The 56394-nt window shown below is 69.1% G+C and carries 49 protein-coding genes and 1 pseudogene (2 of these 50 only partly in view); 29 read left to right on the top strand and 21 right to left on the bottom strand.

The window, feature by feature from the left end:
* Positions 1 to 1178 carry the 3' portion of a 5-(carboxyamino)imidazole ribonucleotide synthase gene (locus ABD05_RS03165; RefSeq protein ID WP_047898921.1) on the top strand. Its footprint begins 19 nt before the window's first position, so 1178 of the gene's 1197 nt are visible here — the last part of the coding sequence; its start codon lies off the left edge, out of view; its stop codon occupies positions 1176 to 1178.
* 11 nt (positions 1179 to 1189) lie between these two features.
* Complete coding sequence (locus tag ABD05_RS03160) at positions 1190 to 2218, top strand: L-threonylcarbamoyladenylate synthase (RefSeq protein WP_047898920.1); 1029 nt, start codon at positions 1190 to 1192, stop codon at positions 2216 to 2218.
* Between the two features lie 191 nt (positions 2219 to 2409).
* On the opposite strand, the gene ABD05_RS03155 is transcribed toward ABD05_RS03160, so the two are convergent.
* From ABD05_RS03155 to dacB, 3 genes are all read right to left on the bottom strand, one after another.
* Complete coding sequence (locus ABD05_RS03155) at positions 2410 to 3546, bottom strand: SGNH/GDSL hydrolase family protein (protein WP_047898919.1); 1137 nt, start codon at positions 3544 to 3546, stop codon at positions 2410 to 2412.
* A 94-nt stretch (positions 3547 to 3640) separates the two neighbouring features.
* On the bottom strand, positions 3641 to 4555 hold the full coding sequence (locus ABD05_RS03150) for a sterol desaturase family protein (protein ID WP_047898918.1): 915 nt from the start codon (positions 4553 to 4555) through the stop codon (positions 3641 to 3643).
* Positions 4556 to 4942: 387 nt separating this feature from the next.
* Positions 4943 to 6475 carry a D-alanyl-D-alanine carboxypeptidase/D-alanyl-D-alanine endopeptidase gene (gene dacB / locus ABD05_RS03145; protein ID WP_047898917.1) on the bottom strand — a complete coding sequence of 511 codons (1533 nt, stop codon included), beginning with the start codon at positions 6473 to 6475 and terminating at the stop codon, positions 4943 to 4945.
* A 201-nt stretch (positions 6476 to 6676) separates the two neighbouring features.
* Here dacB and ABD05_RS03140 point away from each other — a divergent pair, with 201 nt between their 5' ends.
* From ABD05_RS03140 to ABD05_RS03115, 6 genes are all read left to right on the top strand, one after another.
* Positions 6677 to 7339, top strand: coding sequence for a response regulator (locus tag ABD05_RS03140; RefSeq protein WP_047898916.1), 663 nt, complete (start codon positions 6677 to 6679; stop codon positions 7337 to 7339).
* A gap of 3 nt (positions 7340 to 7342) precedes the next feature.
* On the top strand, positions 7343 to 8689 hold the full coding sequence (locus ABD05_RS03135) for an ATP-binding protein (RefSeq protein ID WP_047898915.1): 1347 nt from the start codon (positions 7343 to 7345) through the stop codon (positions 8687 to 8689).
* A 111-nt stretch (positions 8690 to 8800) separates the two neighbouring features.
* Complete coding sequence (locus tag ABD05_RS03130) at positions 8801 to 10285, top strand: DegQ family serine endoprotease (RefSeq protein WP_047898914.1); 1485 nt, start codon at positions 8801 to 8803, stop codon at positions 10283 to 10285.
* A gap of 104 nt (positions 10286 to 10389) precedes the next feature.
* Positions 10390 to 10827 (top strand): carboxypeptidase-like regulatory domain-containing protein, encoded by a 438-nt coding sequence (locus ABD05_RS03125; RefSeq protein WP_047898913.1) that lies wholly within the window; start codon positions 10390 to 10392, stop codon positions 10825 to 10827.
* Between the two features lie 136 nt (positions 10828 to 10963).
* Entirely contained in the window at positions 10964 to 11323 is a 360-nt protein-coding gene (locus ABD05_RS03120) for a DUF427 domain-containing protein (RefSeq protein WP_047901050.1), read from the top strand.
* A 28-nt stretch (positions 11324 to 11351) separates the two neighbouring features.
* Positions 11352 to 12059 (top strand): SRPBCC family protein, encoded by a 708-nt coding sequence (locus ABD05_RS03115; protein WP_047898912.1) that lies wholly within the window; start codon positions 11352 to 11354, stop codon positions 12057 to 12059.
* A 65-nt stretch (positions 12060 to 12124) separates the two neighbouring features.
* On the opposite strand, the gene ABD05_RS03110 is transcribed toward ABD05_RS03115, so the two are convergent.
* Positions 12125 to 13138 (bottom strand): helix-turn-helix domain-containing protein, encoded by a 1014-nt coding sequence (locus tag ABD05_RS03110; RefSeq protein WP_047898911.1) that lies wholly within the window; start codon positions 13136 to 13138, stop codon positions 12125 to 12127.
* Between the two features lie 151 nt (positions 13139 to 13289).
* Between ABD05_RS03110 and ABD05_RS03105 the strand changes: the two genes are divergently transcribed.
* Complete coding sequence (locus ABD05_RS03105; RefSeq protein ID WP_047898910.1) at positions 13290 to 13955, top strand: cysteine hydrolase family protein; 666 nt, start codon at positions 13290 to 13292, stop codon at positions 13953 to 13955.
* 106 nt (positions 13956 to 14061) lie between these two features.
* Here ABD05_RS03105 and ABD05_RS03100 read toward each other — a convergent pair whose 3' ends face one another.
* Positions 14062 to 14703: a TetR family transcriptional regulator gene (locus tag ABD05_RS03100; protein WP_047898909.1), complete on the bottom strand. Its 642-nt coding sequence runs from the start codon at positions 14701 to 14703 to the stop codon at positions 14062 to 14064.
* Positions 14704 to 15102: 399 nt separating this feature from the next.
* On the opposite strand from ABD05_RS03100, the gene ABD05_RS03095 reads away from it, so the two are divergent.
* The 4 genes from ABD05_RS03095 to ABD05_RS03080 all read left to right on the top strand — a co-directional run bounded on the left by ABD05_RS03095 (position 15103) and on the right by ABD05_RS03080 (position 21922).
* The gene (locus ABD05_RS03095) at positions 15103 to 16380 is read left to right on the top strand and encodes an efflux RND transporter periplasmic adaptor subunit (protein WP_047898908.1); all 1278 of its coding nucleotides are present in this window, start codon (positions 15103 to 15105) and stop codon (positions 16378 to 16380) included.
* 15 nt (positions 16381 to 16395) lie between these two features.
* The gene (locus tag ABD05_RS03090) at positions 16396 to 19596 is read left to right on the top strand and encodes an efflux RND transporter permease subunit (RefSeq protein WP_047898907.1); all 3201 of its coding nucleotides are present in this window, start codon (positions 16396 to 16398) and stop codon (positions 19594 to 19596) included.
* Entirely contained in the window at positions 19596 to 21119 is a 1524-nt protein-coding gene (locus ABD05_RS03085; protein WP_047898906.1) for an efflux transporter outer membrane subunit, read from the top strand. Before ABD05_RS03090 ends, ABD05_RS03085 begins: the two co-directional genes overlap by 1 nt.
* Positions 21120 to 21358: 239 nt before the next feature.
* A complete protein-coding gene (locus ABD05_RS03080) occupies positions 21359 to 21922 on the top strand; it encodes a chloramphenicol phosphotransferase CPT family protein (RefSeq protein ID WP_047898905.1) in 564 nt (187 codons plus the stop codon).
* A 133-nt stretch (positions 21923 to 22055) separates the two neighbouring features.
* Here the strand turns inward: ABD05_RS03080 and ABD05_RS03075 are convergent, their stop codons facing one another.
* Positions 22056 to 23432, bottom strand: coding sequence for a nucleobase:cation symporter-2 family protein (locus ABD05_RS03075; protein ID WP_047898904.1), 1377 nt, complete (start codon positions 23430 to 23432; stop codon positions 22056 to 22058).
* A 5-nt stretch (positions 23433 to 23437) separates the two neighbouring features.
* Positions 23438 to 23878, bottom strand: coding sequence for a hypothetical protein (locus ABD05_RS38495; RefSeq protein WP_162489608.1), 441 nt, complete (start codon positions 23876 to 23878; stop codon positions 23438 to 23440).
* 3 nt (positions 23879 to 23881) lie between these two features.
* Here ABD05_RS38495 and ABD05_RS03070 point away from each other — a divergent pair, with 3 nt between their 5' ends.
* The 3 genes from ABD05_RS03070 (at position 23882) to fghA (ending at position 27644) form a co-directional block, all read left to right on the top strand.
* The gene (locus tag ABD05_RS03070; RefSeq protein WP_047898903.1) at positions 23882 to 25348 is read left to right on the top strand and encodes an FGGY family carbohydrate kinase; all 1467 of its coding nucleotides are present in this window, start codon (positions 23882 to 23884) and stop codon (positions 25346 to 25348) included.
* A 324-nt stretch (positions 25349 to 25672) separates the two neighbouring features.
* Positions 25673 to 26779, top strand: coding sequence for an S-(hydroxymethyl)glutathione dehydrogenase/class III alcohol dehydrogenase (locus ABD05_RS03065; protein WP_034178897.1), 1107 nt, complete (start codon positions 25673 to 25675; stop codon positions 26777 to 26779).
* Between the two features lie 16 nt (positions 26780 to 26795).
* Entirely contained in the window at positions 26796 to 27644 is an 849-nt protein-coding gene (gene fghA / locus ABD05_RS03060) for an S-formylglutathione hydrolase (RefSeq protein ID WP_047898902.1), read from the top strand.
* Positions 27645 to 27757: 113 nt separating this feature from the next.
* Here the strand turns inward: fghA and ABD05_RS03055 are convergent, their stop codons facing one another.
* From ABD05_RS03055 to ABD05_RS03040, 4 genes are read right to left on the bottom strand one after another with little or no spacing between them, the layout of a single operon-like run.
* The gene (locus tag ABD05_RS03055; RefSeq protein WP_047898901.1) at positions 27758 to 28540 is read right to left on the bottom strand and encodes a metal ABC transporter permease; all 783 of its coding nucleotides are present in this window, start codon (positions 28538 to 28540) and stop codon (positions 27758 to 27760) included.
* On the bottom strand, positions 28533 to 29420 hold the full coding sequence (locus ABD05_RS03050; protein ID WP_047898900.1) for an ABC transporter ATP-binding protein: 888 nt from the start codon (positions 29418 to 29420) through the stop codon (positions 28533 to 28535). Before ABD05_RS03050 ends, ABD05_RS03055 begins: the two co-directional genes overlap by 8 nt.
* Before the next feature lie 14 nt (positions 29421 to 29434).
* Positions 29435 to 30349 (bottom strand): metal ABC transporter solute-binding protein, encoded by a 915-nt coding sequence (locus tag ABD05_RS03045; RefSeq protein ID WP_047898899.1) that lies wholly within the window; start codon positions 30347 to 30349, stop codon positions 29435 to 29437.
* Between the two features lie 46 nt (positions 30350 to 30395).
* On the bottom strand, positions 30396 to 30857 hold the full coding sequence (locus ABD05_RS03040) for a Fur family transcriptional regulator (protein ID WP_011546084.1): 462 nt from the start codon (positions 30855 to 30857) through the stop codon (positions 30396 to 30398).
* A gap of 328 nt (positions 30858 to 31185) precedes the next feature.
* Here ABD05_RS03040 and ABD05_RS03035 point away from each other — a divergent pair, with 328 nt between their 5' ends.
* The 8 genes from ABD05_RS03035 to ABD05_RS03000 all read left to right on the top strand — a co-directional run bounded on the left by ABD05_RS03035 (position 31186) and on the right by ABD05_RS03000 (position 39550).
* On the top strand, positions 31186 to 31962 hold the full coding sequence (locus ABD05_RS03035) for an L-iditol 2-dehydrogenase (protein WP_034178892.1): 777 nt from the start codon (positions 31186 to 31188) through the stop codon (positions 31960 to 31962).
* A gap of 96 nt (positions 31963 to 32058) precedes the next feature.
* Positions 32059 to 33015: a sugar kinase gene (locus tag ABD05_RS03030; protein ID WP_047898898.1), complete on the top strand. Its 957-nt coding sequence runs from the start codon at positions 32059 to 32061 to the stop codon at positions 33013 to 33015.
* On the top strand, positions 33003 to 34364 hold the full coding sequence (locus tag ABD05_RS03025; RefSeq protein ID WP_047898897.1) for a D-tagatose-bisphosphate aldolase, class II, non-catalytic subunit: 1362 nt from the start codon (positions 33003 to 33005) through the stop codon (positions 34362 to 34364). The genes ABD05_RS03030 and ABD05_RS03025 overlap by 13 nt, the downstream gene beginning before the upstream one ends.
* A gap of 61 nt (positions 34365 to 34425) precedes the next feature.
* Positions 34426 to 35751 (top strand): ABC transporter substrate-binding protein, encoded by a 1326-nt coding sequence (locus ABD05_RS03020; RefSeq protein WP_047898896.1) that lies wholly within the window; start codon positions 34426 to 34428, stop codon positions 35749 to 35751.
* A gap of 114 nt (positions 35752 to 35865) precedes the next feature.
* Complete coding sequence (locus ABD05_RS03015) at positions 35866 to 36813, top strand: carbohydrate ABC transporter permease (RefSeq protein ID WP_047898895.1); 948 nt, start codon at positions 35866 to 35868, stop codon at positions 36811 to 36813.
* On the top strand, positions 36810 to 37661 hold the full coding sequence (locus ABD05_RS03010; RefSeq protein ID WP_047898894.1) for a carbohydrate ABC transporter permease: 852 nt from the start codon (positions 36810 to 36812) through the stop codon (positions 37659 to 37661). The genes ABD05_RS03015 and ABD05_RS03010 overlap by 4 nt, the downstream gene beginning before the upstream one ends.
* Positions 37658 to 38386 (top strand): HAD family hydrolase, encoded by a 729-nt coding sequence (locus tag ABD05_RS03005; RefSeq protein WP_047898893.1) that lies wholly within the window; start codon positions 37658 to 37660, stop codon positions 38384 to 38386. Before ABD05_RS03010 ends, ABD05_RS03005 begins: the two co-directional genes overlap by 4 nt.
* Positions 38387 to 38440: 54 nt before the next feature.
* A complete protein-coding gene (locus tag ABD05_RS03000) occupies positions 38441 to 39550 on the top strand; it encodes an ABC transporter ATP-binding protein (protein WP_047898892.1) in 1110 nt (369 codons plus the stop codon).
* Between the two features lie 168 nt (positions 39551 to 39718).
* On the opposite strand, the gene ABD05_RS02995 is transcribed toward ABD05_RS03000, so the two are convergent.
* From ABD05_RS02995 to ABD05_RS02980, 4 genes are all read right to left on the bottom strand, one after another.
* A complete protein-coding gene (locus tag ABD05_RS02995) occupies positions 39719 to 40675 on the bottom strand; it encodes a sugar-binding transcriptional regulator (RefSeq protein WP_047898891.1) in 957 nt (318 codons plus the stop codon).
* A gap of 123 nt (positions 40676 to 40798) precedes the next feature.
* Positions 40799 to 42280, bottom strand: coding sequence for a xylulokinase (gene xylB / locus ABD05_RS02990; protein ID WP_047898890.1), 1482 nt, complete (start codon positions 42278 to 42280; stop codon positions 40799 to 40801).
* 104 nt (positions 42281 to 42384) lie between these two features.
* Positions 42385 to 43779, bottom strand: a complete 1395-nt coding sequence (dalD, locus tag ABD05_RS02985) for a D-arabinitol 4-dehydrogenase (RefSeq protein ID WP_047898889.1) — start codon at positions 43777 to 43779, stop codon at positions 42385 to 42387.
* A gap of 192 nt (positions 43780 to 43971) precedes the next feature.
* On the bottom strand, positions 43972 to 44883 hold the full coding sequence (locus ABD05_RS02980) for a LysR family transcriptional regulator (RefSeq protein ID WP_047898888.1): 912 nt from the start codon (positions 44881 to 44883) through the stop codon (positions 43972 to 43974).
* A 97-nt stretch (positions 44884 to 44980) separates the two neighbouring features.
* Here ABD05_RS02980 and mdlC point away from each other — a divergent pair, with 97 nt between their 5' ends.
* The 4 genes and pseudogenes from mdlC to ABD05_RS02960 form a co-directional block, all read left to right on the top strand.
* On the top strand, positions 44981 to 46588 hold the full coding sequence (gene mdlC, locus ABD05_RS02975) for a benzoylformate decarboxylase (RefSeq protein WP_047898887.1): 1608 nt from the start codon (positions 44981 to 44983) through the stop codon (positions 46586 to 46588).
* A 29-nt stretch (positions 46589 to 46617) separates the two neighbouring features.
* Positions 46618 to 48069: an aldehyde dehydrogenase gene (locus ABD05_RS02970; RefSeq protein WP_047898886.1), complete on the top strand. Its 1452-nt coding sequence runs from the start codon at positions 46618 to 46620 to the stop codon at positions 48067 to 48069.
* 14 nt (positions 48070 to 48083) lie between these two features.
* On the top strand, positions 48084 to 49028 hold the full coding sequence (locus tag ABD05_RS02965; protein ID WP_047898885.1) for a ketopantoate reductase family protein: 945 nt from the start codon (positions 48084 to 48086) through the stop codon (positions 49026 to 49028).
* A gap of 265 nt (positions 49029 to 49293) precedes the next feature.
* Positions 49294 to 50667, top strand: a pseudogene (locus ABD05_RS02960) (MFS transporter); the annotation flags it as partial.
* A 334-nt stretch (positions 50668 to 51001) separates the two neighbouring features.
* On the opposite strand, the gene kynA reads toward ABD05_RS02960, so the two are convergent.
* The 3 genes from kynA to kynB form a co-directional block, all read right to left on the bottom strand.
* Entirely contained in the window at positions 51002 to 51937 is a 936-nt protein-coding gene (gene kynA / locus ABD05_RS02955) for a tryptophan 2,3-dioxygenase (RefSeq protein ID WP_047898884.1), read from the bottom strand.
* A 92-nt stretch (positions 51938 to 52029) separates the two neighbouring features.
* The gene (gene kynU, locus ABD05_RS02950) at positions 52030 to 53283 is read right to left on the bottom strand and encodes a kynureninase (protein ID WP_047898883.1); all 1254 of its coding nucleotides are present in this window, start codon (positions 53281 to 53283) and stop codon (positions 52030 to 52032) included.
* 25 nt (positions 53284 to 53308) lie between these two features.
* Entirely contained in the window at positions 53309 to 53950 is a 642-nt protein-coding gene (kynB, locus tag ABD05_RS02945; protein WP_047898882.1) for an arylformamidase, read from the bottom strand.
* 130 nt (positions 53951 to 54080) lie between these two features.
* Between kynB and ABD05_RS02940 the strand changes: the two genes are divergently transcribed.
* Positions 54081 to 54581 (top strand): Lrp/AsnC family transcriptional regulator, encoded by a 501-nt coding sequence (locus ABD05_RS02940; RefSeq protein WP_006477992.1) that lies wholly within the window; start codon positions 54081 to 54083, stop codon positions 54579 to 54581.
* Here the strand turns inward: ABD05_RS02940 and ABD05_RS02935 are convergent.
* The 3 genes from ABD05_RS02935 to ABD05_RS02925 all read right to left on the bottom strand — a co-directional run.
* Entirely contained in the window at positions 54568 to 55077 is a 510-nt protein-coding gene (locus ABD05_RS02935) for a flavin reductase family protein (RefSeq protein WP_034178871.1), read from the bottom strand. The genes ABD05_RS02940 and ABD05_RS02935 overlap by 14 nt on opposite strands.
* A gap of 308 nt (positions 55078 to 55385) precedes the next feature.
* Positions 55386 to 56051, bottom strand: coding sequence for a hypothetical protein (locus ABD05_RS02930; protein ID WP_047898881.1), 666 nt, complete (start codon positions 56049 to 56051; stop codon positions 55386 to 55388).
* A protein-coding gene (locus ABD05_RS02925; RefSeq protein WP_047898880.1) for a selenium-binding protein SBP56-related protein crosses the window boundary here: on the bottom strand, positions 56048 to 56394 show its 3' portion. The gene runs 1060 nt beyond the window's last position; only the last 347 of its 1407 coding nucleotides appear in the window; its start codon lies off the right edge, out of view; the stop codon is at positions 56048 to 56050. The genes ABD05_RS02930 and ABD05_RS02925 overlap by 4 nt, the downstream gene beginning before the upstream one ends.

Raw genomic sequence — 56394 nt, 5'->3', positions numbered from 1 at the left:
CCGTTTCCCCGATCCTGCCCGGCGCGTGGCTGGGCATGGTCGGCGGTGGCCAGCTCGGCCGCATGTTCTGCTTTGCCGCCCAGGCGATGGGCTATCGCGTCGCCGTGCTCGATCCCGATCCGACGAGCCCCGCCGGCGCGGTCGCCGACCGCCACCTGCGCGCGGCCTACGACGACGAAGCCGCGCTCGCCGAGCTGGCCGACCTGTGCGACGCGGTGTCGACCGAGTTCGAGAACGTGCCGGCCGCGAGCCTCGATTTCCTCGCGCGCACGACGTTCGTCGCGCCGGCCGGCCGCTGCGTCGCGGTCGCGCAGGACCGGATCGCGGAGAAGCGTTTCATCGAGGCGTCGGGCGTGCCCGTCGCGCCGCACGTCGTGATCGAATCGTCGGCGGCGCTCGCCGCGCTCGACGATGCCGCGCTCGACGCGGTGCTGCCGGGCATCCTGAAGACGGCACGCCTCGGCTACGACGGCAAGGGCCAGGTGCGCGTGCGTACCGCGCAGGAAGCGCGCGACGCGCATGCGGCGCTCGGCGGCGTGCCGTGCGTGCTCGAGAAGCGCCTGCCGCTGAAATACGAAGTGTCGGCGCTGATCGCGCGCGGCGCGGACGGCCGCTCGGCCGCATTCCCGCTCGCGCAGAACGCGCACCACAACGGCATCCTCGCGCTGACGGTGGTGCCTGCTCCGGCCGCCGATGCCGCGCGCGTCGCAGAGGCGCAGCAGGCGGCCGTGCGGATCGCCGATACGCTCGGCTACGTCGGCGTGCTGTGCGTCGAGTTCTTCGTGCTGGAAGACGGCTCGTTCGTTGCGAACGAGATGGCGCCGCGCCCGCACAACTCCGGCCACTACACGGTCGATGCGTGCGCAACGAGCCAGTTCGAGCAGCAGGTGCGCGCGATGACGCGCATGCCGCTCGGCAACCCGCGCCAGCATTCGCCGGCCGCGATGCTGAACATCCTCGGCGACGTGTGGTTCCCGAACGGCGCGGCGGCCGATGCCGTCACGCCGCCGTGGGACACGGTCGCGGCGATGCCGACTGCGCACCTGCACCTGTACGGCAAGGAAGACGCGCGTGTCGGCCGCAAGATGGGCCACGTGAACTTCACGGCCCAGACGCGCGACGAAGCCGTCGCCGCGGCCACCGCGTGCGCGCAGTTGCTGCGCGTGCCGCTCGACTGAGGCGCCAGCCGATGTCCATCGATCTCCCGAACTCCGTGACGCCCGCGCAGATCGACGCGGCCGCTGCGCTGCTCGACGCGGGGCAACTCGTCGCGTTCCCGACCGAAACCGTCTACGGGCTCGGCGGCGACGCGGCGAATCCCGAGGCCGTCGCGCGCATCTACGCGGCGAAGGGGCGGCCCGCGAACCATCCGGTGATCGTGCACCTGCCGCCCGGCGGCGATCCCGGCTACTGGGCCGACGTGCTGCCCGCCGATGCGCAGGCGCTGATCGATGCGTTCTGGCCGGGCCCGCTGACGCTGATCCTGAAGCGCCATGCGCGCATTCCGGACGCCGTGAGCGGCGGCCAGGATTCGGTCGGGCTGCGCTGCCCGTCGCATCCGGTCGCGCAGGCGCTGCTGGCCGCGTTCAGCGCGCGGCGCGGCGGGCACGGCGGCGTTGCCGCGCCGTCCGCGAACCGGTTCGGCCATGTGAGCCCGACGACCGCACAGCACGTGCGCGATGAATTCGGCGACACCGTGCACGTGCTCGACGGCGGCGCATCCGAAGTCGGCATCGAATCGACGATCCTCGACCTGTCGCGCGGTTTCCCCGCGTTGCTGCGCCCGGGCCACGTGACGCCGCAGCAGATCGCCGACGTACTCGGTCGTGCGCCGCGGCTGCCGGACGGCAGCGACGCGACCGCGCCGCGCGCGTCGGGCACGCTGAAGGCCCATTACGCGCCGCGCACGCCGCTCGCGCTGCTGCCGTTCGATGCGCTCGAGCCGCTGCTCGCGGCCGCGCAAACCGACGGCGAGCGCGTCGCGCTCGTCGCACGCGCGTCGCGCGCGGGAAGCTGGGTGCAGGCCGACGGCGTGCATTTCATCGCCGCGCCGGAAGATCCGCAGGCGTATGCGCACGCGCTCTACGGAATGCTGCGCGCGCTCGACCGGGCGGACGTCGCGCGCATTCTCGTCGAGAAGCTGCCCGACACCGTCGAATGGATTGCCGTCAACGATCGCCTTGGCCGTGCGGCAGCCGCGTTCGAAGCGCAGGGGTGAGCGCGGCAGCGAGGCACGTTCCGACGCCGTAGGTCGCTCGCCGACGAGCATGCATTGTGCAACGCGTCGGGATCGGAAAAACAAACGCCCGACCGGTGAACCCGGTCGGGCGTTTTCGCTTATGTTCGCGTTCGCAGGCGCGAAGCATCCGCCGTCCGGTCCGCAGCAGCTGCGCGGGCCGGACGCGGTGCTTACTTGCCGACGCCGGTCGCCGCGATCTGCTTCTCCACGAACTGTGCGAACAGCGCGTGCAGGCGCGTCGTCGGGTGGACCGTGTCGGCGAACATGTAGGTCTGGTCCGCGTTCGCGACCGTGTAGGTCTGCGGCGAGCAGAACAGCGACGAGCCGAATGCGGTCGCGTTCGCGACGCCATACTGCGTCGCGGCCTGAACCATCGCCTTCAGGTTGCACGCGGTGTCGGTGTTCGACACGCTGAAGCCGTTCGCCTGGAAGTTGGCCGCGATGCCGTCCTGCCACGTGAACGTGTCGAGCAGCGCGACCTTCGTCGTGTCGACCTTCAGCGCGGCCAGCGTGCCGGCGAGCGTCTTGTTGAACAGCCCCGACAGTTGCGTGAACGCGGCCTGCGTGCCGCCCTGCAGCGCGAGCGGCGTGCTGCCGATGTCCGGCACGTTCGACACGAACACGTGCGTTGCGCCAGCCGCGACGATCTGCTGGACGATCCCGCCGAGCTGCTGCGCGGCCAGGCCGATCGCCTGCGCCGCCGCGAGTTGCGCGGCCGGCGTGTTGCCTTGCGCCTGCGCGACCTGCGCCTGGTAGAAGATGTCGTTCGCGCCGCCGTTGACCAGCACGATCTGGCCTGCGTTGAAGCTGCCGTGCTGCGTCAGGTACTGCTTGACCTGGTCGGCGATCGGCGTCGTCGTCGCTTGCGCGAAGTCGGCGTTCGGCACGCTCGCGTCAGCGTGGCCGATGCCCGGCTGCAGCGTCACGCGCGAGCCGCCCTGCGCGTAGCCGAGGCCGCCGGTGGCCTGCAGCGGAATGCCGAAGCCGCCCTGGTTCGCGGGCTGCAGCGTGTCGCCGTAGTACTGCGCGACGTCCTGCGCCCATACCTGGCCGGGGTTGGTCGTGAAGCGGCCGCCGCCGAAGCCGAGCTTGATCTGCGAATAGGTGCCGGCGTCGGACAGGCTGTCGCCGAACGACACGATCTGCATCTTCACGCCCGACGGCGGCGTGTTCGACGCGCTGCTGTTGTTGTCGTCGCCGCCGCCGCACGCGGCGAGCAGCGCGAGCGCGGCGCCCGCGATCGCGACCTGCGCGGTGCGCAGCAGGCGTTGCCGGGTATGCGACGGGTATTGTTGTTGTGACTGCATCGTTCGATCTCCTCGTAGATATGGCCTGATGTGTTTCTCATCTGCCGCGTGCCTGCTCGGAACCGGGCTGCGCGGCGGCCGTTGGCTGAAACGGTTATTGGTCACGCGCAGCCGCAAGCGGCACGGTGCGCGGATCCTGGTTCGCGGCCTCGTCGATCTGCGCATGATAAGCGCTCGCCCACTCGGGCGGGCCGAAAATCGCGCGCAGCTTGTTGCGCCATCCGTCGACGCGCAACGCGTCGGCCGCCATCGACACCCACTCGTGGAACGTCGCGACGAGCGGGTTGTTCGAGCCGAGCCGCTCGACGATCCCGTACTGCGGCGGGTCGTCCGGCGTTTCCTCGACATAGCTGCCGAACAGGCGATCCCAGATCACCAGGACGCCTGCGTAATTGCGGTCGATGTAGCGCGGGTTGCGCGCATGGTGCGCACGGTGGATCGATGGCGTGTTGAACACGTACTCGAGCCAGCCGAGCTTGCCGATCGCCTGCGTGTGCACGAAGAACTGGAACGCGAGGTTGATCAGCACGATGCCGACGACCTGTTGCGGCGGAAAGCCTGCGAACGCGAGCGGCAGCCAGAACACCCACATGCCCGCGACGGGGTACATCAGGCTCTGGCGGAACGCGGTCGAGAAATTCATCCGCTCGGACGAGTGGTGCACGACGTGCGCGGCCCACAGCCAGCGCACGCGATGGCTCGCGCGATGGAACACGTAGTAGAGGAAGTCCTGCGCGACGAACAGCACCGCGAACGACAGCCAGCCGTCGTGCCACGTGAACAGGCGATAGTGCTGGTAGCAGTACGCGTAGACGGGGATCACGAAGAGCCACGCGATCTTGTCCGCGCCCTGGTGCATCAGCGCGAGCGCCGCATTGCACAGCGTGTCGCGCCACGCATAGACAGCGTCCTGCGCACGTGTGCGGGCGAGGTGCCAGGCCTCCCACGCGATGCAGAGCAGGAAGACGGGCGCCAGCGCGAGCAGAAGCAATTCGACGTCGAATCGCATGGGCGTGTCTCCTCCTTTCCCCTGCAGGCCGTGAGGCCGGGCGTGCAGCCCGTTGTAGATATCGATCAGGCCAACAGCCTACGCAATCGCCTCGCGCTAGGCGAGGGGGCAGCGTAGAGGGTTCCCTCTGAGGACAGGGTTTCTACGGAAACCGTGCGGCGCGGGGGCGGGCGGTGCGGCCCCGTTTTGCGGGCACGGCTGGCGTGCGGTGCATCGCGCGCCGGTGATGGCGGCCGTTTCAAACCGCGAAGGTCGGGATTCCGTGTGCGGGGCGGCGGCAGGCCGCACGGGCCGCCCGCCAGGGCTGCCCGAAGCGCGGTGCCGCCTCGTGGCCGACGCACGCCGACAGAGGGGCAGGGATGCGCCGCATCGCGGCGCACGGAGCCATCAGTGCGCGCCCGCGTAGATCCATTCGAGCAGCGAGTCGTGCGCGGCGCGCGCGCCTTCCGCGTGATCGTTGTTGATGAAGCTGACGACGATGTAGCTCTGGCCGTCGGCGCCGGCGACGTAGCCGGCGATCGCGCGCACGTCGCGCAGCGTGCCGGTCTTGATGTGCGCGTTGCCGAGCACGCCGGCGTTGGTGAGGCGGTTCTTCATCGTGCCGTCGATGCCGGCGATCGGCAGCGAATCGACGAACGCCTGCGCAACGGGGCTCGCGTTCGCGGCCTGCAGCAGCGCGGCGAGCGACAGCGCGCTCACGTGTTCTTCGCGCGACAGCCCCGAGCCGTTTTCGAGCACGAGGTCCGGCATCGCGATGCCGTTCTTCTGCAGGAACGCCTGGATCGCGCGGCTCGACTGCTCGGGCGTCGCGGGCGGCTTGCCGCTGACCGCGCCGATCGTCAGGAACAGGTTGCGCGCCATCACGTTGTTGCTGAACTTGTTGATGTCGTAGACGATGCTGCCGAGCACCGGGCTGTGATGCACGGCGAGCGGCCGCGCGGTGGTCGGCACCTTGCCTTCGCTCACGGGCCCCGTGATCGTGCCGCCGTCCTGCTGCCACAGCGCGAGGAAGCCGCGCGCGAAGAACGTCGTGTGATCGAGGATCGCGAGGTTGGTCGTGCGCGCGCCGCAGCGCAGTGGATAGTCGCCGGCGAACGACGCGGTCATCATCCCGGCGCCGGCCGTCAGCGTCGGGCGCGCGGCCGCGGCGGCCGCGCTGCACGAGCCCGTGCCTTCGACCAGCTGGTTGTCGATCGACAGGTCCGCGAGCGGCGGCAGCACGTCGACGGCCACCTTGCCGTCGTCGCCCGGCGTGACCGTGAACGATACGGCCTTGAACGCGTACAGCAGCGGATCGGGGCCGACGTTGTACGGGGCGCTCACGTCGTCGTCGAACGACGGCAGGTCGCGCGTCGATGCCGCGAAATAGCTCTTGTCGAGCACGAGGCCGCCGGCCACGCGCTTGATGCCGGCCTTGCGGATCTTGTCGACGAGGTCGATCAGCTCTTCCGGCACGAGCTTCGGATCGCCGGTGCCCTTGATGTACAGGTTGCCCTGCAGCGTGCCGTCGGGGTCGACCGTGCCGTCCGTGTAGGCGGTCGTGCGCCAGCGGAAGTCGGGGCCGAGGATCGACAGGCCCGAGAAGGTCGTGACGAGCTTCATCGTCGACGCCGGCATCATCGGCCGGCTCGCATTCCACGCGATCAGCGGTTCCGGGTCGCCGACGCGCTCGACGACGACGCTCATCGCCGACGCCGGCACCTTCGCGCGCTGCAGCGAGACGAGCACCGATGCCGGCAGGCCGGCTGCTCGCGCGGCGGGCGACACGACGGCGGTCTTGTGCGCTTCCTTGTGGGATTTCTTGCGGGCTTGCGCGGGCGGCGCGAAGGCCAGGGCCGTACAGGCGGCGATGACGGCGGCTGCGCGCAGGCAGGCGCGGGTGCTCGGGGCGAACCGGGCGGAAAGGGTGGAAATCGGCATGGACGAATACGGGTAAGCAGGGGCTCGGGCGGCGCGTGCGTCGCGCGCAAGCGCACATTGTAGAGACAAGTGGGCAAATGCCCGCTGAAATCGCGCGTCGTGCCGCATGGCGGCATCACTTTGCCGCGGGCATGCCGCGCACGCGATTCGCGGCGCTACAATGGTCGGCGTGTTTCACCCGACCCATGGATGCCTGTCCCGATGCGGATTCTGCTTGTCGAAGACGACCGAATGATTGCCGAGGGCGTGCGCAAGGCGCTGCGCTCGGACGGCTTTGCGGTCGACTGGGTGCAGGACGGCGACGCGGCGCTCACGGCGCTCGGCGGCGAGACGTACGACCTGCTGCTGCTCGACCTCGGCCTGCCGAAGCGCGACGGCATCGACGTGCTGCGCACGCTGCGCGCGCGCGGGCTGGCGCTGCCGGTGCTGATCGTCACCGCGCGTGATGCCATCGCCGATCGCGTGAAGGGCCTCGACGCGGGCGCGGACGACTACCTCGTCAAGCCGTTCGACCTCGACGAGCTGGGCGCGCGGATGCGCGCGCTGATCCGCCGCCAGGCCGGGCGCAGCGAGTCGCTGATCCGCCACGGCGCGCTGACGCTCGATCCCGCTTCGCACCAGGTGACGCTCGACGGCGCGCCCGTCGCGCTGTCCGCGCGCGAGTTCGCGCTGCTCGAGGCGCTGCTCGCGCGGCCCGGCGCGGTGCTGTCGAAGAGCCAGCTCGAGGAAAAGATGTACGGCTGGGGCGAGGAGATCGGCAGCAACACGGTCGAGGTCTACATCCACGCGCTGCGCAAGAAGCTCGGCTCGGACCTGATCCGCAACGTGCGCGGGCTCGGCTACATGGTCGTCAAGGAAAGCTGACGCGTGAGGTCGATTCGTCATCAATTGCTGATCTGGCTGCTCGCGATCGTCGTCGCGGGCGTGGGCGCTGCGGGCTGGCTCATCTATCGGCAGGCGCTCGCCGAGGCGAACGAGCTGTTCGACTACCAGCTTCAGGAGATCGCCGCGGCGCTGCCGTCCGAGCCGTTCTCGCAGGTGTTCGGCTCGCGCACCAACGGCGACGAAGGCATCGTGATCCAGATCTGGAACCGCAACGGCGTGCTGATGTACTTCTCGCATCCGCGCGCGCCGATCGCGCCCCGGGCGGAGCTCGGCTTCTCGACCGAGCGCACCGATCGCGGCGAATGGCGCGTGTACGGTGCGATCGTCGGCGACAACGTCGTGCAGCTCGCGCAGCCGCTGTCGGTGCGCAACCGGCTCGCGGCGAACGTCGCGCTGCGCACGCTGTGGCCGCTGATCGTGCTGCTGCCGTTCCTCGGCGCGGCCGTGTGGGTGATCGTCGGGCGCGGGCTGGCGCCGCTCGGCCGCGTGACGCGCGCGGTCGAGGCACGCCGGCCGGAAGCGCTCGATCCGCTGCCCGACGAGCGCCTGCCGCTCGAGGTGCAGCCGCTCGTGCGGGCGCTGAACGGGCTGCTCGCGCGGCTGTCGGCCGCGCTCGACACGCAGAAGGCGTTCGTGGCCGACGCCGCGCACGAACTGCGCACGCCGCTCGCGGCCGTGCAGATCCAGGCGCAGCTCGTCGCACGTGCGAAGGACGATGCGTCGCGTCGCGAGGCGGTCGCGGATCTCCAGGACGGCGTCACGCGCGCGACGCGCCTCGCGGAGCAGTTGCTCGCGCTCGCACGCGCCGAGCCGGACGGCGCGACGATGCGCGAACCGGTCGACCTGCAGGCGCTGCTGGCCGAATGCGTGGCCGCGCATGCACCGCTCGCGCAGCGGCGCGACATCGATCTCGGCTTCGAGGAGACGCGCGCGGCGAGCGTCGTCGCGGACGTTGGTGCGCTGCGCGTGATGTTCGGCAACCTGCTCGACAACGCGGTGAAGTACACGCCGGACGGCGGCCGCATCGACGTGTCGCTGACCTCCGACGCGGCCGGCCGTGCGTGCGTCCAGATCGGCGACAGCGGGCCCGGCATCCCGGCCGACGAGCGCGAGCGCGTGTTCGACCGCTTCTACCGCGACAGCTCCGCGCGGGCGCGCGCCGACTTGTCGGGCAGCGGGCTCGGGCTCGCGATCGTCAAGCGCGTGGCGGCGCAGCAGGGCGCGACGGTGTCGCTCGGCGACGCGGCCGCAGGCGGCCTGCTCGTCAGCGTCGTGTTTCGCGACGCCGAGATGCCGACCGAGGCGCCGCGGCAGCCGGAATCCGTGTGAAGATCCGCGCCGGACGTGCTTCGGGGGCCGATTAAGCCCCGCTTAAGGCTGATTAAGCCTCCTTTAAGTCAGGGTCGTTACGCTGCGTCCTAACAAAGAGGAGGTCCTACGATGAACACCCGATTCCTTGCGCGCGGCGCCGTCGCGGTCGCCGTGGCGGCCGCCCTGTCGGCCGGTTACTTCGCCGGCACCCGCCGCGCCGATCCGCAGATCATCACGCCCGCGCAGGCGGCCGCGCTGATGCCGGCCGAAGCGGCCGCGAAGACCGGCATCCCCGATTTCTCCGGGCTCGTCGAGACCTACGGCCCCGCAGTCGTGAACATCAGCGCGAAGCACGTCGTGAAACAGGTGTCGCGGCGCGTGCCGCAGCCGCAACTGCCGATCGACCCGAGCGACCCGTTCTACCAGTTCTTCAAGCATTTCTACGGCCAGGTGCCGGGGATGGGCGGCGACGCGCAGCCGGACGACCAGCCGAGCGCGAGCCTCGGTTCCGGGTTCGTCGTCAGTTCCGACGGGTACATCCTCACCAATGCGCACGTGATCGACGGCGCGAACGTCGTCACGGTCAGGCTGACCGACAAGCGCGAATACAAGGCGAAGGTCGTTGGCTCCGACAAGCAGTCCGACGTCGCGGTGCTGAAGATCGACGCGAGCGGCCTGCCGACCGTGAAGATCGGCGATCCGGCGCAGAGCAAGGTCGGCCAGTGGGTCGTCGCGATCGGTTCGCCGTACGGCTTCGACAACACGGTCACGTCGGGCATCATCAGCGCGAAGTCGCGCGCGCTGCCGGACGAGAACTACACGCCGTTCATCCAGACCGACGTGCCGGTGAACCCCGGCAACTCGGGCGGCCCGCTGTTCAACCTGCAGGGCGAGGTGATCGGCATCAACTCGATGATCTATTCGCAGACGGGCGGCTTCCAGGGCCTGTCGTTCGCGATCCCGATCAACGAGGCGATCAAGGTGAAGGACGAACTCGTGAAGACGGGCCACGTGAGCCGCGGCCGTCTCGGCGTTGCCGTGCAGGGGCTGAACCAGACCCTCGCGAGCTCGTTCGGGCTGCAGAAGCCGGACGGCGCGCTCGTCAGCTCGGTCGACCCGAACGGCCCGGCCGCGAAGGCGGGCCTGCAGCCGGGTGACGTGATCCTGTCGGTCAACGGCTCGCCGGTCGCCGATTCGACGTCGCTGCCTGCGCAGATCGCGAACCTGAAGCCCGGTTCGAAGGCCGACCTGCAGATCTGGCGCGACAAGTCGAAGAAGTCGATCAGCGTGATGCTCGGCGCGATGGCCGATGCGAAACTCGCGTCGAACGACAACGGGCCGGTCGAGCAGGGCCGCCTGGGCGTCGCGGTGCGTCCGCTGTCGCCGCAGGAGCGCAGTGCCGACAACCTGTCGCACGGGCTGATCGTGCAGCAGGCCGGCGGGCCGGCCGCCAACGCGGGGATCCAGCCCGGCGACGTGATCCTCGCGGTCAACGGCCGCCCGGTCACGAGCCCCGAGCAGTTGCGCGACGCGGTGAAGGGCGCGGGCAACAGTCTTGCGCTGCTGATCCAGCGCGATAATGCACAGATCTTCGTGCCGGTCGACCTGAGCTGACCGGCGACGACCGACGGCCGGCCAGGCCGGCCGCGGCGGGCGCCGCCGCCGTCCGACCCCGTGGCGTGGCGCCCCGTATGTGTTCCGACCCAAAGGAGAGAGCCATGCAATATCTACGCAACGTGTCCCGATTTGCCGTCGCCGTGGCGTTGGCCGCCGGCTTCGCAGCCGGCGCGACCGGCGCGTACGCGCAGTCGGACGGCTTGCCCGCTGCGCGCCAGCAGGGCGACGTCGCCTTCGTGTCCGGCGGCGTCGGGCAGGACGAATCGACGGCGTTCCAGCGCAACGAGGCGAAGTGGCCGCTGGCGCTGCGCTTCACCGGCAAGGGCGGCGAATTCCTGGCCGACGTCCATGTGCGGATCGTCGACGACAAGGGTGCCGAAGTGCTGAAAACCGACGCGCGCGGGCCGTACATGCTCGTGCAGGTGCCGCCGGGGCGCTATACGGTGCATGCGACGTACCAGGGCAACGAAGAATCCCGCGCCGTCACGGTCGGCGCGAAGGGCGGCGCGAAAACCGCATTCCAGTGGAGCGCGCAGTAGCCCGCCGCGCGCGGCCCCGGCCCGGGGCGCGCAATCGGACGAAGTTTCGCCCATAATGAAAGCCACGGCATGCGTGCCGTGGCTTTTTTCGTTTCCTGCCACCGGCCTGCCTGCCGGGCCGCCCGAAGGAGAAACGATGTCCGATGCAGCCGATCCTCACCTTGAAATCGTGCCGAACCGCCATCGCGTGCGCGTGATCCATCACGGCATCACGTATGCCGATTCGCACGGCGTGCTGACCGTGCGCGAAACGGGGCGGCCGGACGTCCATTACCTGCCGCGCCGCGACGTCAACATGCGCAGGCTCGTGAAATCGGGCGTTACGACAGCCTGCCCGTTCAGGGGGCAGGCCGTGCATTTCGACTTGCAGACGGAAGACGGCGTGATCGAGAACGCCGCATGGAGTTACGAGGAACCGAAGGAGGCGGCGGCCGCGCTCGCGCACTACGTTGCCTTCGATGTCGCACGGATCGACAGTCTCGTCGAGACGTCCTGATGCGGCGCGCGTTCATCGGGGAGGCACCATGGAACTGAACGACACGTTACGCGTCCCGCTCGCGCTGCCTGTCGTGCGGGAAGCCTTCGAGGATCCCGCATTGCTGCGGGCGAGCTTCGACCATTGCGAATCGTTCGAGAAGCTCGCGCACGGCGAGTTCGCGCTGACGATCACGGTGCCGCTCGGCCCGCTCCGTGCGCACTACGACGTGCGTGCGCATGCGGCCGGCGAGCAGGGCGACGCGGAAGGGCAGCCGCGCCGCGTGATCAATTTCAAGGCGCGGGCCGACGGCCTCGGCGCGCTGCGCGGCCAGGTCGAACTCGTGCTGCTGCCCGATGACGATGCGAACGCCACGTGCCTCGAGTACGTGGTCTGGGCGACGGCAAGCGGGCCGCTCGCCGAATTGCCGGCTCGGCAGATCGAGAATGCGCTGCGCGAGTGGACTGACGATTTCTTCCGCGAGTTCTGCGCGGTCGTGCAGGCGAAGCACGGTCTCGCGCCGAATCGCGCGAACCCGGCCGCGCAGCGGCGCCAGCATGTGTTCCTGCGGCCGGCGTCGTTGATGGCCGCGACGAAGCGTCCGCTGCCGCCGCACCTCGGCGGCGCGCTGACCGGGCGTGCTGCCAGCGCGCTGCATCATCGCGGTTCCGGCACGGTGCCCGTCTGGGCATGGGTGGCGATGATCGTGTTCGTCGCGCTGCTGCTTTATGCGGCACGCTGGATCAACGGCGGCTGAGCGGCAGACCGGCTGAACACCGCCGGTTTCGCTTCGCGATCCGCCCGCTGCGCCCGCGGCGCACATTACTGCCCCGCATCGGCATCGGCACCGGCTCCGGCGCCGCGAAATTCCCTTCGATACGCAGACGGCGACGTGCCGAGCACGCCCGCGAAATGCTGGCGCAGCGACACGCTCGACCCGTAGCCGGCCGCCTGCGCGATCGCGTCGATCGATTGTCCGGTGGTTTCCAGCAGATGCTGCGCGCGCGCGAGCCGCTCGGCCTGCAGCCATGCGGTAACGGTCGTGCCGGTCGCCTGGCGGAAGTGGCGCGTGAACGTGCGCCGGCTCATCAGCACGCGTTCGGCGAGCGAATCGACGCTGTGCGCGGCGTCGAGGTGTGCGCGCACCCAGTCGAGCAGGCCCGCGAGCCGCGCATCGCGCGGGTGCGCGGCGACGGGCTGCGGCACGTACTGCGCCTGCCCGCCCTGGCGGTGCGGCGGGATCACGAGGCGGCGCGCGATCTGGTTCGCAGCGTCCGAGCCGAAGCGCCGCCGCACGACGTGCAGGCAGCAGTCGAGCCCCGCGGCCGTGCCGGCCGACGTCATCAGGTTGCCGTCGTCGACGTACAGCACGTCGGGATCGAGTTTCACGCGCGGAAAGCGTTGCGCGAAGTCGTCGGCCCACGCCCAGTGCGTGGTGGCCGGGCGGCCGTCGAGCAGGCCGGCCGCGGCGAGCACGTATGCGCCGAGGCACAGCCCGACGAGTTGCGCACCGCGTGCGGCGACCGCGCGCACGGCGTCGAGCAGTTCGTCGGGCGGCGCTTCGTCCGGGTCGCGCCACGCCGGCACGATGACGATGTCCGCGTCGTCGAGTGCGTCGAGCCCGTACGGCGCGGTGATCGTGAAGCCGCCCGTCGTCGCGAGCGGGCCGCGCTCGGTCGAGCAGACGCGGAATTCGAACACGGGCGACGCGGCCGCGTCGCGTTCCTTGCCGAACACGACGGACGGCACCGACAGGTGGAACGGGCTGATGCCGTCGTATGCGATCACGGCGACGACGGTCGGGGCGGGCGACGCGGGTGACGCGGCGGCGGTCATGGCGGGCTCCGGAATGGCGATGGCCCGATTCTATCGAAGAATGGCTATCGGGCCACTATCTGCACGGGCGATGCGGCCCGACAATGCATCGCATCGCGCCGCTGGCCGTCCCGTTCCGGGGCGGGGCCGCGCGTCAGGACAGGAGCTCGCCATGTCGAACACCGCCCCGCATTCCGCTTCCCATCCCGCTTCCCGCCGCGCGCTGATCGTGATCGACGTCCAGAACGAATACGTGACGGGCAACCTGCCGATCGAGTATCCGCCGATCGACGTGTCGCTCGCGAACATCGGCCGCGCGATCGACGCCGCGCATGCGGCCGGCGTGCCCGTGATCGTCGTCCAGCACGTCGCGCCGGCCGGCGCGCCGATCTTCGCGCCCGGCACCGACGGCGTTGCGCTGCACGCGGTCGTCGCCGGCCGGCCGTACGCTCACCTGATCGAGAAGGCGCAGGCGAGTTCGTTTGCCGGGACCGATCTTGCCGCATGGCTCGACGCGCGCGGGATCGACACGCTCGCGGTGGCCGGCTACATGACGCACAACTGCAATGCGTCGACGGTCTATCACGCGGCGCATGCGGGACTGAACGTCGAGTACCTGGACGATGCGACCGGCGCGTTGCCGTACGAGAACGAAGCGGGCTCGGCGAGCGCCGAAGAGATACACCGTTCGTACACGGTGGTGTTCCAGTCGAACTTCGCGGCCGTGATGTCGACCGACGCGTGGATCGCGGGACTGGCCGGCGCACCGATGCCCAAGCGCGATTCGGTGGCCGCGTCGAACCGGCGGGCCCGCACGCATCGCCCGAAGGCGGCCTGAGCCGGCCGGGGATATGGGGTGGCGGGCAGGGCGTTGCCGCGGCCGCGGTGCGGCCGGGCTCGGCAATCGATAAAAATGAAACGGCGCGCGGGCAACCGCCGCGCCGTCAGTCGCCTTCCTTCAGCATCGCCGGGCTGTAGCGCAGCATGTCGAAGCAGCCGTCGACGAGCTTTTCTGCATGCCGCTCGGCGTCGATCTCGTCGGGCAGCATCAGCATGTCGCGCACGAAGCCGCTGACGAGTGTGTGCAGCATCAGGGTCGCGCGCCACGTGTCGAGCCGATCGGGCAGCAGCTTCTGCCGGACGGCCACCGCGAGATCGGCGTCGATCGCGTGCAGTGCCTCGCTCATTCCCGCGCGGTTGCGCTGCAGCAGCGGCTCCATGTCCGCGACGTACTCGCACTTCATGAACAGGATGCTGAACACGCGCCGCAACTGCGAGTCGCGCTGCACGCCGAGCAGGCACCAGATCAGGATCTTGCGGATCTTCTCGAGCGGATTGCCGCCCGGCGCGTCGAGCGGCATCCGCTTCAGCTCGTCGATCGGCAGGAACACGCGGTCGAACATCGCGTCGAACAGCTCGCTCTTGTTCGCGAAATGCCAGTAGATCGCGCCGCGCGTGACGCCGGCGTGCTGGGCGATGTCCGCGAGCGACGTGTGCGACACGCCCTTCTCGAAGAACACGTGTTCGGCGGCATCGAGAATGCGATTGCGCGTCTCGAGCGCCTCCTCCTTGGTACGTCTGACCATGTGCAGGCCTGATTGGATCGATCGTAGGTGAATATAGGGTCTATAACCCTCGTCGTCGCCAAGGGGACGGGCTATGCTTGCGATTGGTAATAATTCGTAAGACTGGACAGCCGCGGCGACACAAACGGGCTTTTTACATACATTCGTGAATGTATATACAATACCACCCTACGATCGAATGACCCAAGTGGCAATCAGTTAATATCCCACTCTGCTGATTCCCGCCCTAAGTACCAGTCCGCAGTTCGCTGCATCCCGTCGGCATGGAGGTTTCGTGCCGACGTGCTGTATCCAGCAGTCCAGTAATTCAGGTGTTCGATCTGCGCCGCGAGGCGCATCCGTGTTGCGCTCCCGTCGGGTGCTGCACTTATTCCATTGGTTACACACAGAGGTCGCTCCATGCGCGTCGAACGGGTTCCATACCGCTTGATCACTGTCGCGGCAGCCGCGGTTTTCCTGGCTGCATGCGGAAAAAAAGAATCGGCACCGCCGCCGCAAACGCCGGAAGTCGGCGTCGTCACCGTCCAGCCGCAAGCCGTACCGGTCTTCAGCGAGCTGCCGGGCCGCACCAGCGCGTTCCTCGTTGCGCAGGTCCGCGCGCGGGTCGACGGCATCGTGCTGCGTCGTGAATTTACCGAAGGCACCGACGTCAAGGCCGGCCAGCGTCTCTACAAGATCGATCCGGCGCCGTATCTCGCCGCGCTGAACAGCGCGAAGGCGACGCTCGCGAAGGCGCAGGCGAACCTCGTCACGCAGAACGCGCTGGTCGCGCGCTACAAGGTGCTGGTGGCCGCGAACGCGGTCAGCAAGCAGGACTACGACAACGCGGTGGCCACGCAAGGGCAGGCCGCGGCGGACGTCGCGGCCGGCAAGGCGGCGGTCGACACCGCGCAGATCAACCTCGGCTACACGGACGTGGTCTCGCCGATCACCGGCCGCGTCGGCATTTCGCAAGTGACGCCGGGCGCGTACGTGCAGGCGAGCCAGGCGACGCTGATGTCGACGGTGCAGCAGCTCGATCCGGTGTACGTGGACCTCACGCAATCGAGCCTCGAAGGCCTGAAGCTGCGCCAGGACGTGCAGAGCGGCCGCCTGAAGACGAGCGGCCCGGGCGCGGCGAAGGTGTCGCTGATCCTCGAGGACGGCAAGACCTATGCGGAGCCGGGCAAGCTGCAGTTCTCGGACGTGACGGTCGACCAGGCCACCGGCTCGGTGACGATCCGTGCGGTCTTCCCGAACCCGGGCCGCGTGCTGCTGCCGGGGATGTTCGTGCGCGCGCGGATCGAGCAAGGCGTGAACGAGAACGCGTTCCTGGTGCCGCAGATCGGTGTCACGCATGACCAGAAGGGCCAGGCGATCGCGATGGTGGTGAACGCCGGCAACAAGGTCGAGCCGCGTCCGCTGAAGACGACGGGCATGCAGGGCCAGAACTGGATCGTCGAAGGCGGTCTGGCAGCGGGCGATCACGTGATCGTGCAGGGCGGCGAGAAGGTACGCCCGGGTGCGACCGTGAAGTCGGTGCCGGCGCAGCTCGCATCGGCGGCCGATGCCGCATCGGGCGCTGCCGCCGCAACCGCCGCACCGGCTGCCGCCGGTTCCGGCGCCGCTGCTGCTTCCGGTGCCGCCGCATCGGGCGCCGCGCCGGCGAGCGCTGCCGCTGCTTCGAGCGCGCAATAACAGGGAGCCTGTTTCATGGCAAAGTTTTTTATCGATCGCCCGATCTTCGCGTGGGTGATCGCCATCATCCTGATGCTGGCCGGGGTCGCGGCGATCTTCACGCTGCCGATCTCGCAGTATCCGACGATCGCGCCGCCATCGATCCAGATCACCGCGAACTACCCGGGCGCTTCCGCAAAGACGGTGGAAGACACGGTGACGCAGGTGATCGAGCAGCAGATGAGCGGTCTCGACAACTTCCTGTACATGTCGTCGACGAGTGACGACTCGGGCAACGCGACGATCACGCTGACCTTCGCGCCGGGCACCAACGCCGACATCGCACAGGTCCAGGTGCAGAACAAGCTGTCGCTCGCGACGCCGGTTCTGCCGCAGGTCGTGCAGCAGCTCGGCCTGTCGGTGACGAAGTCGAGCAGCAGCTTCCTGCTGGTGCTCGCCTTCAACTCCGAAGACGGCAGCATGAACAAGTACGACCTCGCGAACTTCGTGGCGTCGCACGTGAAGGATCCGATCAGCCGGTTGAACGGCGTCGGTACCGTCACGCTGTTCGGCTCGCAGTACGCGATGCGGATCTGGCTCGACCCGAACCGCCTGACGAACTACGGCCTCACGCCGGTCGACGTGAGCTCCGCGATCACCGCGCAGAACGTGCAGATCGCGGGCGGCCAGATCGGCGGCACGCCGGCGAAGCCGGGTACCATGCTGCAGGCGACGATCACCGAATCGACGCTGCTGCAGACGCCCGAGCAGTTCGGCAACATCCTGCTGAAGGTCAACCAGGACGGCTCGCAGGTGCGCCTGAAGGACGTCGCGAAGCTTGAGCTCGGCGGCGAGAACTACAACTTCGACACGAAGTACAACGGTCAGCCGACCGCGGCACTCGGTATCCAGCTCGCGACCAACGCGAACGCGCTCGCGACCGCGAAGGCCGTGCGCGCGAAGATCGACGAGCTGGCACCGTTCTTCCCGCACGGCCTCGTCGTGAAGTATCCGTACGACACGACGCCGTTCGTGAAGCTGTCGATCGAGGAAGTGGTCAAGACGCTGCTCGAAGGTATCGTGCTGGTGTTCCTCGTGATGTATCTGTTCCTGCAGAACCTGCGGGCGACGATCATCCCGACGATCGCGGTGCCGGTCGTGCTGCTCGGCACGTTCGCAGTCATGTCGCTGGTGGGCTTCTCGATCAACACGCTGTCGATGTTCGGCCTCGTGCTCGCGATCGGCCTGCTGGTCGACGATGCGATCGTGGTGGTCGAGAACGTCGAGCGCGTGATGGCGGAAGAGGGCCTGTCACCGAAGGAGGCAACCCGCAAGGCGATGGGCCAGATCACCGGCGCACTCGTCGGCATCGCGCTCGTGCTGTCGGCCGTGTTCGTGCCGGTCGCGTTCTCCGGCGGTTCGGTCGGCGCGATCTATCGTCAGTTCTCGCTGACGATCGTGACGGCGATGGTGCTGTCGGTGCTCGTCGCGTTGATTCTGACGCCGGCACTGTGCGCGACGATCCTGAAGCCGATCCCGCAAGGGCATCACGAAGAGAAGAAGGGTTTCTTCGGCTGGTTCAACCGCACGTTCAACAACAGCCGCGACAAGTACCACGTCGGCGTGCATCACGTGATCAAGCGCTCGGGCCGCTGGCTCATCATCTACCTGGCCGTGATCGTCGGGGTCGGCCTGCTGTTCGTGCGCCTGCCGAAGTCGTTCCTGCCCGATGAAGACCAGGGCCTGATGTTCGTGATCGTGCAGACGCCGTCGGGTTCGACGCAGGAAACGACCGCGAAGACGCTGGCGAACATTTCCGACTACCTGCTGAAGGACGAGAAGGAAATCGTCGAATCGGCGTTCACGGTCAACGGCTTCAGCTTCGCGGGTCGCGGCCAGAACTCCGGTCTTGTGTTCGTGCGTCTGAAGGACTACTCGCAGCGTCAGCATGCAAACCAGAAGGTGCAGGCACTGATCGGCCGGATGTTCGGGCGCTATGCGGGCTACAAGGACGCGATCGTGATCCCGTTCAACCCGCCGTCGATTCCTGAACTCGGTACGGCCGCCGGCTTCGACTTCGAGCTGACGGACAACGCCGGTCTCGGCCACGATGCGCTGATGGCCGCGCGTAACCAGTTGCTCGGGATGGCCTCGAAGGATCCGACGCTGCAGGGCGTGCGCCCGAACGGCCTGAACGACACGCCGCAGTACAAGGTCGACATCGACCGCGAGAAGGCGAATGCGCTCGGCGTGACGGCGGATGCGATCGACCAGACGTTCTCGATCGCATGGGCGTCGAAGTACGTGAACAACTTCCTCGACACCGATGGCCGGATCAAGAAGGTCTACGTACAGGCCGATGCGCCGTTCCGGATGACGCCGGACGACATGAACATCTGGTACGTGCGCAACGGGTCGGGCGGGATGGTGCCGTTCAGCGCGTTCGCGACCGGTCACTGGACGTACGGTTCGCCGAAGCTCGAGCGTTATAACGGCGTCTCGGCGATGGAAATCCAGGGTCAGGCCGCACCGGGCAAGTCGACCGGTCAGGCGATGACCGCGATGGAAGGGCTCGCGAAGAAGCTGCCGGTCGGTATCGGCTATTCGTGGACCGGCCTGTCGTTCCAGGAAATCCAGTCCGGTTCGCAGGCGCCGATCCTGTACGCGATCTCGATCCTCGTCGTGTTCCTGTGTCTCGCGGCGCTGTATGAAAGCTGGTCGATCCCGTTCTCGGTGATCATGGTGGTGCCGCTCGGCGTGATCGGTGCACTGCTCGCGGCGACGATGCGCGGCCTCGAGAACGACGTGTACTTCCAGGTCGGCCTGTTGACCACCGTGGGCTTGTCGGCGAAGAACGCGATCCTGATCGTCGAGTTCGCGCGCGAGTTGCAGGTGACGGAGAAGATGGGGCCGGTCGAGGCCGCACTGGAAGCGGCGCGCCAGCGGCTGCGCCCGATCCTGATGACGTCGATGGCGTTCATTCTCGGCGTGATGCCGCTCGCGATCAGCAACGGCGCGGGCTCGGGGAGCCAGCACGCGATCGGCACGGGCGTGATCGGCGGGATGATCACGGCGACGTTCCTCGCGATCTTCCTGATCCCGATGTTCTTCGTGAAGGTCCGCGCGATCTTCAGCGGCGAACGGGAAGATGCCGACGAGGCATTGCGCCTGGCTCAGGAGCACGCGAAGCACGAAGAGAAGCCGGGCAACGGCGACGAAGGCAACAAGGGACAGTGATGATGCAAAAACACGCTTTGACTGCAATCGCGGTCGCGCTCTTTGCCACGGGCTGCACGATGGCGCCGCATTACAAGCGGCCCGACGCACCCGTCGCACAGGCGTACCCGGCCGGCGGCGTCTACGCGACGCAGCCGGGCGCTGCCGGCGCGCGCAGCGCGAACGGCCAGGCGGCGACCGCCATCGGCTGGCGCGAATTCTTCGTCGATCCGCGCCTGCAGCGGCTGATCGAGATCGCGCTGAAGAACAACCGCGACCTGCGCGTGTCGGTGCTGAACATCGAGGCGGCGCGCGCGCAGTACCAGATCACGCGCGCGGGCCTGTTCCCGACGCTCGACGCCACGGGTACGGGCAGCATCCAGCGTTTCCCGGCCGGCGTGTCGTCGACGCAGGCGCCGTTGATCTCGCGCAGCTACAACGTCGGGCTTTCCGCGTCGTGGGAGCTCGACCTGTTCGGCCGCGTGCAGAGCCTGAAGGACCAGGCGCTCGCGCAGTACCTGTCGACCGCGTACGCGCGGCAGGCGTCGGAAATCTCGCTGGTGTCGCAGGTGGCTGACCAGTACCTGACGCTGCTGTCGACCGACGACCTGCTGAAGGTCACGGAGAACACGCTGAAGACCGCGCAGGCGTCGTACGACCTGACGAAGCTGCAGTTCGACAACGGCACGGGCTCCGAGCTCGAGCTGCGTCAGGCGCAGACCGTCGTCGAGACGGCGCTCGCGAACCAGCAGGCGCAGGCGCGTGCGCGTGCGCAGGCGCTGAACGCGCTGGTGCTGCTGATCGGCGAGCCGCTGCCGGACGACCTGCCGCCGGGCATGCCGCTCGACGCGCAGAACCTGCTGACGGACGTGCCGGCCGGGTTGCCGTCGGACCTGCTGACGCGTCGTCCGGACGTGATGCAGGCCGAGCAGACGCTGCTGGCCGCGAACGCGAACATCGGCGCGGCGCGCGCGGCGTTCTTCCCGAAGATCTCGCTGACGGCGGCGTTCGGCACCGCGAGCCCGACGCTCGGCGGCCTGTTCAAGGCCGGCACGGCAGCGTGGTCGTTTGCGCCGAGTATTGCGGTGCCGATCTTCGAGGGCGGTTCGAACATCGCCAATCTCGATCTCGCGCACGTGCAGAAGCGCATCGAGATCGCGAACTACGAGAAGGCGATCCAGTCGGCATTCCGCGAAGTGTCGGACGGGCTGGCTGCACGCGGCACGTACGACCAGCAGATCGCCGCGCTCGAGCGCAACGAGCATGCGCAGCAGCGGCGCTTCGACCTGTCGGACCTGCGTTACAAGAACGGCGTCGACAGCTACCTGTCGGTGCTGACCGCGCAGACGGACCTGTACTCCGCGCAGCAGACGCTCATCAGTGCGCGTCTGGCGCGCTGGACGAACCTCGTCACGCTGTACCGCGCACTGGGTGGCGGCTGGATCCAGCAGGCCGGCGAGACGCCGCGCGCGCCGGACGCGCCGGTCGACTACGACAAGGCGGCAGCGCCTGCGCCCGCGTCGGCAGCGGCAACCAACGGGTAAGCGCGAAGCAGCGCGGGAGCGGGCGACCGCTCCTGTCCGTCGAACCGGCGGTATGCGCAAACGTCAACGCCACGGACGAAAGTCCGTGGCGTTTTTTTTGTGCCCGAGCCGACGCGCCGGTCGATGTGTTTCATCGCATCGGCTTCCCGGCAACCATGCCCGGTGCGGCGGGTCCGGTCACGCAGTTCGTTGCGCGACGCCGATCGACGCGGCTCAACGCACGCAGGTACACTCGCTGCATGAAAACGCCCCGAATCATCCTGCTCAACGGCGTGGGAAGCTCAGGCAAGACGTCTCTCGCGCATGCGCTCCAGGCCATGCTGGACACCCCGTTCCTGCATGTCCAGATGGATGCGTTTCTCGGCATGCTGCCCGCGCGTTACCTGAACGATGCGGACGGATTCACCTTTTCGTCGTTCATCGAGGACGGCAAGGATGTCGTATCGATAAGTAGCGGGCCGGTTACCCGGCGAGCGATGCAGGGGATGCGACACGCCGTCGTCGCGCTGGCGAACCAGGGAAACCATCTGATTGTCGACGACGTTCTGCTGGGCGACGAGAAAGCGGAATACGCCCGTTTGCTGGCGCCGTTTACGGTCAGCATGGTCGGCGTCCACTGTCCGCTGGAGGTCCTCGAGGAAAGGGAGCGGCAACGGGGCGATCGTGTCGCGGGGCTGGCGCGCTGGCAGTACGACCGGGTGCACGCGGGCGTCACCTATGACGTGACTGTCGACACCAGCAAGGCCACGCCGGAAGCCTGCGCGCGACAGGTCGCGCTGGCGCTGGCGCTGCACGGGAGCTGATGCCGGGTTGCTCCTGAAACACCCGCCCGCGCAGCAAGGGCGCCGTTGCCGCGATGGTCCCGCCAAGCAAAACGCCACGGCATGCCGCGGCGTTGTTCGTTACCGCGTTGCGCCGTCGTCCGGCGCGGCGCGATCAGTGGTGCACGTCGGCGGGACGCCCGTCGAAGTCGTGTCCGGCGCGGCGGATGTCGCAGCGCGCATCCTTTTCGCCTTTCACGCCGTTGAACACGATGTTCAGGATCACGGACGTTACCGATGCCAGCAGGATGCCGCTGTGCAGGATCGGTGCGAGCGCGGGCGGCAGCTTCGAGAAGAAGTGCGGCGACACGACCGGCACGAGGCCCATGCCGATGCTCACGGCGACGATGAACAGGTTGTGGCTGTTGTTCACGAAGTCGACCTTCGACAGCACCTTGATGCCGTTCGCCGCCACCATCCCGAACATCACGATGCCTGCGCCGCCGAGCACGAACGGCGGCACCGACGCGACGACCTGCGCCATCTTCGGGAACAGGCCGAGCAGCACGAGGATCACGCCGCCCGTTGCACACACGAACCGGCTCTTCACGCCCGTCACGCCGATCAGGCCGACGTTCTGCGAGAACGACGTATGCGGGAACGAGTTGAAGATGCCGCCGATCAGCGTGCCGAGGCCGTCGACGCGCAGGCCGCGCACGAGGCGATCCTGGTCGACCGGACGATCGACCATGTCGCCGACCGCGAGGAACATGCCGGTCGATTCGATGAACGTGACGAACATCACGGTGACCATCGTCGCGATCGACAGCGGGTCGAAGTGCGGCCAGCCGAAGTGGAACGGCATCACGAAGCCGACCCACGGCGCGAGCGACACGCCTTCCGTGTTGACGCGGCCGATCGCGAACGCGATCGCGAAGCCGGCGACGATGCCGAGCAGCACCGAGATGTTCGCGATGAAGCCGCGGCCGAACTTGTTGATCAGCAGGATCAGCATGAGCACGAGCAGCGACAGGCCGAGATAGACGGGGCTGCCGTATTCCGGGTTGCCGACGCCGCCGGCCGCCCAGTTGATGCCGACCTCCATCAGCGACAGCCCGATCACGGCAATCACGGTGCCGACGACCACCGGCGGGAAGAACCGCAACAGCTTGCCGATCATCGGCGCCAGCACGATGCCGATGATGCCGGCCGCGATGGTCGAGCCGAAGATGTCGAGAATGCCGAGGCCGGGGTTCGTGCCGATCGCGATCATCGGGCCGACTGCCGCGAACGTGCAGCCCATGATGACGGGCAGGCGGATCCCGAAGATCCACAGGCCCAGCGTCTGGATCAGCGTCGCGATGCCGCACGAAAACAGATCGGCGCTGATCAGGAACGCGATCTGGTCTTTCGGCAGCTTGAGCGCGCCGCCAACGATAAGCGGCACGGCGACAGCGCCGGCGTACATGACGAGGACGTGTTGCAGGCCAAGCGTTACCAGCTTGCCGGTCGGCAGCACCTCATCGCACGGATGGACCGTGTTCGATTGCATCTGTCTCACTCCATGATCTTGTTTTCGGGGTGATACGAAGTTATGCGGAATGAATCCGCGCAACAAGAGCGCTGGGTACTATTCCGTTCTTTGCTGGTTCGATATGCCAATTCGGCATGCAACAGGGTGTCGATCATCGGGAAACTGCCGCAGGAGTGAGGTTCCCCGGTTTTATAGCCCTTCAAAATAGCGCCGGCCCCCGTGCCAAATATCGGCTGGTTTATGGTGTGTATCGGGAAGGGCGCATAGTGGCAAAAAGGGGTGTCGAAAAATCGCGCCGGGTTAACCCGCGAACGGCCGCTTTTGCACGCAAGGTGCAGCCCGGTGAAACCCGGCGGCCGACCGCGGCTTTCCTGCATCGCATGACGCTGCGCCGACCGCAAAAGCCGGGGCGCGCATCGCGATCCCGTTATCATCGACATCCGTTCATTCGAATTCACCGTCACGTCATGCGCCTGCTCGGAATCGACCTCGGCACCGGCTCCGTCAAACTCGTCACGCTCGATGCCGATGGCGTCGAGCGCGCGGTCGCGAGCGAACCCTATGCGTTGTCGTCGCCGCAGCCCGGCTGGGCCGAGATTGCGCCCGACGCGTGGTGGCAGGCGCTCGTGCGCGCGGCCGCGCGGCTGCCGGCCGGCGAGCGCGCGCAGGTCGTGGCGATCGGCTTCTCCGGCCAGATGCATGGCGTCGTGCTGATCGATGCGGACGGGCAGCCGGTGCGGCCCGCGCTGCTGTGGCCCGACACGCGCGCGGTGCACGAAGCGGACGCGGCCGGCTGGCCCGGCGCCGGATTGCCCGTCGCGGGAACGCCCGCCGCTCCGAACCCGGTCGCGCCGGGGATGGCGGGCCCGCTGTTGCGCTGGCTGGCCGCGCACGAACCCGCTGCGCTGCGCGCCGCGCGCTGGGCCGTGCAGCCGAAGGACTGGTTGCGCATCGCGCTCGGCGGCGACGTTGCCGCCGATCCGAGCGATGCGTGCGCGACCGCGCTCGCGACGCCCGACGGTGCATGGGATACGCCATTGATCGACGCGCTCGGCTTGCCGACCGACCGGTTTGCGCCGGTCCTTGCGTCGACTGCGCGCTGCGGCGTACTCGGCGCGCAGGCGGCCGCGGCGCTCGGCCTGCCTGCCGGCGTGCCGCTGGCGACGGGCGCGGCCGACACCGCATGCGCGGCGCTCGGCAGCGGGCTCGCTGCGGCCGGCGACGCGCTGCTGACGACGGGCAGCGGCGGGCAGATCGTCGTGCTCGCGGATGCGCTGCCGCCCGCGCGGCGCGGGCTGCATCGCTATCGCGCGGCGGCCGGCGGCGGTTATTACACGATGGCCGCGATGCAGAACGTCGGGCTCGCGCTCGAAGCCGTGCGCGGCTGGCTCGGCTATTCGGGATGGGCGGATGCGTATGACGATGCGTTCGCGCAACCGGCTTCCGAGCGGTTGTGTTTCCTGCCCTACCTGACCGGCGAGCGTTCGCCGTGGATGAACCCCGATGCGCGCGGCGGCTGGCTCGGCCTCGGGCTCGGCGACACGCGCGGCGCGATGATGCGCGCCGCGTTCGAAGGCGTCGCGTTCGCGTTGCGCGCGGGGCTCGATGCGATCCGCGATGCGGATCGTCGCGACCCGGTGACGACGCTGCGTCTCGCGGGCGGCGGCTCGGTCGATCCGCGCTGGCGCCAGTTGCTTGCCGATGCGCTCGGCGCGGCGCTGCACGCGATCGATTGCCCGAATGCCGCGACGCGCGGCGCCGCGCTGCTCGCGGGCGTCGCGATCGGACACTGGCGCGACGATGCGTTGCACGCGCTGGCGCCGGCCGCATCGCCGGTCGCCGCGCCGCGCGACGATCGCCTGCTGGCCGCGCGCCACGCACGCTTCGTCGATCTGTACGCGCGCACGGATGCATGGTTCACGACGGGCGTTTAAACTCGGACACTTGTTCTTTTGCGTCAGCGATGACGCATCGTGGCAAGCCGGCGACCGATTCCCGCACGCGGTGCGCGGCGGGACCGGCCATCATGGCGAGCACGAGATGCTTTTGCCGTGTCGCACGCGAGGTCGGGCGGCATGGTTTCGACCGCTTTGAACGGGGCCCGGTGCGAAGCATGGGACCGGATGCAAGGCGTGGGGCCGGAGTCGGTGCTGAAGCACCGGCTCCGGCCGACACCAGTGTTGAAGCACTGACCCCGGGCGATACAGGCGCTGCAGCGCCATCCCGGGGCGACCCAATTGACAGACAGGAGTGACGCGATGAAAACGAAAGCCGCGATTGCATGGAAGGCGGGCGCACCGCTGACGATCGAGGAAGTCGATCTCGAAGGGCCGCGCGCCGGCGAAGTGCTGATCGAAGTGAAGGCGACGGGCATCTGCCACACCGACTACTACACGCTGTCGGGTGCCGATCCGGAAGGCATCTTCCCGGCGATCCTCGGCCATGAAGGCGCGGGCGTGGTGGTCGACGTCGGCCCGGGCGTCGGCACCGTGAGGAAGGGCGACCACGTGATTCCGCTCTACACGCCGGAATGCCGCGAGTGCAAGTTCTGCCTGTCGCGCAAGACCAACCTGTGCCAGAAGATCCGCGCGACGCAGGGCAAGGGCCTGATGCCCGACGCGACGTCGCGCTTCTCGCTCGACGGCAAGCCGCTGTTCCACTACATGGGCACGTCGACGTTCTCGAACTACATCGTCGTGCCGGAGATCGCGGTCGCGAAGGTGCGCGAGGACGCGCCGTTCGACAAGATCTGCTACATCGGCTGCGGCGTGACGACGGGCGTCGGCGCGGTCGTCTACTCGGCGAAGGTCGAGGCCGGTGCGAACGTCGTCGTGTTCGGCCTCGGCGGGATCGGCCTGAACGTGATCCAGGGCGCGAAGATGGTCGGCGCGGACAAGATCATCGGCGTCGACATCAACCCGAAGCGCGTCGAGCTCGCGAAGAAGTTCGGGATGACGCACTTCATCAACCCGAACGAAGTCGAGAACGTCGTCGACCACATCGTGCAGCTGACCGACGGCGGCGCCGACTACTCGTTCGAATGCGTCGGCAACGTGAAGCTGATGCGCCAGGCGCTCGAGTGCACGCACAAGGGCTGGGGCCAGTCGTTCATCATCGGCGTGGCCGCGGCCGGCGAGGAAATCAGCACGCGTCCGTTCCAGCTGGTGACGGGCCGCGAGTGGAAGGGCTCGGCGTTCGGCGGCGCGCGCGGCCGCACCGACGTGCCGAAGATCGTCGACTGGTACATGGAAGGCAAGATCAACATCGACGACCTGATCACGCACACGCTGCCGCTCGAGCGGATCAACGAAGGCTTCGACCTGATGAAGCAGGGCGAGTCGATCCGCTCGGTCGTGCTGTACTGACCGGGAGCGCACCGTCATGCTCGAACTCGTTTCCTCGCATGCGTGCCACGGCGGCGAGCAGCGCTTCTACCGTCACGATTCGGCGGCGATCGGGCTGCCGATGAAGTTCTCGGTATACCTGCCGCCGCAGGCCGCGCACGGCCGCGTGCCGGCGCTGTTCTATCTCGCGGGGCTGACCTGCACCGACGAGACGTTCGCGATCAAGGCCGGCGCGCAGCAATATGCGGCGCAGCACGGCGTCGCGCTCGTGATGCCCGATACGAGCCCGCGCGGCGCGGGCGTGTCGGGCGAGACCGATGCATGGGACTTCGGGGTCGGCGCGGGCTTCTACGTCGATGCGACCGAAGCGCCGTGGTCCGCGCATTACCGGATGGAGTCGTACGTGACGGGCGAGCTGCGCGAACTCGTCGCGGCCGAGCTGCCGATCGACGGCGCGCGGCTCGGGATCTTCGGTCACTCGATGGGCGGCCACGGTGCGCTGACGCTCGCGTTGCGCCATCCCGGCCTGTACCGGTCGGTGTCGGCGTTCGCGCCGATCGCCGCGCCGACGCGCTGCCCGTGGGGCGAGAAGGCGTTCTCGGGTTATCTCGGCGACGATCGCGACACGTGGAAGGCGCACGACGCGAGCGAACTCGTTGCGCGCGCCGATGCGCCGAAGTTCGCGGACGGCATCCTGGTCGACCAGGGCCTCGCCGATCAATTCCTTGCGAACCAGCTGAACCCCGACGTGTTCGAAGCCGCATGCGCGAAGGCCGGTCAGCCGCTGACGCTGCGCCGTCATGCGGGCTACGACCACGGGTACTACTTCATCTCGACGTTCATCGCCGATCACATCGCGCATCACGCGCGCGTGCTTGCACGATGAGCGGGAAGGGAAGCAGGTAACGCACGCATTGCTGCACGCGATCGCGGGCGCATAAAAAAACGCCGGCGCTGCCCTCGGGCACGCCGGCGTTTTCTTTTGGCATCGAGCGGCGATCAGTGGCGCCGCAACAGGCTCGCGCCGTACACGAGCGCGGACAGCGCGGTGATCCAGAAGCTCGTCGGCCAGTCGGTGTGATAGGCGAGCGTGATACCGGCCCACGCTTCGAACAGCGCGAACAGCGCGGCGAGCAGCACGCCCGTCGACAGCCGCGTCGACACGTTCTGCGCGGCCGCCGCCGGCCCGACCAGCAGCGTGAACACGAGCAGCACGCCGACGATCTGCGTCGCCGCGGCCACTGCGAGCGCGCACACCGCGAGGAACAGCATCGACACCGTGCGCAGCGACACGCCCTTGGCTTCGGCCAGTTCGGGCTGCAGCGACGCGAACAGCAGCGGCCGCGCGATCAGCGCGAGCGCGGCGAGGCTCACCGCGCCGATGCCGGCCAGCACCGCAAGCGTGTCGTGGTTGACCGCGAGCACGTTGCCGAACAGCAGCGCGGTCACCTGGGTCGCGAACGACGTATAGAAATGCAGGAACAGCAGGCCGAAGCCGAGCGCGCCCGACAGGATCACGCCGATCGCGACGTCGCGTCCCGCGAGCCGTTCGCCGAGCGCGCCCATCCCGATCCCGGCCGCGAGCGTGAAGCCGACCATCCCCCAGATCGGCGAGATGCCGAGCAGCACCGCGCCCGTCGCGCCGGTGAAGCCGACGTGCGACAGCGCATGGCCGGCGAAGGTCTGCCCGCGCAGCACCAGGAAGTAGCCGACGATGCCCGCGAGCACCGCGACGATGCCCGACGCCGCGAAGGCGTTGATCATGAAGTCGTATTCAAACATCGTGCGAATGCCCGGGATGAGCGTGTCCGTGGTGGTGATGGCCGTGTCCGCCGCCGCCGTGCGAGTGGCCGTCGTCGTCCTCGTGTTCGTGGTCGTGCTTCTCGATCTCGACGTCGCCCGACATCACGAAGATCTTGCCGTTCACGCGCATCACGTCGATCGGCGACCCGTAGAGCCGCGACAGCACGGGCTTCGTGATCACCTCGTCGACGGTGCCGAGCGCCGCGACGCCGTTGCCGAGATACAGCACGCGATCGAGCGCGTTCAGCAGCGGGTTCAGTTCGTGCGCGGAGAACAGCACGGTGATGCCGAGCTCGCGCTGCACGTTGCGCACGAGTTCGACCACGCCGCGCTGGTGGTTCGGGTCGAGGCTGATCAGCGGTTCGTCGAGCAGCAGCAGCTTCGGGCTGCCGAGCAGGCACTGCGCGAGCAGCAGGCGCTGCCGCTCGCCGCCCGACAGTTCCGACAGCGGCCGGCGCGCGAGCGACGGGCCGCCGACGAGGTCGAGCACGCGGTCGACGTCGCGGCGCGTTGCCGCGTTCGTGTGCGGCAGCCCCCAGCGGTGGCCGTCGGCGGCCATCGCGACGAAGTCGTAGCCGCGCATCCGGCGGTTCGCGAGGCCGCTCCTGATTTGCGGCATGTAGCCGATCGACGCGTTGCCGCGCACGACCGGCACGCCGCCGACCGACAGCGTGCCGGCCGAGACGGGCACGAGGCCGAGCACCGCGCGCATCAGCGTCGTCTTGCCCGCGCCGTTCGGCCCGAGCACGCCGACGAATTCGCCGGGTTCGATCGAGAAGCTGACGTCGCGCAGGATCGTGCGTCCGCCCAGTTCGAGCGTGACGCGATCGACTGCGAGTGCGTGGGGAGTGGCGGTCATGTCGTTACGGTCGCTTATTTCTTGCCGGCGGAAAGCGCGGCGGAGAGCGCGTCGAGCTGGCCGGCCATCCATTGCTGAAAGGTCTTGCCGGCCGGCTGCGTCTCGGTGACGCTGACGCTCGGCACGCCGCCGTCGCGCGCGATCTTCAGCATGCGCTTGGTCATCGGCGCTTCGGCCTGGCTGTTGTAGATCAGCACGCGCACCTGCTTCTTGCGCAGGTCGTTCTCGAACGCGGCGACGTCCTGCGCGCTCGCCTCGGTGTCGTTCATCGTCGCGAGCTGGAAGCGCTGGTTGCGCATGTCGAGCCCGATCGCGTCGGCCATGTAGCCGAACACGGGCTCGGTGGCCGTCACCGGCACGCCCTTGTACTGCGCGCGCAGCGCGGCGACCTTGTCGTCGACGGGCTTCAGCGACGCGACGAACTTCTGCAGGTTCGCGTCGTAGTCGGCCTTGTTCGCCGGGTCGGCGCGGCCGAGCTCGGCGGCGATCGCGCGCGCGGCGGCCGGCATCGTCGCCGGGTCGTACCACAAGTGCGGGTTGTCGCCGGCCTTCTTGCCGACGAGATCGGCGACGACGATCGTCGCGCGCTTCGCCTGCTTCGACGCGCCGAGCAGCTTGCCCATCCACGGATCGTAGTCGGCGCCGTTGTAGATCACGACCTGCGCGTGCTGCAGTGCGCGAGCGGTCTTCGGGCTCGCTTCGAACAGGTGCGGATCCTGGTCGGGATTGCTGAGGATGCTGGTTACCGCGACGTGTCGGCCGCCGATCTGCGACGCGACATCGCCGTAGAAATTCTCGGCGGCGACGACGTTGACGGTCGCGGCCTGCGCGAACGCGGGCGCCGCGAGCGACAGCGCGGCGGCAGCGGCGGCAAGCCAGCGGACAGGCGACAGGGCGCGCCGCGGCGCGCGCTTCAATGCAATGGACATGAAACTCCTCGTTGGAAGGGCGGCGCATGCGCCGCGCGATGCGGCGTCAGCGCTGCGCGGGCTTGCGCTTGCAATGCCCGCACAGGCCGCTCAGCTCGACGACCTGGTGGTGGACTTCGAAACCGTGCGCGGGCTCGCTCGCGGACAACTGCTTCGCGAGGTCGCCGCCGGGAATCTCGACGGTGTCGCCGCACGAATCGCAGATCAGGAACTGGCCTTCGTGCGGCACGCCGATCTCGCAGCACGCGAAGAACGCGTTCTTCGATTCGATCCGATGGATGAAACCGTGCTCGACGAGGAAATCCAGCGCGCGATAGACGGTCGTGGGCGGCACGCGGCCGCGCTGCGGCTCGAGTTCGGCGAGCAGGTCGTACGCGCCGATCGGGCGCTGCGCGGCCAGCACGCGTTCGTAGACCTGGCGGCGCAGCGGCGTCCACGCGAGCCCGTGCTCGGCGGCGAATGCGTCGGCCCGGGACAGCCGGGCGTCAATGGACGATGAGGTAGCCATGGCGTGAAGCAGGCAGTGAAACAGAGTATCGCGATGATATAACGTATCGCCGCGCCGTGCAGCGCGAATTCCCCGTTCCGTCCAAGCTCCGTCCCCTTCATCGCCGATCCGGCCGCACCGCACCGCGCGCGCCGCGCCTTGCCGGGCGTGCGCCGCGGGCCGTCGGCACGCGCCGTTGTGCCGCAGCGCGTCATAGAAAGCCGTCACGTCGCCTTGACAGCGCGAATCGCGTATCCGATCATTCGATCAACAACAGAGCAATTGATCGGTCGGCGAGCGTTCGCTCACCTCGCGACCGTCGTACAGCAGAACGAACCGGAGACAGCCAGTGAGACTGGAAGACAAGGTCGCGATCCTGACGGGCGCCGCAAGCGGCATCGGCGAGGCGGTCGCGCAACGCTATCTGGACGAAGGCGCGCGCTGCGTGCTCGTCGACGTGAAGCCGGCGGGCGGCTCGCTCGCGCGGCTCATCGAGGCGAACCCCGGCCGCGCGGTGGCCGTCACCGCGGACGTCACGCGCCGCGACGATATCGAGCGGATCGTCGCCACCGCCGTCGAGCGTTTCGGCGGCGTCGACATCCTGTTCAACAACGCGGCGCTGTTCGACATGCGCCCGATCCTCGACGAATCGTGGGACGTGTTCGACCGATTGTTCGCGGTCAACGTGAAAGGGCTGTTCTTCCTGATGCAGGCCGTCGCACAGCGGATGGTCGAGCAGGGGCGCGGCGGCAAGATCGTCAACATGTCGTCGCAGGCCGGCCGTCGTGGCGAGGCACTCGTTTCGCACTACTGCGCGACCAAGGCCGCGGTGATCAGCTACACGCAGTCGGCCGCGCTTGCGCTCGCGCCGCACCGGATCAACGTGAACGGCATCGCACCGGGCGTCGTCGACACGCCGATGTGGGAGCAGGTCGATGCGCTGTTCGCGCGCTACGAGAACCGGCCGCTCGGCGAGAAGAAGCGGCTCGTGGGCGAAGCCGTGCCGCTCGGCCGCATGGGCGTGCCGGGCGACCTGACGGGCGCCGCGCTGTTCCTCGCGTCGGCCGACGCCGATTACATCACCGCCCAGACGCTGAACGTCGACGGCGGCAACTGGATGAGCTGACGTGGCGCCGCTCGCACGCGCAACCTGCCTGCCGGCCCGCAACGACGCGGCAGCGCCGCACGCCGCGGCCGCCGTCGCACGACGAGGGCACGCCTGATGGCCGAGATCGTCGTCGCCGGCGAACTGCTCGCCGAATTCGTCGCCGCCGAGCGCGGCCAGGGTTTCGATACGCCGGGCCTGTTCGCCGGTCCGTTCCCGAGCGGCGCGCCCGCGATCTTTGCCGATCAGGCCGCACGGCTCGGCGCGCGCGTCGCGTATGCGGGCTGCGTCGGCCGCGACGCGTTCGGTGACGCGATCGTCGCGCGGCTCGAACAGGACGGCGTCGATGTCGCGCGCATCCGCCGCGTCGCGCGCCCGACCGGCACCGCGTTCGTTGCGTATCGCGACGACGGTTCGCGCAGCTTCGTCTTCAGTCTGTCCACCAGCGCGGCCGCGTGCGTCGATGCGTCCGACGTCGATACGGCGATGTTCGACGGCTGTCGTTACTTCCACGTGATGGGTTCGTCGCTGACGAGCGAATCGGCGATCGCGGCGGTTCAGCGCGGCGTGATCGAGGCCGCGCGCGCCGGTGCGAAGGTGTCGTTCGATCCGAACGTGCGCCCCGAGATGCTGAGCTTCCGCCCGATGCGCGCGGCGCTCGACCAGATGCTCGCCGCCTGCCACCTGTTCCTGCCGAGCGAAGCCGACCTGCCGTTCTTCTGCGGGCCGCAGCCGGCCGAGCGCGCGATTGCGGGCCTGCTCGCGACGCATCCGCTGCTCGAGCGCGTCGTGCTGAAGCGCGGCGCGGAAGGCAGCGTCGCGTTCGACCGCGCGAGCCGCGTCGAGGCCGGCGCTTGCGCGGTGGACGAAATCGACCCGACCGGCGCCGGCGACTGCTTCGGCGGCACGCTGGTCGCGAGCCTCGTCGCGGGCATGCCGATCGATGTCGCGCTGCGCCGCGCGAACGCGGCCGGCGCGATCGCGGTCACGCGGCGCGGCCCGATGGAAGGCAACAGCAGCGCGGCCGAGATCGACCGTTTCCTGACCGAACGAGGTATTGCATGTCCGGCCTGACGACCCTCGCAGAACGCCCGCGCACCGCGCACGCGGATGCCGTGCTGCGGATGATCTTCGACGCGAACCGCGCGGACGCGCAGCGCGGCATCTATTCGATCTGCAGCGCGCACCGGCTGGTGCTGGAGGCCGCGTGCGAAGCCGCGCGCGCGGACGGCTCGCCGCTGCTGATCGAGGCGACCTGCAACCAGGTGAACCATCTCGGCGGCTACACGGGCATGACGCCCGCCGATTTCCGCCGCGACGTCGATGCGATCGCCGCGCGCTGCGGGCTCGCGCAGTCGGCGCTCGTGCTCGGCGGCGATCATCTCGGCCCGAACCCGTGGCGGCAACGCCGCGCGGCCGACGCGATGCGCGAAGCCGGCGCGATGGTCGCCGCCTATGTCGAAGCCGGCTTCGAAAAGATCCACCTCGATGCGAGCATGGCGTGCGCGGACGATCCGGCGCGGCTCGACGACCGCACGATCGCCGCACGCGCGGCCGAATTGTGCCGCGTGGCGGAAGACGCGGCGTCGCGCGCCGGTGTCGCGCCCGTCTACGTGATCGGCACCGAGGTGCCGACGCCGGGCGGCGAGGTCAGCGGCAATACGGGCGATGCGAACGGCGCGGCGATCGCGCAGATCGCGGTCACGCGCAGCGACAGCATCGCGGCGACGCTCGACGCGCACCGCCGCGCCTTCGCGGCGGCCGGGCTCGACGACGCATGGACGCGCGTCGTCGCGGTCGTCGCGCAGCCGGGCGTCGACTTCGACGATCGTCACGTGCTCGACTACGACAGCGCCAAGGCAGCGTCACTCGGCGCGAGTATCCTGCATACACCGCGTCTCGTGTTCGAGGCGCATTCGACCGATTACCAGACCGAGGGTGCGCTCGCCGCACTCGTGCGCGATCACTTCGCGGTGTTGAAGGTCGGCCCCGCGCTGACGTTCGCGTTGCGCGAGGCGCTGTTCGCGTTGACGTTCATCGAGGATGCGCTGATCGACGACGTCGCGCAGCGCTCGCGGTTACGCGACGTCGTCGACGCGGCGATGCGCGCGCAGCCCCAGCACTGGGCGCCGTACTACCGCGGCGACGAGACCGAGCAGCGGCTCGCGCGCCAGTTCAGCTACAGCGACCGCATTCGCTACTACTGGCTGCAGCCGGCCGTCGCGGCCGCGGTCGAGCAGCTGTTCGGCAACCTCGCGCGGCAGCCGGTGCCCGAGACGCTCGTCGCGCAGTGGCTGCCGGATGTCTACGCGGCGTGCCGCGCGGGCGGGCTCGCGAAGGAGCCGCGTGCGTGGGTGCGCCACCGGATACGCGACGTGATCGCGCACTATGCGCGCGCGTGCGGAATGCAGCGGCCGGCGTGACGGGCCGCGAAGGAAACGACGCAAGACCGACGACACTTCGAACAAACACAGGAGACATGCCATGCAACGAAAGATGCTCGACGCCGCCGCACGCTGCTTCGCCGGAGCCGCGCTCGCGACGGCCGCCTGCGCCGCGTCCGCGGGCACGCTGACGATCGCGACGCTGAACAACCCCGACATGATCGAGCTGAAGAAGCTGTCGCCGGCGTTCGAGAAGGCGAACCCCGACATCAAGCTGAACTGGGTGATCCTCGAGGAAAACGTGCTGCGCCAGCGCGCGACGACCGACATCACGACCGGCAGCGGCCAGTTCGACGTGATGGCGATCGGCACCTACGAGACGCCGCAGTGGGGCAAGCGCGGCTGGCTCGCGCCGATGACGGGCCTGCCCGCCGACTACGACCTGAACGACATCGTGAAGACCGCGCGCGACAGCCTGTCGTACAACGGCCAGCTCTATGCGCTGCCGTTCTACGTGGAAAGCTCGATGACGTTCTACCGCAAGGACCTGTTCGCGGCGAAGGGGCTGAAGATGCCCGACCAGCCGACCTACGACCAGATCGCCGAGTTCGCGGACAAGCTCACGGACAAGTCGAAGGGCACCTACGGGATCTGCCTGCGCGGCAAGGCCGGCTGGGGCGAGAACATGGCGTTCGTGTCGACGGTCGTGAACACGTTCGGCGGGCGCTGGTTCGACGAGAACTGGAACGCGCAGCTCACGTCGCCGGAATGGAAGAAGGCGATCACGTTCTACGTGAACCTGCTGAAGAAGGACGGCCCGCCGGGAGCGAGCTCGAACGGCTTCAACGAGAACCTGACGCTGACGGCGTCGGGCAAGTGCGCGATGTGGATCGACGCGACGGTCGCGGCCGGGATGCTCTATAACAAGCAGCAGTCGCAGGTCGCCGACAAGATCGGCTTCGCGCCCGCGCCGGTCGCCGTCACGCCGAAGGGCTCGCACTGGCTGTGGGCGTGGGCGCTGGCCGTGCCGAAGACGTCGAAGCAGCAGGACGCCGCGCGCAAGTTCATCGCGTGGGCGACGTCGAAGCAGTACATCGAGATGGCCGGCAAGGACGAGGGCTGGGCGTCGGTGCCGCCGGGCACGCGCACGTCGACCTATCAGCGCCCCGAGTACAAGGCCGCCGCGCCGTTCTCGGACTTCGTGCTGAAGGCGATCGAGACGGCCGACCCGAACGATCCGTCGCTGAAGAAGGTGCCGTACACGGGCGTGCAGTACGTCGGGATTCCTGAATTCCAGTCGTTCGGCACGGTGGTCGGCCAGTCGATCGCGGGTGCGGTTGCGGGCCAGATGACGGTCGACCAGGCGCTCGCCGCCGGGCAGGCCGCCGCCGACCGCGCGGTACGGCAGGCCGGCTACAAGAAGTAACACGCAAGCAGTCACGCGGCCCGCGCCGTGCGCCGTCGTGCACGGTGCGGGCCGGCGAAGCTGAAAGGCGGGCAGGCCGTTCGCGCCCGCGCATCAACCGGAGGGACCCCGATCATGCGTCACCTGCGTCTTCCCCTGAGTCACGCGCCGTCGGTCGGCGACGCGTCGTCGCCGCCGGGCGCGCCGCGCCGCGCGCGCGGCGGCGCGAGCTGGCTCGTCTCGCCGTCCGTCGCGGTGCTGCTGCTGTGGATGTCGATCCCGCTCGCGATGACGATCTGGTATTCGTTCTCGCGCTACAACCTGCTGAACCCGGACGTGAAGGGTTTCGCGGGGCTCGACAACTACCGCTTCCTCGCGACCGATCCATCGTTCCTGCCCGCGATCTGGCACACGCTCGTGCTGATCGGCGCGGTGCTCGCGATCACGGTGATCGGCGGCGTGCTGATGTCCGTGCTGTTCGACCGCAAGTTCTACGGGCAGGGCATCGCGCGGCTGCTCGCGATCGCGCCGTTCTTCGTGATGCCGACGGTATCCGCGCTGATCTGGAAGAACATGATCCTGCACCCGGTGTACGGGCTCGTCGCGAACGCGATGCGCGCGCTCGGGATGACGCCGATCGACTGGTTCGCCGATTACCCGCTCACCGCGGTGATCATCATCGTCGCGTGGCAGTGGCTGCCGTTCGCGTTCCTGATCCTGTTCACCGCGATCCAGTCGCTCGACCAGGAGCAGAAGGAAGCCGCGCGCATCGACGGCGCGGGCCCGATCGCGATGTTCTTCTACATCACGCTGCCGCACCTGAAGCGCGCGATCGCCGTGGTCGTGATGATGGAGACGATTTTCCTGCTGTCGATCTTCGCGGAGATCTACACGACGACCGGTGGCGGCCCCGGCAACGCGACGACCAACCTGTCGTACCTGATCTACGCGCTCGGCCTGCAGCAGTTCGACGTCGGCCTCGCGTCCGCGGGCGGCATCATCGCCGTCGTGGTCGCGAACGTCGTGTCGTTCTTCCTCGTGCGGATGCTCGCGCGCAACCTGAAGGGGGAGTACGAAAAATGAGCGACCTGACCTTCGAAGGCCGGCGCGTGCCGGCCGTGTTCGACCTCGTGCGGCGCGCGCTGCCCGGCGCGCTCGCGTGGCTGATCGCGTTGCTGCTGTTCTTCCCGATCTTCTGGATGGCGATCACCGCGTTCAAGACCGAGCAGCAGGCGTACGCATCGACGCTGTTCTTCATGCCGACGCTCGACAGCTTCCGCGAGGTGTTCGCGCGCAGCAACTACTTCTCGTTCGCATGGAATTCGGTGCTGATCTCGGCGGGCGTCACGGTGATCTCGCTGCTGTTCGCGGTGCCGGCCGCGTATGCGATGGCGTTCTTCCCGAACCACCGTACGCAGAAGGTGCTGCTGTGGATGCTGTCGACGAAGATGATGCCGTCGGTCGGCGTGCTCGTGCCGATCTACCTGCTGTGGAAGAACGCGGGGCTGCTCGACACGGTGTCGGGCCTCGTGATCGTCTACACGCTGATCAACCTGCCGATCGCGGTGTGGATGACCTTCACGTACTTCAACGAGATCCCGAAGGACATCCTGGAAGCCGGGCGCATCGACGGCGCATCGACGTGGCAGGAGATCGTCTACCTGCTGATGCCGATGGCGCTGCCGGGGCTCGCGTCGACCGCGCTGCTGCTCGTGATCCTGTCGTGGAACGAGGCGTTCTGGAGCATCAACCTGTCGAGCTCGAACGCGGCGCCGCTGACCGTGTTCATCGCGTCGTACTCGAGCCCCGAAGGATTGTTCTGGGCGAAGCTGTCCGCCGCCTCGCTGCTCGCGGTCGCGCCGATCCTGATCGTCGGCTGGCTGTCGCAGAAGCAGCTCGTGCGCGGGCTCACGTTCGGGGCGGTCAAATGAGCGGGGCCGACGAAGGTGCTACCGACGAAGGCGCAGCCTGTCACGGTGCGAACGTGCTGATCTGCGATTGCGACGGCGTGCTGATCGACAGCGAGGCCGTCGCCGCCGACGTGATCGTGCGCGAACTCGATGCGCGCTGGCCGGGCGTCGATGCGCGGCCGGCCGTGATGCCGCTGCTCGGGCTGCGCATCGAGCGCGTGCTGGCGGGTGCGGGCGACGCTGTCGGCCGCACGCTGTCGGCCGACGACGTCGATGCGATCCGCCGCGCGGTCGAGGCGGCGGCCGTCAATGCGCCGATGGTCGAAGGCATCGACGCGGCGCTCGGCGCGATTCAACTGACGACGGCCTGCGCGAGCAACAGCTACCGTGCCTACGTCGAGGCGGCGCTCGCGCGCACGGGCCTCGCGCGCTTCTTCGGCGACCGGCTGTTCTGCGCGGATTCCGTCGCGCGGCCGAAGCCGGCGCCGGACGTGTATCTCGCGGCCGCGCGCACGCTCGGCGTCGCGCCCGCGCAGTGCCTTGTCGTCGAGGACAGCGTGACCGGCATCACCGCGGCGGCCGCGGCCGGCATGACCGTGCTCGGCTTCGTCGGCGGCGGGCATGCGTCGGCCGCACAGATCGACGCGCTGCGCGGGATCGGCGCGCGTCACGTATTCGACGACATGCACGAGCTGCCCGGTTACGTCGCGCGCTGGCAGGCGACGGGCGCGGTGCTGCCGAACTAGCAACGATTGCGCGCCGCCCGAAGGCGGCGCATCACGAACGAACGGAGACAGATCATGGCAAGCGTGCTCCTGCGCAACATCGCGAAGCGCTACGACGAAACCGAAGTGCTGCGCAACGTGAACCTCGACATCGCCGACGGCGAATTCGTCGTGTTCGTCGGCCCGAGCGGCTGCGGCAAATCCACGCTGATGCGGATGATCGCGGGTCTCGAGGATATTTCGAGCGGCGACCTGCTGATCGACGGCGCGAAGGTCAACGACGTGCCGAGCGCGAAGCGCGGCATCGCGATGGTGTTCCAGTCGTATGCGCTGTACCCGCACATGACGCTGTACGACAACATGGCGTTCGGCCTCAAGCTCGCGGGTGCGAAGAAGCCCGAGATCGACCAGGCCGTGAAGAACGCGGCGAAGATCCTGCACATCGATCACCTGCTCGACCGCAAGCCGAAACAGCTGTCGGGCGGCCAGCGGCAGCGCGTCGCGATCGGCCGCGCGATCACGCGCAAGCCGAAGGTGTTCCTGTTCGACGAGCCGTTGTCGAACCTCGACGCCGCGCTGCGCGTGAAGATGCGGCTGGAGTTCGCGCGGCTGCACGACGAGCTGAAGACGACGATGATCTACGTGACGCACGACCAGGTCGAGGCGATGACGCTCGCGGACAAGATCGTCGTGCTGTCGGGCGGCGCGGTGCAACAGGTCGGCACGCCGAACGAGCTGTATCACGCGCCGGCGAACCTGTTCGTCGCAGGCTTCATCGGTTCGCCGAAGATGAACTTCCTGAAGGGCACGGTCGACTCGGTCGATGCGGGCGGCGTGCTCGTGCGTTTCGACAGGGGCGAGACGCAGCGCGTCGCGGTCGAAGCGGCCGGGTTGCAGCGCGGTGCCGCGGTGACCGTCGGCGTGCGCCCCGAGCACCTGCTGGTCGGCACGGCGGCCGCGGGCGTTGCCGCGCGGACGATGGCCGTCGAGTCGCTCGGCGATGCCGCGTATCTGTACGCGGAGTCGGCGGTCGCGCCGGACGGGCTGATCGCGCGGATTCCGCCGCTCGATACGTATCGCACCGGCGAGGCGCTGCGCGTGCACGCGCAGGCCGAGCACTGCCATCTGTTCGACGAGCACGGGCAGGCGTTGCGCCGGCTCGGCGCGCACGCGAAGGCGGCGTGATATCCGGCTGTGGTCGGAAGTGCAGGGGTGCGGCCATGTAATCGACGAACGCGCGCCGCTTCAGCATCGGATGGCGGCCCGACGACTGCGGGGCCCGGCGCGTGGGGCGCGCGTCGGCACCGTTTTCCGGCGTCGCGCGCGGCGGCGTGAAGGGCGGGCGCCGCGGCGTCAGTCGGCCTTCGCGTCGAGCGCCGCGCGCGCGCAGGTTTCGTCGGTGACGAGCCCCGACAGCCAGCCGCCGCGCAGCGCGGCGATCACCGCGTCGCGTTTCTTCGGGCCGCCGGCGAACGCGATCGTCGGGCGCTTCGGCGGCGCGGCGAGCGACACGCTCGTCACGCGCGCGCTGGTCGACACGTCGATCATCTTGCCGTGCGCGTCGATCGGCATGCCGAGCAGTTCGGCCACCGCGCCGAGCGCGGTCATCTCGTCGAGCTCCTGTTCGGTGATGAAGCCGTCTTCGTAGAGCGGGCAGTGCGGGCCGGTGTTGCCGATCCCGACGAACGCGACGTCGGCCTTGCCCGACAGCGCCTCGACGATCCGGTACAGCCGGTGGTTGCACCACTGCGCGCGCTCGGTGGCGCTGTCGGCGAACAGCGGCGCGGGCAGCAGGAAGTGCTTGCTGCCGGTCTTCTCGGAGATGTACTGCGCGACGTCGTAGCGGTTCGACGAGCCGTCGGCCGCGATCGCGCCGACCATCGACACGAGCCGGTGCTGCGGGCGGTCGATCTGCGCGATCTGCGCGACCGCGGCCTTCAGCGTCCGGCCGCTGCTGACGGCGATCACCATCGGCCGCGTCTCGCCCAGGTAGCGCTCCATCACCTGCGCGCCGGCGACCGCGAGCTTGCGGTCGATCGCGTCGGGCGCGTCGGCGTCGACGGGCACGACTTCGCACATCGCGAGGCCGTAGCGCTTCGACAGTTGCGCGCCGAGATCGAGACAGTCGGCGAGCTGGTGGTCGACGCGCACGCGGATCAGGTTCTTCTCGACCGCGAACGCGACGAGGCGCTGCGCGACGGGGCGCGACACCTGCAGCTTTTCGGCGATTTCGTTCTGCGTGTCGCCCGCGACGTAGTAGAGCCACGCGGCACGCGTGGCGAGATCGAGTTTTTCTGAGGACTTGGACACGATAGCGATTCGGTTCGGAGCTGGGGGGCCGCCCGCGGACCGGCCGGCGGGCCGCGGACGGCATCCACTGTACCGCATGTCGTGCGCGCGGCAGGCGGCCGGTGCGCGCCGCCGCGGCGGCGCTTACGCGAGCCGCGCGCGCGACGGTTCGTACAGCGGGCGCACGTGGCGGTACAGCGCGCGGAACGCGTCGAGGCGTTCGCGCAGCAGCGCATGGCGGGCCGCGTCCGGTGCGTATTCGGTGCGCACCGGCGGCTTGGTCAGCACCGTCTGCGGATCGCCGCCGACGGCCAGCCAGCCGAGCCGGGCCGCACCGAGCGCCGCGCCGGTTTCGCCGCCGCCGATCTGGCGCGTGCGCACGTTCAGCGCATCGGCGATCAGTTGCGCCCAGAACGCGCTGCGCGCGCCGCCGCCGATCAGCGACAACTGGTCGGTTTCGACGCCGGCCGCATGCAGCGCGTCGAGACCGTCGGCGAGGCCGAGCGTCACGCCTTCGAGCACCGCGTAGCCGAGATGCGCGCGTTCGGTCGCGTGCGTCATCCCGAAGAACACGCCTTGCGCATACGGATCGTTGTGCGGCGTGCGCTCGCCGGACAGGTAGGGCAGGAACAGCGGCGCCGTCGCGAGCGCGTCGGCATCGAGCGCCTCGACTTCGGCGAGCAGCGCGGGCTCGTCGGTGCCCGTCAGCTTGCAGACCCAGCGCAGGCAGCTCGCGGCCGACAGCACGACGCTCATCAATTGCCAGCGATCGGGAATCGCATGGCAGAACGCATGCACGGCCGATGCGGGATTCGGCATGAAACGGTCGCCGACCACGCTCAGCACGCCCGACGTGCCGAGCGACACGAAGCCGTCGCCGGCGTGGATCGCGCCGATGCCGAGTGCGCTCGTCGCGTTGTCGCCGCCGCCGCCGGCCACCACGACGGCCTCCGACAGCCCGAGCTCGCGCGCGACATCGGCGCGCAGCGTGCCGGACGGCGCGTTGCCCTCGACGATGCGCGGCATCTGGTCGCGCGTCATCCCGCATGCGGCGAGCAGCGCGTCGGACCATTCGCGGCGCGCGACGTCGAGCCACAGCGTGCCGGCCGCGTCCGACGGGTCGGACACCTTCGCGCCGGTCAGCCGGAACCGCAGGTAGTCCTTCGGCATCAGCACGCATGCGGTCGCCGCGAACACGTCGGGTTCGTGCTTCGCGACCCACAGCAGTTTCGGCGCGGTGAAGCCCGGCATTGCGAGATTGCCGGCGAGGGCGTGGAGATCGGGCGCGCGTTCGGTGAGCAGCGCGCATTCGTCGGCGCTGCGCATGTCGTTCCACAGGATCGCGGGGCGCAGCACGCGGTCGTCGCGGCCGAGCAGCACGGCGCCGTGCATCTGGCCCGACAGGCCGATGCCGCGCACGGCCGCGAACGCTTGCGGATGCCGTTCGCGCAGCGCCGCGAGCGCGGCGAGCGTGCCTTGCCACCAGTCGTCCGGATGCTGTTCGGCCCAGCGCGGATGCGGCCGCGACACGGTAAACGGCGAGCCGGCGGTGCCGACGACCGCACCGTCCGGGGCGAGCAGCAGCACCTTCACTTCCGAAGTGCCGAGGTCGATGCCGAGATACATGAACGATCCGTTCCGTCAGAGAGGAGTCGCTACTTTAGCCGTGCCGCACGGCATGTGCCAAGCGGGTTTGCCCGGCTGCGCGGCCGGGCGCCGGCTGTCGCGCGTCAGCGCTGCGCGAGCCATGCGTCGACGCGCGCGAGCGCGGCGCGCAGCGCCTCGAACAGCGCGGCGTTGCCGGCGAGCGAGCCCCACAGCGGGCGGCTCGCGCACAGCGCGACGACGGGGTCGTCGGCTTCGACGATCGCCCGTGCGGCGCTTTCGTCCATCACGCCGTCCTGGTACGCGTACGGCAGCGTGCCGCGCGCCCAGCGTTCGAGAAAGCGCAGGAACAGCGCGGGCAGCACCGCGGTGGCGACCGGCGCCGCGCCGCGCGCGAACGATTCGACGAGCGTCGGCGCGATGAAGCCGGGGATCTTCGAGAAGCCGTCGGCCGCGACGCGCTGGTTCGTGTCGAGCACGTACGGGTTGCCGAAGCGCTCGAGCACGACGTCGCGGTAGCGTGCGAGATCGAGCGGGCTCGGCGTGAGGCACGGGATCACGTCCTGCGTCACGTAGTCGTGCGCGAAGCGCCGGATCGCCGCGTCGTGCGTGCCTTCGTGAATGTAGCTGTAGCCCGCGAGCGTGCCGGCCCACGCGATGCAGCTGTGCGTCGCATTGAGGATGCGGATCTTCGCTTCCTCGTACGGGTGCACGTCGTCGACGAGTTCCGCGCCGGCCAGCTCCCAGCGCGGCCGGCCCGCCGCGAAGCGGTCCTCGATCACCCACTGGATGAACGATTCGCCCATCACCGGGCAGGCGTCGTCGATGCCGGTGGCCGCGAGCACGCGTTCGCGCACGTCGGCGGTCGGGCGCGGCGTGATGCGGTCGACCATCGCGCTCGGCGTGGCGACGTTCGCATCGAACCATGCGAGCAGGTCGGCTTCGCCGCGCCGTTCGAGGAATTCGCGCATCCCCGCGCGAAAGCGTGCGCCGTTGTTGCGCAGGTTGTCGCAGCTCTGCAGCGTGAGCGGGCCCGCGCCGCGCTGCATGCGTTCGGCGAGCAGCGCCGCGAGCGCGCCGTACAGCGTCGTGCGCGCGCCCTGCAGGTCGGCCGCGAGATCGGCATTCGCGATGTCGAGCCGGTTGTGTTCGTCGAGGTAGTAGCCGCCTTCGGTGACGGTGAACGACACGATCCGGCAGGCCGGGTCGGCGCCGGCGTCGATCAGCGCGGCGAGGTCGATCGACCAGGGCAGCACGCGCGTGATCGCACGGATCGTCTCGTACGCGCGCTCGCCTTGCGGCGTGACCGTTTCGAGCGCGTATTCGCCGTGCTGCGCGGCGAGCGCGTCCATCGTCGCGCGCATGTCGTCGCGGATGTTGCCGACGGTCAGCGACCAGCGTTCGTCGGCCGGCACGGCCGCGTTCACGCGATGCAGATACCACGCCTGGTGCGCGCGGTGAAACGAGCCCGCGCCGATGTGCAGCAGCACGGGCGCGCGGGCGGAGGACGATTCGCTCATCCGGTGTCTCCTGTTCGTGCCAGTCTTTCCTGTCGACGAGATCATTTGCTCGTCATGTGAGCGAATGATCGTATTCGGGCGGGCGAAAGTCAAGGCGGGGAGACGGCATTTCGATGGTGCGCTGCGGCGGCGAGCGGGCAGCGCGGGAAGGGAGGCGAAGGGGCGCGAACAGGCGCCGGTCGGGAAAGGGCGTCAGCGCCCTTCGCGCGTAAGCGCGACGAGTTCGTCGAGCAGCTTGCCGGCCGGCCCAGGCAGGATGCCGTGGCGGCGCCGGAACGCGGTGAGCGTGCGCACCGCGACGACCTCCCGCACCGGCAGCGTGTCGATCGTGCCGGCGGCCTGCTCGGCGCCGTACATCGGCTCGGCCATCCAGCTCAGGAAACCGGCATGCGCGACGAGACTCTTCAGCGTCGTGACCGAGCGCGTTTCGACCGCGATGTCGGGCAGCGCGAGCCCGTGCGCGTCGAAGGTCGCGCGCATGTGGTCGAACGGCGCGGTGCCGCGCGGCGGAATCGCCCAGCGCGCGTGCAGCGTATCGGCAAGCGTCGGCGCGCGGCCGAGCGCGCGCAGCGGATGGTGCGGCGCCGCAACGATATGGCTGCGATCTTCCCAGCGGCACTCGGGAATCGCGACGATCTCGTCGGTGTCGGGCCCGTGCGCGGACAGCGCGAGATCGATCTCGTGCTTGTTCAATCCGTCGGCGAGGCGGTCCCACACGCCTTCGAGGATCTCGACGCGCAGGTTCGGCCAGCGGTCGAGCACGCGGCCGACCGCGACCGGCAGCACGAGGCTCGCGATGCTGCCCACCGTGCCGACCTTGATCGTGCCCTTCGCGAACCCGCGCATCGCGTCGAGCTCCTCGCGCGCGTGCTCGGCCTCGTGCTGCAGCAGCGTCGCATGCGGCAGCAGCGCGTCGCCGAACGCGGTGAGCTGCACGCCCTTCGAATGGCGCTCGAACAGCGGCGCGCCGACCTGGTCCTCGAGCCGCTTCAGGATCCGGCTCAGCGCCGGCTGCGTCACGTGCAGCGCGTCGGCCGCGCGGCCGAGGCTGCCGCACGCGACGATCGTCGTGAAGGCGCGCAATTGTCGGAGATCGAAAGTCATGCCGGAATGTAATGGCTTATCGCAAAAAATACAGTATCCGAGAATGGCTTGCGCTTCGATACTGTGGAAACCGCCAAGCCATCGAGGAGCGCAGAGCATGTCCGGCCATCCGCCCCCATCCGCCGCATCGATCACCGTTCGCGATGCGGTCATCGACCTGCTTCGCCAGTTCGGCATCGACCGCGTGTTCGGCAATCCCGGCTCGACCGAGCTGCCGATGTTCCGCGACTTCCCTGCCGATTTCCGCTACGTGCTCGGCCTGCACGAGGCCGTCGTGGTCGGGATGGCCGACGGCCATGCGCAGGCCACCGGCAATGCGGCGGTCGTCAACCTGCATTCGGCGGCGGGCGTCGGCAACGCAATGGGCAATCTCTTTACCGCGTTCAAGAACCGCACGCCGCTGATCGTGACCGCGGGCCAGCAGGCGCGCGCGATCTTGCCGTTCGACCCGTTCCTCGGCGCGACCCAGGCCGCCGAGCTGCCGAAGCCGTACGTGAAATGGAGCATCGAGCCCGCGCGTGCGCAGGACGTGCCGGCCGCGATCGCGCGGGCGTACCGCATCGCGATGCAGGAGCCGCGCGGGCCCGTGTTCGTGTCGATCCCGGTCGATGACTGGGACCAGCCGGCCGAGCTGCTGCCGCGGCGCGACGTCAGCAGCGTCGTGCGGCCCGATCCCGACGCGCTCGCGCGGCTCGGCGACGCGCTCGACGCCGCACGGCGCCCCGCGTTCGTGGTCGGCGCGGCCGTCGATCGCGCGGGTGCGTGGGATGACGTCGTGCGGCTCGCCGAGCGGCACCGTGCGCGCGTGTACGTCGCACCGATGTCGGGGCGCTGCAGCTTCCCCGAGGACCATCCGCTGTTCGCCGGCTTCCTGCCCGCGATCCGCGAGAAGATCGTCGCGCGGCTCGACGGGCACGACCTCGTGTTCGCGTTCGGCGCGCCCGCGTTCACCTATCACATCGAGGGCTTCGGCCCGCACGTGCCGCCGGGTGCGACGCTCGTGCAGCTCGTCGACGATCCGGGCGTTGCCGCGTGGACGCCGTCGGGCGATGCGGTCGTCGGCAACCTGCGGCTCGCGGCGCGCGATCTGCTGGCGCGACCGGCGCCGCCCGAGCGGCCGATGCCCGCACCGCGGCCGCCCCGCGCGCGCGTCGACGCGCCGGCCGGCGGCGAGCGCATGTCGGCCGCGTTCGCGCTGCAGACGCTCGCCGACGTGCGCGACGCGCAGGACATCGTCGTCGAGGAAGCGCCGAGCGCGCGGCCCGTGATGCAGGAACACCTGCCGTTCACGCGCAGCGGCACGTTCTACACGATGGACAGCGGCGGGCTCGGCTACGGGATGCCGGCCGCCGTCGGCGTCGCGCTCGCGCAGCCGGGCCGGCGCGTGATCGGGCTGATCGGCGACGGGTCGAGCCTGTATTCGATCCAGGCACTGTGGAGCGCCGCGCAGTTGAAGCTGCCGATCACGTTCGTGATCCTGAACAACCGGCGCTACGCGGCGCTGCAGGATTTCGCGCCGGTGTTCGGCTTCGGCCCCGGCGACACCGTGCAGGGCACCGATCTGCCCGACCTGGATTTCGTCGCGCTCGCCGAAGGGATGGGCTGCCGCGGCGTGCGTGTCGCCGATGCGGCGCGCCTGCGCGACACGCTGACCGACGCGCTGCATGCCGCGACGCCGGTCGTCGTCGAAGTCGAGATTGCCTGACGCGCCACGCGCGTCTTTCCGGAGATTCCATGCAAACCGTTTCGATGCTGATTGGCGGCGAACGCCGCCACTCATCCAGCGGCGCGACCTTCGCGCGCCGCAACCCGCTCGACGGCGAAATCGCGTCCGAAGCGCCCGCGTGCACCGTCGACGATGTGCGTGCGGCGGCCGACGCGGCCGCGCGCGCATTTCCCGAATGGGCCGCGCTCGGCCCCGGCGCACGTCGCGCGCTGTTGCTGAAGGCGGCCGCCGCGCTCGAAGCGAAGCACGAACAGTTCGTCGCCGCGATGGCGGCCGAGACGGGCGCGTCCGCGCTGTGGGCCGGCTTCAACGTACACCTGGCCGCGAGCGGGCTCGTCGAGGCCGCGTCGCTGACCACGCAGGTCGGCGGCGAACTGATTCCGTCCGACGTGCCCGGTTCGCTCGCGATGGGCGTGCGGCAGCCGGCCGGCGTCGTGCTCGGCATCGCGCCGTGGAACGCGCCGGTGATTCTCGCAACACGCGCGCTCGCGCTGCCGCTCGCGTGCGGCAACACGGTCGTGCTGAAGGGCTCGGAACTGTGTCCCGTCACGCACGGGCTGATCGTCGAGGCGCTGCAGGAGGCCGGGCTGCCGCCGGGCGTCGTCAACTTCGTGACGAATGCGCCGGAGGATGCGGGCGCCGTCGTCGATGCATTGATCGCGCATCCGGCCGTGCGCCGCGTGAATTTCACCGGCTCGACGCGCGTCGGCAGGATCGTCGCCGAAGCATGCGCGCGCCACCTGAAGCCGTCGGTGCTGGAGCTCGGCGGAAAGGCGCCGTTCGTCGTGCTCGACGATGCCGATCTCGACGCAGCGGTCGCGGCGGCCGCGTTCGGTGCGTTCGCGAATTCCGGGCAGATCTGCATGTCGACCGAGCGGATCATCGTCGACTCATCGATCGCCGATGCATTCGTCGCGAAGCTCGCCGACAAGGCCGCGTCGCTGCCGCTCGGCGATCCGCGCAAGGGCTCCGTCGTGCTCGGCTCGCTGATCGACATGAAGGCCGTCGAGCGCTGCAACGCGCTGATCGACGATGCGCTCGCGCACGGCGCGACGCTGCTGTGCGGCGGCAAGGCAGACAGCACGCTATTCCCGGCCACGCTGCTCGATCGCGTGACGCCGGCGATGCGCATCTATGCGGAGGAATCGTTCGGCCCGGTGAAGGGCATCGTGCGCGTCGACGGCGAGGCGGCGGCGATCCGTTGCGCGAACGACAACGCATTCGGGCTGTCGTCGGCCGTGTTCAGCCGCGATGTCGCGCGTGCGCTGCGCGTCGCGGCACGCATCGAATCGGGCATCTGCCACGTGAACGGCCCGACCGTGCACGACGAGGCGCAGATGCCGTTCGGCGGCGTGAAGGACAGCGGCTTCGGCCACTTTGGCGGCAAGGCCGGCATCGCGGCGTTCACGGACCTGCGCTGGATCACCGTGCAGACCGCGCCGCGCCACTATCCGTTCTGACGAGGCCACCGACGATGAGGATCGCCATTCTGGGTGCGGGCGCGATGGGCTCGCTGTTCGGCGGGCTGCTGGCGGAAAGCGGCGAGGCCGTCACGCTGATCGACGTGAACGACGCGCATCTCGATGCGATCCGCCGCGACGGGCTGCGCATCGACGACGATCGCGGCGAACGGCGCATCCGCGTTTTGCAGGCCGTGCGGCCGGAAGCCGCGAATGCGGACGCGGCCGCAGCGCCCGGCACATCGTTCGACCTGCTGATCGTTTTCACGAAATCGCTGCATACGCGCACCGCGCTCGACGGCGTGCGCGCGCTGCTGACGCCGCGCACGCACGTGCTGACGCTGCAGAACGGGCTCGGCAACGTCGAAACGCTGAATGCGTTCGTGCCGCTCGAACGCATCCTGGTCGGCGTGACGACGTGGCCGGCCGATGCCGCGGGGCCCGCGCACGTTCGCTCGCACGGCGCGGGCACGATCCGCATGATGACGGCCGACGGCGCGGCACGCCCGTTCGCGACGGCCGTGGCCGATGCGCTGTCGCGCGCGGGGCTCGCATGCACGCTCGACGCCGACGTGTGGGCCGCGATCTGGGAGAAGGTCGCGTTCAACGCGGCGCTCAATACGCTGTGCGCGGTGACCGGCTGCACGGTTGACCAGCTCGGCAACCATCACGACGGGCCGCGGCTCGCGCTTGCGATCGCGGCCGAGACGGCCGCCGTCGCCCGCGCGAAGGGGATCGCCGTCGACGGCGAACGCATTGCGCGCAACGTCGAACACGCCATCAGCGAGCATCGCGGCCATCGCCCGTCGATGCTGCAGGACGTGCTCGCGGGCCGCCGCACGGAAATCGACGCGATCAGCGGCAAGGTCGTCGCCGCCGCGCGCGAAACGGGCGTCGCGGTGCCGCATACCGAGACGCTGCTCGCGCTCGTCCGGCTGATCGATGCACGGATGAACTGAGCATCAGACTGGCGGCGCTGCGTGCGCCGCGCAACGATACGAGCCGCCGCGCGCAGGCGATGGCGCCGGATCGAGACGGGTTGGACAAGACACCGGAGCCGGCGCCGACGCGTCGACGCCGGCCGACCGCGCAGTACGAGATCCGGGCACGCGCCACGGCGCCAGCCCGGGCAACCGGAGACGTCATGAAAGCCATCGAATGCCGTTGTCTTGCCGCGCGCCGTTCGCGCATGTTGCCGCCGACGCGCGGCGCACGGGAGGTTGCATGAGCACGCGCGACGGATTGCCGCCGCCGTCGGTCGACATCGGCACGACGCTCGACGACGGGCCGTTCACGACGATGCAGCGCTGCGTGGTGCTGCTCGCCGCGCTCGCGATCGTGCTCGACGGCTTCGACGGCCAGTTGATCGGTTTCGCGATTCCCGTGCTGATCCGCGAATGGGGCATCACGCGCGGCGCGTTCGCGCCGGCCGTCGCGGCCGGGCTGATCGGGATGGGCATCGGCAGCGCGTGCGCGGGGATCGTCGCGGACCGCTTCGGCCGCCGCCAGGCCGTGATCGGCAGCGTGTTCCTGTTCGGCGTCGCGACCTGTGCGATCGGCTTCGCGCCCGACGTCGCGGCGATCGCGATGCTGCGCTTCTGCGCGGGGCTCGGGATCGGCGGCGCGCTGCCGACGGCCACGACGATGACGGCCGAATACACGCCCGCGCGGCGCCGCACGATGATGGTGACCGCGACGATCGTCTGCGTGCCGCTCGGCGGGATGCTGGCCGGCCTGTTCGCGCACGAGGTGCTGCCGCGCTTCGGCTGGCGCGGCCTGTTCTTTGCGGGCGGCGCGCTGCCGCTCGTGCTCGGTTTCGTGCTCGTGCGCGCGCTGCCCGAATCGCCGCGTTATCTCGCGCGACGCCCCGCGCGCTGGCCGGAACTCGGCGCGCTGCTCGCGCGGATGCAGCGGCCGGTCGCACCGGGCACCGTGTTCACCGATACGAAGGACGCACGCGCAGCCGGTGGCCGCGGCGGCTTCGGCACGCTGTTCGCGAGCGGCCAGGCGCGCGACACGATCGCGCTGTGGTGCGCGTTCTTCATGTGTCTGCTGGCTGTCTACGCGGCGTTCAGCTGGTTGCCGACGATGCTGGCCGCGAGCGGGCTCAGCGTGTCGGTTGCGGGCGCGGGGCTCACCGCGTACAACCTCGGTGGCGTGATCGGCGCGCTGCTGTGCGCATGGGCGATCGCGCATGCCGGGTCGCGCTGGCCGCTCGCGCTGTGCAGCATTGGCGGCGTGGCGAGCGCGGTGTGGCTGATGGGCGTCGATGCGAGCCGCCACACGAACTGGCTGATCGTCGGGCTCGGCCTGCACGGACTGTTCGTCAACGCGGTGCAGTCGACGATGTATGCGCTTTGTGCGTACATCTACCCGACCGCGGTGCGCGCGACGGGTACCGCGAGCGCACTCGCGTTCGGCCGGCTCGGCGCGATCCTCAGCGCGTTCGCGGGCGCGGTCGTGATCACGGCGGGCGGCGCGAGCGCGTACCTGACGATGCTGGCCGCCGCGATGGGCGTGGTGTGCATCGCGCTGCTCGCGGTGCGGCGGCACATTCCGCGGCTGTCGCGCGCGCAGTCGCTGCCGCGCGAAGGGGAGGAGCCAGGGCCTATTCACGCTAATAACGGGCTTGCGCTGGCCACCAGAAGGGCCGAGCGCAAGGACTGCGACGAAGCGAATACTCGACGTATTCGCAAGGAGCATGACGCAGCGATCGGCCCTTCTGGTGGCCAGCCCCACGAATGAATTTTTCCAAACAGGGGAACGTGCCTTTCCGCCCGCATTGCGGCGTCGTTCGTCGTTGCAATAGCTACGGCTATTGCGCCTCCTCTCTCCTTGCACTGCGGGCGGAAAGGCACGTTCGCAAGCCCGTTATTAGCGTGAATAGGCCCTAGCCCGCACGTCGTCGTGACGTGCGGGCGCATCAAGTGCGTTACAGCGTGGTGCGCACGTGCCAGAGCTCGGGGAACAGCACGACGTCGAGCATCTTGCGCAGATACGGCGCGCCGCTGGTGCCGCCGGTGCCCTGCTTGAAGCCGATGATGCGCTCGACGGTCGTCACGTGACGGAAGCGCCACTGCCGGAACGCGTCCTCGAGATCGACCAGTTCCTCGGCCATCTCGTACAGTTCCCAGTGCTGCTGCGGGTGACGGTACACCTCGAGCCACGCGGCCTCGACCGTCTCGTCGTGCCGCGTCGGCTGCGTCCAGTCGCGCTCGAGCCGCTCCGCTGCGATCGGGAAACCGCGCCGCGCGAGCAGGCGCACGACCTCGTCGTAGAACGACGGCGCTTCGAGCGTCGCACGCACCTGTTCGAGGATGTCGGGCCGGTGCGCATGCGGCTGCAGCATCTGCACGTTCTTGTTGCCGAGCAGGAATTCGAGCTGGCGATACTGGTACGACTGGAAGCCCGACGACTGCCCGAGATACGGCCGCATCGCCGAATACTCGGACGGCGTCATCGTCGACAGCACGCTCCACGCCTGCACGAGCTGCTCGAGGATGCGCGACACGCGCGCGAGCATCTTGAACGCGGGCGGCAACGCGTCGGTGCGCACCGCATCGAGCGCGCCGCGCAGCTCGAACAGCGCGAGCTTCATCCACAGCTCGCTCGTCTGATGCTGGATGATGAACAGCATCTCGTTGTGATCGGGCGACAGCGGATGCTGCGCGTCGAGGATCGAATTCAGCGACAGGTAGTCGCCGTAGCTCATCGACTTCGAAAAATCGAGCTGCGCGTTGTGCCAGCCGGCTTCACCGGTGGCATCGCCCGGCACGTGTGGCGCTTCGTGTGCCGCTTGAGCAGATTGCGCGGCGCGTGCACCCGAGAACGGGCAGCCCGCCGGCGCGTCGTTGCCGGGTGGCTGCATATGACCAGAATTCACGACTTTCTCCAGGATTGAATGACGGGGGCGCGGCGCGTTATCCGCACGTCACTGCGGCGCGCGCCGGGCAAAGCCGGTCAGGTCACCGCGCCGCGTTCGGCGAACTCGGGCGCCTTCCACGCGTCGGTGGCCAGGATGTCGCGCAGCGTCTCGACGGCATCCCACACGTCGACGAAGCGCACATAGAGCGGCGTGAAGCCGAAGCGCAGCACGTACGGCTCGCGATAGTCGCCGATCACGCCGCGCGCGATCAGCGCCTGCATCACTTCGTAGCCGTGCGGATGCTCGAAGCTCGCCTGCGAGCCGCGCTGGTGATGCGAGCGCGGCGTGACGAGCTTCAGCGACTGGCCCGCGCAGCGCGCTTCCACGAGCGCGATGAACGCATCGGTCAGCGCGAGCGACTTGCGGCGGATCGCGTGCATGTCGGTCTGCAGGAACACGTCGAGCCCGCATTCGACCATCGACATCGACACCATCGGCTGCGTGCCGCACAGGAAGCGCGCGATGCCCGGATCGGGCGCGAAGCCCGGCTGCATCGCGAACGGCGCGCGGTGGCCCCACCAGCCGGACAGCGGCTGCGAGAAATGCGCGTGATGGCGCTGCGGCACCCACACGAACGCGGGCGAACCGGGGCCGCCGTTCAGGTACTTGTACGTGCAGCCGACCGCGCCGTCCGCGCGCGCGCCGTTCAGGTCGACCGGCACCGCGCCGGCCGAGTGCGCGAGATCCCACAGCATCAGCGCGCCCGCGTCGTGCACGAGTTGCGTGACGGCCGGCATGTCGTGCATGTAGCCGGTGCGGTAGTTCACGTGCGTGATCATCGCGACGGCCGTGTCCGCGCCGAGCGCGTCGGGCAGGTCGGCCGGATCGTCGATCAGGCGCAGTTCGTAGCCACCGCCGAGCTGCTCGATCAGCCCCTGCGCGATATACAGGTCGGTCGGGAAGTTCGAGCGTTCCGACACGATCACGCGGCGCTCGGGCGCGCGCTCGACCTGGTGGCGCAGCATCGCCGACAGCAGCTTGAACAGGTTGATCGAGATGGTGTCGGTCACGACCGTTTCGCCGGGCGCGCCGCCGATCAGCGTCGCGAGCTTGTCGCCGAGACGGCGCGGCAGTGCGAACCAGCCGGCCGTGTTCCAGCTCCGGATCAGTCCTTCGCCCCATTCGGCGCCGATCACCTGCTGCGCGCGGGCGGCCGATGCGCGCGGCTGCGCGCCGAGCGAGTTGCCGTCGAGGTAGATCACGCCGTCGGGCAGCGCGAACTGGTCGCGCAGCGGGGCGAGCGGGTCGTCGCGGTCGAGCGCGAGCGCGTCTTCACGGGTCTTGATCATGATGTGGTGTCGTAGGTCGGGGTAATCAGGAAGCACGCGCGGGCAGCGCGCGCAGCACCGCGCGCACGGGGCTCGCGTCGAGCGTCGCGAACTTCAGCGGCAGTGCGATCAGTTCGTAGTCGCCGGGCGGCACGTCGTCGAGCACGATGCCTTCGAGGATCGCCATCCGGTGCGCACGCACGCGGTGATGCGCATCCATCGTCTTCGATTCCTGCGGGTCGAGCGACGGCGTGTCGATGCCGATCAGCTTCACGCCATGCGCGGCGAGCAGGTCGATCGTTTCAGGCGCGACCGCGCAGAAGTCGGGGTCCCATTGCGCGACCGGCGCTTGCGCACAGGTGCGCAGCAGCACGCGCGGCGGCACGCCGTCGAGCGCGGCCGCAAGGTCGGCCGGCTGCACGACGGGCGATGCGCCGATGCAATGGATCACGCGGCACGGGCCGAGATAGGTGTCGAGCGGCACGGCGCCGATCGGCGCGCCGTCGGCGTCGTAGTGCAGCGGCGCGTCGCAGTGTGCGCCCGTGTGCGGCGACAGCGTCAGGCGCGCGACGTTGACCGGCGAGCCGGCCTCCATCCGCCACACGCGTTCGACGGAAACCGGCGTATCGCCCGGCCACACGGGAGTGGCGGGGCTGACAGGCGGCGAGATGTCCCAGAGTGTGTCCATGGCATGACGAAGCGGTGAGTCGATGCTTCGAATGATAGGTGGACGCTCGCAGAAAGTGCTTGCGAAATAAACATGGACAATCCGCCGGATTGGCAGATAATTCGACTCAGAGGGAAAACGGGGACCATAAATGCACGCGATCACGCTCGATGCCACCGACTGCCGGATTCTGGCGGTACTGCAGGAAGAGGGCAGAATCAGCAATCTCGATCTGGCGGAACGGATTTCGCTTTCGCCGTCCGCCTGCCTGCGCCGCATGCGCCTGCTCGAGGAGCAGGGCGTGATCGAGCACTATCGCGCGTGCCTGAGCCGCGAGAAGCTCGGCTTCGAGCTCGAGGCGTTCGTGCAGGTGTCGATGCGCAACGAAGAGAATCAATGGCACGAGCGCTTCGCGGAAGCGCTGCGCGAATGGCCGGAGGTGGTCGGCGCATTCGTCGTGACGGGCGAGAGCCACTATCTGCTGCGCGTGCTCGCGCACAACCTCAAGCACTATTCGGATTTCGTGCTGAACCGGCTCTACAAGGCGCCGGGCGTGATGGACATCCGTTCGAACATCGTGCTGCAGACGCTGAAGGACGAAGCCGGCGCGCCGGTCGGGCTGGCGCGCACGGGCGCGATCAAAGCGGTGTAAGGCCGTGGAAGCCGCCGCCGTGGAACACGAGCGGCGGCGTCTCGTCCGATGCGGCGCGCACGCCGCAGCGTTCCACTTCGCCGACGAAGATCACGTGGTCGCCTTCGTCATAGCGGCTGCGGTTATGGCATTCGAACCACGCGAGCGCGCCGTCGAGCACCGGCATCCCCGAGTTGCCGGCCACGTGCGCGATCCCTTCGAAGCGGTCGCCCTTGTAGGTCGAGAAGCGCTTGCACAGGTCGAGCTGCGACGCCGCAAGCACGTTTACCACGTAATGACTGTTGCCGCGAAACACCGGCGTCGACGCCGATTTGTGCGCGAGGCTCCACAGCACGAGCGGCGGATCGAGCGATACCGAGTTGAACGAGCTGGCGGTGATGCCGATCAGTTGCCCGGACGGCGCGCGCGTCGTGATCACCGTCACGCCCGTCGCGAACTGGCCGAGCGCCTGGCGGAAGGCGGCCGCGTCGAAATCCGGCGGGTTGGCGCGGCTCATCGGGCGGCCTTCCGGAACGAAACGGGCGGGCGCGGCGCGACGCGGGTGTGACGGGCGCGGCGGACGAAAGGCGACAAGGCGGTCGGTTGGGAAGTGGTGCGCATGGCCCGATTTTAGCGGAATCGGGGCCGCCGGGCCCGGCCGGACGGCGCATTGCGGGGATAGCGTGACGTAGCGAACACTGCGGCGCGCTGCCGGGATCACGATGGCGCGCGGTCGGCGTGGCCGTTCTGGCGCGTTGTTGTGCGGTGCCGTCGGCCCGTCCGCCTGCCTATCCGCCGATCCGACACGCGTGCCATCGACGCGCGCTATCGCGTCGTCGCCAGCCCGAGCGACAGCGCCCCCGTCACGATCAGGCTCGACGCCCACACCGTATCGAGATTGAACCAGCTCCGCGACACGAACTTCAGCCCGAGATAGCGGTACACGAGCCACGCGAGCCCGCCGCCGGCGGCGATCATCGCGGCCGCATGCACGGCCGCGACGACGAGCGCCATCCCGAGATGCGCATCGACGAGCGTGGCCGCCGCGCGGTGGCCGGCATCCAAGTCGAGCCCGCAAAGCCCAAGGTAGATCGGCACCAGCATCAGCCCCGCGCCGTGCGCGATCGCGACCGCGAACGACCACAGGCCGAGCCGCGCCGGCGGGATCCGTGCGAGCGCACGCGGATGCCGGCGCCGGATCAGCAGCACGGCGCCGAAACCGATCACGAGTGCGCTCGCACCGATGCGGATCGCCGACTGCCACGCGAGCAGCGCGGCGAGCAGCCCGAACGGCAGCATCACCGCGAATACCGCGAGCGCATGGCCGAGCGCGAGATAACCGAGCGCCGCGACGAGCGCGCCGCCGCGGCGCGTCATCAGCGCGTTCGACACCGCGAGCGGCCAGCCCATCGCGGGGTTGAGCCCGTGATACACGCCGCTCGCGAGCACCGCCGCCCACAGCGCAAACTGCGCGTGAAGTCCGGTGCTCAACGCTTGACCGACGGATAGCAGAACGAGTCGGTCGAGCAGTCGCCGCCTTCGAGCCGGATCTGGTGCGCGCGATAGCCGTCGGGGAACTCGACCCAGTAATCGTCGGCGAGCGTCAGCCCGCCGTCCGGCCCCGCGTGCGCGAGCACCTGCGCGGCCGGCACGCCGTCCGGATAGAACTGGTCGTCCCACGTCGAATAGAGCGAGTTGGTCCAGTACACGCGCCGGCCGTCGCGGCTGATCTCGACCATCTGCGGGCCGCCCGCGAATGCGCGGCCGTTCGTGTGCGGCGCGCGGCGCACGATGCCGCCGATCCGCACCGACCCCGCGAGCACCGGGTGATGCG

Source organism: Burkholderia pyrrocinia (assembly GCF_001028665.1).
Classification (GTDB): domain Bacteria; phylum Pseudomonadota; class Gammaproteobacteria; order Burkholderiales; family Burkholderiaceae; genus Burkholderia; species Burkholderia pyrrocinia.
The sequence above is the reverse complement of the archived record's forward strand: the minus strand, read 5'-3'. Positions and strand labels throughout refer to the sequence as shown.

What these genes read in the sequence shown, in the direction of transcription:
- ABD05_RS03160 (WP_047898920.1), top strand. Translation starts at nt 1,190, where the DNA reads ATGTCCATCGATCTCCCGAACTCCGTGACGCCCGCGCAGATCGACGCG.
- ABD05_RS03155 (WP_047898919.1), bottom strand. Translation starts at nt 3,546, where the DNA reads ATGCAGTCACAACAACAATACCCGTCGCATACCCGGCAACGCCTGCTG.
- ABD05_RS03150 (WP_047898918.1), bottom strand. Translation starts at nt 4,555, where the DNA reads ATGCGATTCGACGTCGAATTGCTTCTGCTCGCGCTGGCGCCCGTCTTC.
- dacB (WP_047898917.1), bottom strand. Translation starts at nt 6,475, where the DNA reads ATGCCGATTTCCACCCTTTCCGCCCGGTTCGCCCCGAGCACCCGCGCC.
- ABD05_RS03140 (WP_047898916.1), top strand. Translation starts at nt 6,677, where the DNA reads ATGCGGATTCTGCTTGTCGAAGACGACCGAATGATTGCCGAGGGCGTG.
- ABD05_RS03130 (WP_047898914.1), top strand. Translation starts at nt 8,801, where the DNA reads ATGAACACCCGATTCCTTGCGCGCGGCGCCGTCGCGGTCGCCGTGGCG.
- ABD05_RS03125 (WP_047898913.1), top strand. Translation starts at nt 10,390, where the DNA reads ATGCAATATCTACGCAACGTGTCCCGATTTGCCGTCGCCGTGGCGTTG.
- ABD05_RS03120 (WP_047901050.1), top strand. Translation starts at nt 10,964, where the DNA reads ATGTCCGATGCAGCCGATCCTCACCTTGAAATCGTGCCGAACCGCCAT.
- ABD05_RS03115 (WP_047898912.1), top strand. Translation starts at nt 11,352, where the DNA reads ATGGAACTGAACGACACGTTACGCGTCCCGCTCGCGCTGCCTGTCGTG.
- ABD05_RS03110 (WP_047898911.1), bottom strand. Translation starts at nt 13,138, where the DNA reads ATGACCGCCGCCGCGTCACCCGCGTCGCCCGCCCCGACCGTCGTCGCC.
- ABD05_RS03105 (WP_047898910.1), top strand. Translation starts at nt 13,290, where the DNA reads ATGTCGAACACCGCCCCGCATTCCGCTTCCCATCCCGCTTCCCGCCGC.
- ABD05_RS03100 (WP_047898909.1), bottom strand. Translation starts at nt 14,703, where the DNA reads ATGGTCAGACGTACCAAGGAGGAGGCGCTCGAGACGCGCAATCGCATT.
- ABD05_RS03095 (WP_047898908.1), top strand. Translation starts at nt 15,103, where the DNA reads ATGCGCGTCGAACGGGTTCCATACCGCTTGATCACTGTCGCGGCAGCC.
- ABD05_RS03090 (WP_047898907.1), top strand. Translation starts at nt 16,396, where the DNA reads ATGGCAAAGTTTTTTATCGATCGCCCGATCTTCGCGTGGGTGATCGCC.
- ABD05_RS03085 (WP_047898906.1), top strand. Translation starts at nt 19,596, where the DNA reads ATGATGCAAAAACACGCTTTGACTGCAATCGCGGTCGCGCTCTTTGCC.
- ABD05_RS03080 (WP_047898905.1), top strand. Translation starts at nt 21,359, where the DNA reads ATGAAAACGCCCCGAATCATCCTGCTCAACGGCGTGGGAAGCTCAGGC.
- ABD05_RS03075 (WP_047898904.1), bottom strand. Translation starts at nt 23,432, where the DNA reads ATGCAATCGAACACGGTCCATCCGTGCGATGAGGTGCTGCCGACCGGC.
- ABD05_RS03070 (WP_047898903.1), top strand. Translation starts at nt 23,882, where the DNA reads ATGCGCCTGCTCGGAATCGACCTCGGCACCGGCTCCGTCAAACTCGTC.
- ABD05_RS03065 (WP_034178897.1), top strand. Translation starts at nt 25,673, where the DNA reads ATGAAAACGAAAGCCGCGATTGCATGGAAGGCGGGCGCACCGCTGACG.
- fghA (WP_047898902.1), top strand. Translation starts at nt 26,796, where the DNA reads ATGCTCGAACTCGTTTCCTCGCATGCGTGCCACGGCGGCGAGCAGCGC.
- ABD05_RS03055 (WP_047898901.1), bottom strand. Translation starts at nt 28,540, where the DNA reads ATGTTTGAATACGACTTCATGATCAACGCCTTCGCGGCGTCGGGCATC.
- ABD05_RS03050 (WP_047898900.1), bottom strand. Translation starts at nt 29,420, where the DNA reads ATGACCGCCACTCCCCACGCACTCGCAGTCGATCGCGTCACGCTCGAA.
- ABD05_RS03045 (WP_047898899.1), bottom strand. Translation starts at nt 30,349, where the DNA reads ATGTCCATTGCATTGAAGCGCGCGCCGCGGCGCGCCCTGTCGCCTGTC.
- ABD05_RS03040 (WP_011546084.1), bottom strand. Translation starts at nt 30,857, where the DNA reads ATGGCTACCTCATCGTCCATTGACGCCCGGCTGTCCCGGGCCGACGCA.
- ABD05_RS03030 (WP_047898898.1), top strand. Translation starts at nt 32,059, where the DNA reads ATGGCCGAGATCGTCGTCGCCGGCGAACTGCTCGCCGAATTCGTCGCC.
- ABD05_RS03025 (WP_047898897.1), top strand. Translation starts at nt 33,003, where the DNA reads ATGTCCGGCCTGACGACCCTCGCAGAACGCCCGCGCACCGCGCACGCG.
- ABD05_RS03020 (WP_047898896.1), top strand. Translation starts at nt 34,426, where the DNA reads ATGCAACGAAAGATGCTCGACGCCGCCGCACGCTGCTTCGCCGGAGCC.
- ABD05_RS03015 (WP_047898895.1), top strand. Translation starts at nt 35,866, where the DNA reads ATGCGTCACCTGCGTCTTCCCCTGAGTCACGCGCCGTCGGTCGGCGAC.
- ABD05_RS03010 (WP_047898894.1), top strand. Translation starts at nt 36,810, where the DNA reads ATGAGCGACCTGACCTTCGAAGGCCGGCGCGTGCCGGCCGTGTTCGAC.
- ABD05_RS03005 (WP_047898893.1), top strand. Translation starts at nt 37,658, where the DNA reads ATGAGCGGGGCCGACGAAGGTGCTACCGACGAAGGCGCAGCCTGTCAC.
- ABD05_RS03000 (WP_047898892.1), top strand. Translation starts at nt 38,441, where the DNA reads ATGGCAAGCGTGCTCCTGCGCAACATCGCGAAGCGCTACGACGAAACC.
- xylB (WP_047898890.1), bottom strand. Translation starts at nt 42,280, where the DNA reads ATGTATCTCGGCATCGACCTCGGCACTTCGGAAGTGAAGGTGCTGCTG.
- dalD (WP_047898889.1), bottom strand. Translation starts at nt 43,779, where the DNA reads ATGAGCGAATCGTCCTCCGCCCGCGCGCCCGTGCTGCTGCACATCGGC.
- ABD05_RS02980 (WP_047898888.1), bottom strand. Translation starts at nt 44,883, where the DNA reads ATGACTTTCGATCTCCGACAATTGCGCGCCTTCACGACGATCGTCGCG.
- mdlC (WP_047898887.1), top strand. Translation starts at nt 44,981, where the DNA reads ATGTCCGGCCATCCGCCCCCATCCGCCGCATCGATCACCGTTCGCGAT.
- ABD05_RS02970 (WP_047898886.1), top strand. Translation starts at nt 46,618, where the DNA reads ATGCAAACCGTTTCGATGCTGATTGGCGGCGAACGCCGCCACTCATCC.
- ABD05_RS02965 (WP_047898885.1), top strand. Translation starts at nt 48,084, where the DNA reads ATGAGGATCGCCATTCTGGGTGCGGGCGCGATGGGCTCGCTGTTCGGC.
- kynA (WP_047898884.1), bottom strand. Translation starts at nt 51,937, where the DNA reads ATGCAGCCACCCGGCAACGACGCGCCGGCGGGCTGCCCGTTCTCGGGT.
- kynU (WP_047898883.1), bottom strand. Translation starts at nt 53,283, where the DNA reads ATGATCAAGACCCGTGAAGACGCGCTCGCGCTCGACCGCGACGACCCG.
- kynB (WP_047898882.1), bottom strand. Translation starts at nt 53,950, where the DNA reads ATGGACACACTCTGGGACATCTCGCCGCCTGTCAGCCCCGCCACTCCC.
- ABD05_RS02940 (WP_006477992.1), top strand. Translation starts at nt 54,081, where the DNA reads ATGCACGCGATCACGCTCGATGCCACCGACTGCCGGATTCTGGCGGTA.
- ABD05_RS02935 (WP_034178871.1), bottom strand. Translation starts at nt 55,077, where the DNA reads ATGAGCCGCGCCAACCCGCCGGATTTCGACGCGGCCGCCTTCCGCCAG.